The organism is Ectothiorhodospira shaposhnikovii, from assembly GCF_022227765.1.
In the GTDB taxonomy this organism is placed as follows: Bacteria; Pseudomonadota; Gammaproteobacteria; order Ectothiorhodospirales; family Ectothiorhodospiraceae; genus Ectothiorhodospira.
Genome location: NZ_JAJMLZ010000003.1, coordinates 172,548 through 227,320 on the forward strand (window position 1 = coordinate 172,548; position 54,773 = coordinate 227,320).

A 54,773-nucleotide genomic window follows, 5' to 3' on the forward strand; every position below is an offset into this window, starting at 1 on the left:
CCAGGGCGGCGGCTTCCTCCACGTCCTGGAGGTTGCCGTCACTGCCGGGAACCACGGGGACGCCGGCGGCGACCATGGCCTCGCGGGCGGCCACCTTGTCGCCCATGCGGCGGATGATCTCCGCGTCCGGTCCGACGAACTGGATGCCGCGCCGGGCGCAGTTCTGGGCGAACTGGGGATTCTCCGACAAGAAGCCGTAGCCGGGATGAATGGCGTCACAGCCGGCGCCGCGGGCCACGTTCACCAGGCGATGAATGTTCAGGTAGCCGGCCAGGGAGTCGGGGCCGAGGGAGTAGGATTCATCGGCCTTCTTGACATGGAGGCCGTGACGGTCGGCGTCGGTGTAGACCGCCACCGAGGTAATCCCCATTTCCGCGCAGGCACGGATGATGCGGACGGCGATCTCGCCGCGGTTGGCAATCAGTAACTTATTTATCACGCAAGCATCCCGCACGTTATAAGCAAAGACCTCAGTATCCTTGAACCGGGCGGGGCTTTTCAAGCAGAAGGGGGCAGATTGCTTTTGACACTGGTGCGAGAACGCCTTTAGAATTGCGCGCTTATGTCCGACAGCCTGCTACCCGAACTGGTCGATCCCTTCCGCCTGGCGGACAAGTCCCGCGTCCTGGAGGGCGTGCTGGATATGGCCGCCATGCCTCGTCTGGCGGAGGCGATGGGCGAGCCGGCCCGGGGCCTGTGCCGGGTGGAACTGACTTTCGACCGCGGCCCCTCCGGCAGGCCCCGGCTGACCGGCCATGTGGTGGCCGAGCTGGCTCCCCTGTGCCAGCGCTGCCTGGAGCCCATGCGTTTGCCGGTGGACAGCCGTTTCGAGATGCGACTGGTACAGGAAGATCGCCAGGCCGCCGGCGCCCTGGACGAGGAAGACGTGCTGGTGGTCGGCGACGAGCGCCTGGATTTGGCGGCGCTGGTGGAAGACGAACTGATGCTGTGCCTGCCGGTGGTGCCCCTGCACCCGGAGCAGGCATGCGTGGCCCGGCTTCAGCCCGAGTTCAACGGCCGGGATGTGAAGGCCGCGCAAAAAGAAGAGAACAACCCGTTTGCCGTGCTGGGCCGCCTCAAGGGCGGGCAGGGCGCAGACAGTTGAAACACCCCATGCCCCCCGGGTTCCGGTCGGGACCCGTGGGGCATTGATGTTTTTCAGTATAGATTGGAGATGACACCATGGCTGTTGCACAAGGTCGCACCACCCCTTCCCGTCGGGGCATGCGTCGTTCCCACGACGCCCTCAAGGGTCCCACCCTGTCCACCGAACCCACCACCGGTGAGATCCACCGCCGTCACCACATCAGTGCCGACGGTTTCTACCGTGGCCGTCAGGTGATCAAGGCCAAGGAACAGCAGGACGAAGAGTAAGACCTGCGCCGACCGGATCCGGCAGGGTCCGGCGGCCGTCCGCCCCAACAGGGGCCGCGGCTCGCATCGGGCCGGCGTGTGTGTCATCCTGCCCACGTCGTGCCGCCTACCGGATGGAGCCGCAGGCAGTATTCCATGGGCTTCGTGGACACTGTCCGCGAAGCTTTTTCGCGCTGATTCAAAGCAGGTTTTCCCATGAGTGGAATCTTTACCATCGCACTGGATGCCATGGGCGGTGATCATGGTGCCCACGTGGTTGTCCCTGCGGCAGTCAAGGCCCTGGAAGCGTTTTCCGACATCCACCTGATCCTGGTGGGCGACAAGGAGCGGGTCGGGCAGGAACTGGCTGCCTGCGGCAAGGCGCCGTCCGATCGGCTGCGCCTGCATCATGCCAGCCAGGTGGTGGGCATGGATGAGCCCCCTTCCCAGGCCCTGCGCAACAAGAAGGATTCGTCCATGCGGGTGGCCATCAACCTGGTCAAGCACCAGCAGGCCGATGCCTGCGTCAGCGCGGGCAATACCGGTGCCCTCATGGCCACGGCGCGCTACGTGCTCAAGACCCTGCCGGGCATCGACCGACCGGCCATCATCACCGCCATCCCGTCCATCAAGGGCCACACCCACATGCTGGATCTGGGGGCCAATGTGGACTGCACCGCCACCCATCTTTATCAGTTTGCGGTGATGGGTTCCGAGCTGGCCAGTGCGGTGGACAATATCGCTTCGCCCCGGGTCGGCCTGCTGAACATCGGCGAGGAAGAGATCAAGGGCAACGATCAGGTCAAGGAGGCGGCGCGAATGCTTGAGGCCAGCCACCTGAACTACATCGGTTTCGTCGAAGGCAACGACATCTACTGCGGTGACGTGGACGTGGTGGTCTGCGATGGCTTTGTGGGTAATGTCGCCCTCAAGACCAGTGAAGGGGTGGCCCGCATGGTCTCCCACTACATGCGCAATGAGTTTGCCGGCAGCCTGTACAGCAAGCTGGCCGCGTTGGTCGCCATGCCGGTGCTCAAGGCCTTCCGCAAGCGCATCGATCCTCGCGCCTATAACGGTGCCAGCCTGCTGGGGCTGCAGGGGGTGGTGATCAAGAGCCACGGAGGGGCCGATGCCGTGGCCTTCGAGAATGCCATCCGCATCGCTCGCCTGGAGGCTCAGAAACGGGTGCCGCAACGCATCGACAAGCGGCTGGAAGAACTGCTCAAAGAGGCGAACCAACAGTGATCTACTCCCGGATTACGGGCACCGGGAGTTATCTTCCGGAAAAGGTGCTCACCAATCGCGATCTGGAAAAGATCGTGGAAACCTCCGATGAATGGATTCGTGAACGCACCGGGATCGGGCAGCGCCACATCGTCGGCCCCGATGAAACCACCTGCGACCTGGCGGAGCAGGCGGCACGGGCCGCCCTGGCCATGGCGGGGCGACGCCCGGAAGACATCGACCTGATCATCGTCGGCACCACGACCCCGGATCAGGTGTTTCCCAGTACCGCCTGCCTGTTGCAGCAGCGGTTGGGGATTCACAACGGCTGTGCCGCCTTTGATATTCAGGCGGTGTGCACCGGCTTCGTCTATGCCCTGGGCGTGGCCAATCAGTTCATCCGTGCCGGCAGCGCTCGCTGCGCCCTGGTGGTCGGCGCCGAAACCATCTCCCGCATTCTGGACTGGACCGATCGCGGGACCTGTGTCCTGTTCGGCGACGGCGCGGGCGCGGTCGTTCTGGAGGCTTCCGAGGAACCCGGCATCCTGTCCACCCACCTGCATGCCGATGGCCGCTACGAGAGCCTGCTCAGTGTGCCCCGGGGTGTCGGCAAGGGTTATGCCGACATGGTGGCCGGCGAGGCCTACCTGCAGATGAAGGGCAATGAGGTCTTCAAGTGGGCGGTCAATACCCTGGGTCGCATCGTCGAGGAAACCCTGGAAGCCGGCGGCATCGACCAGTCCCGGGTGGACTGGCTGATCCCCCATCAGGCCAATATCCGGATCATCCAGGCCACCGCCCGCAAGTTGAAGATGCCCATGGAGAAGGTGATCGTGACCGTGGAACAGCACGGCAACACTTCCGCCGCCTCCGTTCCCCTGGCGCTGGATGCCGCGGTGCGTGACGGCAGGATCAAGCGAGGCGATCTGGTGCTGATGGAGGCCTTCGGTGGTGGTTTCACCTGGGGATCGGCCCTGCTCCATTTCTGATTGCTGCATCGCGGCATCCGATGCCCGAAAGCCTTTCGAATCGTGGTAGCATGGCGGGCGTATCCACCGCAGGGGTGTCCACGGACCGCCATGGGACAGGAAATCGAAAAAAAATTCCTTGTAGTTTCCGACGCCTGGAAAGACCAGGCCACCAAGCGTGTTCGGTATCGTCAGGGCTACCTTTGCGGTAACGAGAGAAGCTCGGTCCGGATCCGGGTTTCCGACGACACGGCGTATCTCAACATCAAGAGTGCGACCCTGGGCGTCCAGCGTCAGGAGTTCGAGTATGCCATCCCGGCCCGGGATGCCCGGGAGTTGCTCGATACCCTCTGCATCCAGCCGCTGATCGAGAAGACCCGTCACTACGTGCCCCACGGCGACCATGTCTGGGAGGTGGACGTGTTTGAGGGCGACAACGCGGGGCTGGTGGTGGCCGAGGTGGAACTGAGGCACGTGGATGAGATTCCCGCCCTGCCGTCCTGGGTGGGAGAAGAGGTCTCCCACGATGTCCGCTATTACAACACGAGCCTGGTCCGGCATCCCTACAAGGACTGGTGAGTCATGTCTTCCTCAACCGGGATTCGTGCCGCAGGGGAGATCATGGACAATACCGGACGGACTGCCCTGATGGTGGATGTGCTGCTGGTGGACGATCACCTGCTGGTGCGTCGCGCCATCCGTGGACTGCTGAACGCCCAAACCGAGCGCACCGGCATCAAGGTGGTCGGCGAGGCCGCCTCCGGTGAGGAGGCCCTGGAGCAGCTGTCACGTCTGCGTCCCGACGTGGTTCTGATGGACCTCAATATGCCTGGCATGGGGGGGCTGGAGGCAACCCGCAAGGCGTTGGCCCTGCGGCCCGGGCTGAAGGTGATTGCCCTGACGGTGGAGGAGGATGGCCCCCATGTGGGCTGGATGCTCGACAGCGGCGTCGCCGGTTACCTCAGCAAGGGCGCGGGGGAGGAGGAACTGGTTCATGCCATCCGGTTGGCCATGCAGGGCGACCGGCATGTCACCCCCAGTGTGGCCCGGAAACTGGCGCAAACCGATTCCGGGGAGCCGGATCCGATGACCCGGCTCTCCCATCGGGAACGCCAGATCCTGATGCTGCTGGTGGCGGGCAAGAAGCCGGGAGAGATCGCCGCCGCGCTGGATTTGAACGTGAAGACGGTCAGTACCTACAAGGCGCGTTTGCGCGAGAAGCTTGGCTGCGCGTCGGACATGGAGCTTTTCCGCATGGCCATCGATCGCGGTATCATGACCCCTTGCCCATCCTCCGAGTAAGTGCCGGCCCGGCCGGCGAGCGTCAGATCCGATGAATCCAGTGTGTCCCGTCCCTCCGGACTGTTTTGATCCGGCCTGTACCCGTTGTCCGCGGCTGGTGGATTTTCTGACCCGGGTGCGTGCCCGTCACCCCGGCTATCATGCCGCCCCGGTGCCTCCCTTTGGGGATCCCGAGGCCCGGCTGCTGATCGTGGGCCTGGCCCCGGGGATGCATGGTGCCAATGCCTCCGGCCGTCCGTTCACGGGGGATTTCGCCGGTATCCTGCTCTACCAGACCCTGTTTGAGATGGGTTTCGCCAGTGCACCGGAGTCAAGCAGCCGTGATGACGGGCTGAAGCTGAGAGATTGTCGAATCACCAATGCCGTCAAGTGCCTGCCTCCCGAGAACAAGCCGCTCACCCCTGAAGTCCGGGCCTGCAACGACTACCTGGCCCGGGAACTGGCCTTGCTGGCTCCGGGCAGCGTGGTGCTGGCCCTGGGTACCGTGGCCCACAATGCGGTACTGCGCGCCCTGGGGTTGCGGCAGTCGGCTCACCGGTTCGGCCATGGTCATGAGCATGCCCTGGGCAACGGGCTCATGCTGGTGGACTCCTATCACTGCAGTCGTTACAACACCCAGACAGGTCGCCTGACCAGCGAGATGTTCAAGGTGGTTTTTGCACAGGTGAAGCGGCATCTGGACGGTTCATGATCATCACCGAAGGTCTGCAGTCCGACGCATTTGATCCGCGTCGCTTTCTGGCCGACCTCACCACCCAGCCCGGGGTCTACCGGATGGTGGGGGAGGAGGGCGCCGTGCTCTATGTGGGCAAGGCCAAGAACCTGAAGAAGCGGGTATCCAGCTACTTTCGTCCCACGGTGGCCAATGCCCGGATCGCTGCCATGGTGGCCCAGATCCGGGATGTCCAGGTGATCGTCACCCGCAGCGAGGCCGAGGCCCTGCTGCTGGAAAACAATCTGATCAAGGAGCACCGGCCCCGTTACAACATCCTGTTCCGGGATGACAAATCCTACCCCTATATCTTCATCTCTCATCATCCCTATCCCCGCCTGGCCTTTCATCGTGGTGCCCGCAAGGCATCCGGCCGCTATTTCGGTCCCTATCCCTCGGGCGGCGCGGTCCGTGACACCATCCAGCTGTTGCAGAAGCTGTTCCTGATCCGTCCCTGCGAGGACAGCTTCTTTCAGAACCGTTCCCGTGCCTGTCTGCAGTATCAGATCCAGCGCTGCAGCGGACCCTGCGTTGGCTTGATCGATGCCGATGCCTATGGGGTGGATGTGCGCCATGCCGTGGATTTTCTCGAAGGACGCAGTGAGCGTATCATCGCGGATCTGGTGCAGGGAATGGAGCAGGCCGCCGCCGCCCTGGAGTATGAGCAGGCCGCCCGTATCCGGGATCAGATTGCGCGGCTACGGCAACTCTCAGAGCGTCAGTACGTCAGCGCGGAAGACGGCGACGTGGACATCATTGCCGTCGCCCGGGAAGCGGGGGAGGTCTGCGTGCAGGTCTTCTCCATTCGCGGGGGGCTGAACCTGGGCAACCGATCCCTGTTTCCCCGGGTGCCGGATGACGTCGCCGACGGGTCGCTGATGACGGCGTTCCTAGGCCAGTATTACCTGAATCGTGAAGTCCCCTCCCGGCTCATTCTCAGTCACCCCCCCGAGGATCGGGCCGTGCTGGAAGACATGCTCACCCTGCGTCGCGGGCAGAAGGTGACGCTGGCCTGGCAGGTGCGGGGAGATCGCGCCCGCTGGCTCGAGATGGCGATACGCAATGCCCGGATGACCCTGGCGACCCGCCTGGCCGGGCGCGCCGGCATGCGGGAGCGCCTGGAGGCCCTGCAGGATGCCCTGGACCTGGATGATCCGCCACGGCGGATGGAGTGTTTCGATATCAGCCACACCCAGGGCGAGGCGACCGTGGCCTCCTGCGTGGTCTTTGACGAAGAGGGGCCGCTCAAGTCCGATTACCGCCGCTTCAACATCAAGGACATCACGCCGGGGGATGACTATGCCGCCATGCGCCAGGCCCTGATGCGACGTTATACCCGTCTCAAGGCCGGTGAGGGCAAGTTGCCGGACATCCTGTTCATCGACGGCGGCAAGGGGCAGGTGCGCCAGGCCCTGGACGTGTTGGAGACGCTGCAGGTCAGTGGCGTCATGGTGGTCGGTGTGGCCAAGGGCGAGGACCGTCGTCCGGGGATGGAGACCCTGATCTTGAGCGATGCGGCCCAGCCGTCTATACTGCCGCCGGGCTCCAGGGCGCTGCATCTCATCCAGCAGATTCGGGACGAGGCCCACCGCTTTGCCATCACCGGGCACCGGCAGCGCCGTGCCAGAGCCCGCGGTACCTCACCGCTGGAGCAGATACCCGGCATGGGTCCCAAGCGACGCCAGCAGTTACTGAAACACTTCGGCGGGCTTCAAGGTGTGTGCCGTGCCGACGTGGAAGCGCTCGCCAAGGTGCCCGGCATCAGTCGCAAGCTGGCGCAGCAGATTTTCGATTCGCTACATGACGACTGATCCATGACATTTTCGATTCCCAATCTTCTCACCTGGATGCGCATCGCCCTGATCCCCCTGATCGTGGTGGTCTATTACTATCCGCATCCCCTGTCCGGGCCGGTGAGCGCCATGATCTTTGCCCTGGCCGCCATCACCGACTGGCTGGACGGTTATCTGGCGCGGCGTCTGGGGCAGACCTCCAGTTTCGGCGCCTTTCTGGATCCGGTGGCGGACAAGCTGATGGTGGCCACGGCCCTGGTGCTGTTGGTGGACAATCCGGGCGGTATGCTGTTGGCGGTGGCCGCCGCCATCATTATCGGTCGGGAAATTGCCATTTCCGCCCTGCGTGAATGGATGGCCGAGTTGGGGCAGCGGGGCAAGGTGGCCGTATCCTGGATCGGCAAGCTAAAGACCACCGCGCAGATGGTGGCCATCTTCCTGCTGCTCCATGCCCAGCCCATCCTGGGGCTGCCCACCTTCACCCTGGGTCTGGTGCTGCTCTACGTGGCCGCGGTCCTGACCCTGTGGTCCATGTTCCATTATCTGCGCGCGGCCCTGAGCGTCGCGGACAGCTGATTGCGCTAGAGGGAACTGGCAGCCTGCGCCTCCGGGCGCAGGCTGGTGTCGAACCGTACGCTCTGGGGGTAGGGAAATACGTCGCCGTGGATTCCCTTCTTTACGTCCTCCTGCCTGCGTTGCCAGTAGCGGTAGTCGAACAGGTCCCGATGCAGCTGCATCAGCATGCGCCGTATCCGCGGGTCGGTGCTCAGGAAGGTGGGGAATTCCTCCGGAAAGATCTCGTTGGGTCCGGCTGAATACCAGGCATCCGAGCTGAGTTCATCTTCCGGAAACGGCGAGGGGGGGATCTTGCGGAAGTGGCACTCCGTCAGGTAGCAGATCTCGTCGTAATCGTAAAAGACCACCTTGCCGCTGTCGGTCACGCCGAAGTTTTTGAACAGCAGGTCCCCGGGAAAAATGTTCACGCCGATGAGCTGCTTGATGGCCAGACCCCATTCTTCCAGGGCGGCGCGGGTATGGGCTTCGTCGGCCTGTTCCAGATAGACGTCCAGCGGCAGCATCCGCTTCTCGATGTAAAGGTGCTTGATGACCAGGTTGCCGCCGTCGATCTCCATCTGGGACGTCACTTCCTTTTTCAGGACCTCCAGCAGTTCGGGTGAAAAACGCGCCAAGGGGAAGGCCACTTCGGAGAACTCCAGGGTATCCGCCATCCGGCCTACCCGGTCATGCATCTTCACCTGCAGGTAGCGACGTTCGATCAGTTCATGGGTGACATCCTTCTGGGGGGGGAAACGATCCTTGATCACCTTGAATACGTAAGGATAAGAGGGCAGGGTGAATACCACCATCACCAGACCCGGGGTACCCTGGGCAATGGAAAAATGATCGGTACTGTTGGCCAAGTGGTGCAGGAAGTCCCGGTAGAACTCGTTCTTGGCCTGCTTGTGAAAGCCGATGCTCATGTACAGTTCGGCCACCGGCTTGTCCGGCATCAGATCCTGCAGAAAAACCACGGTGGCGGCCGGTACCGGCGTTTTCACGACAAAGTAGGCCCGGGCAAAGCTGAACACCGCCTCGGCCTCTTCTTCGGTGGTGAGCAGGGCGTCCGCCACCAGGCCCATGCCCTCGATATTGTTCAGGGGGATGATGAAGGGATGGCTGCTGCCCTCATGCACCACCCGTCCGATGAGATAGGCCGCCTTGTTGCGAAAGAAGGGAAATTCCAGCACATCAATGCGCAGATCCCCCATGGCCTCCGGGCCGAATTCGGAGCGGGCCTCCAAGGCGCGGGCGATATTGTGCACGTCCTTGGACAGGTCGGCGTGGGGCAGGTTGAAGTAGAAGGCCGAGAGGATTTCCCAGATGCAGGTATCCACGCCGCCGTCGCGGGTATGAAAGGAGAGGTAGCCCCGGTATCGTTCGGCCAGTTCCTGTCGATTGGCCACTGATTCCAGGAAGATCATGTCATTGTTGTAATACTTGCGCTCGAATAGCCGGCAGAATACGGAGTTGTAGAAGGTCTCGGCCAGCTCCGGTCTGGAGTGGTGTTGCAGCAGGTCCATATAGGCGATCTTGACCAGTTGCCACAGGCGCTCTTCCAGCCCGTCGATGCCGAAGGTGGCGCGCACCTTGCCGAGGGTTTCCTGCACCCGCTGGTCATAGGAGCTGATGCGCTTGACCGAGGCGGCCCGGACGGCGTCCCAGTCGGCATGTTCGAAGCGCTCCCGGGCGCTGCTGGTGATTTCCTGGAAAAACGAGAAATGACGCTCAAAACCGGTCAGGATGGAGCGGGCGATCTGCCGCGCGCGTTCATTCATCAGTCGGGTTACCTGTGGTCGCTGGGCGGTTGACGGTCGGCAATGAGGGAAATCTACTACATTCCGGCCCTGTCATGGCACTGCAATTTTGCAGTGCGGAAGGCGGATCGTGACCTGCGACAGGTATCATTATTAAGCCGATTTGCCTCAAAATTGCACAAGCATTTAATAGATTAATAATGAATATTGAAATTTATTTTCCGCATACGGGCGTTTCTGGACTACGCTTGCTGCCCTTGCGCTGAATGGTTAACTGTAATGCTGGGACTTGAGCCCGACCTTCGGCACAATCCATGTTCCGAGCAGTACCGCCCGGTCGATACGGGCAAAACGACTCAGAGATCACAGAGGACCAAGGCAACATGAACAGAGAAGAACAGATCAAGGCGCTTGAGGCGGACTGGGCCAACAATCCCCGCTGGAAGGACGTGAAGCGTGGTTATACCGCCGCTGATGTGGTGCGTCTGCGCGGCTCCGTTCAGCCTGAGTACACCCTGGCCCGCATGGGCGCCGAGAAGCTGTGGAAGCGCGTCAACGGCGAGGCCAAGAAAGGCTATGTGAATGCCTTCGGTGCCATCACCGCCGGTCAGGCGATGCAGCAGGCCAAGGCCGGTCTGGAAGCCGTGTACCTGTCCGGCTGGCAGGTGGCCGCCGACGGCAACACCTCCGAAACCATGTACCCGGACCAGTCCCTGTACGCCTATGACTCCGTGCCCACCATGGTGCGTCGCATCAACAACACCTTCAAGCGTGCCGATGAGATCCAGTGGTCCCGCGGCATCAACCCCGGTGATGAAGGTTATGTGGATTACTTCCTGCCCATCGTGGCCGACGCCGAAGCCGGCTTCGGCGGCGTGCTCAACGCCTTCGAACTGATGAAGAACATGATCGCCGCCGGCGCCGCCGGTGTGCATTTCGAAGACCAGCTGGCCGCCGTGAAGAAGTGCGGTCACATGGGCGGCAAGGTGCTGGTGCCCACCCGCGAGGCCATCGAGAAGCTGATCTCCGCCCGCTTCGCCGCCGACGTCATGGGCGTGCCCACCATCGTGCTGGCCCGTACCGACGCCGAGGCCGCCAACCTGATCACCTCCGACCACGATGAGAACGACAAGCCGTTCCTCACCGGCGAGCGGACCCAGGAAGGCTTCTACCGGGTCAAGAACGGCCTGGAGCAGGCCATCAGCCGCGGCGTGGCCTACGCCCCCTATGCCGATCTGGTGTGGTGCGAAACCGGCACCCCCGACCTGGGCTTTGCCCGTGAGTTCGCCCAGGCCGTGCACGCCGAATGCCCCGGCAAGCTGCTGTCCTACAACTGCTCCCCGTCCTTCAACTGGAAGAAGAACCTGGACGACAAGACCATTGCCAAGTTCCAGGATGAGCTGTCCGCGCTGGGCTACAAGTACCAGTTCATCACCCTGGCGGGTATCCACGTCAACTGGTTCAACACCTTCAACTTCGCCTACAACTATGCCCGCGGCGAAGGCATGAAGCACTACGTGGAAATGGTGCAGGAGCCGGAGTTCAAGGCCCGCGAGCGTGGCTATACCTTCGTGTCCCACCAGCAGGAAGTGGGTGCCGGTTACTTCGACGAAGTGACCACCGTCATCCAGGGCGGTTCCTCCAGCGTCAAGGCGCTGGCCGGTTCCACCGAAGAAGAGCAGTTCCACGGTTGATTCAGTCCGTCCCGGATGCCCCTGGCGGGTGTCCGGGACACACCGTGAACCGGTCGGGCCGTACTCGCTGCATGGCGGTACGGCCTTTTTTTTACACGTTTGCAAAAGGGGACGAGCAATGGCTTCCGAAGCACTGGATTTTCAGGGGACGGCGGACCTGTGTGATGAATACGAGGATCATCCGGGGCTGCAGGTGGCAGAGCCCCTGTTCAGGGATTTTGGCGGCGAGCGGGCCTTTTCCGGCGAGATCGTGACCCTCAAGTGTTTCGAGGACAACACCAAGGTCCGGGAGATGCTGGGTGAGGATGGGCGCGGCAAGGTGTTGGTGGTGGATGCCGGCGGTTCCCTGCGCTGCGCCATGCTGGGGGATCAGCTGGCGATGCTGGCGGTCAAGAACGGCTGGGCCGGGGTGGTGATGTATGGTTGCATCCGGGATTCCCGTGCCTGCGCCGGCATGCCCCTGGGGGTCAAGGCTCTGGCCACCCATCCCCTCAAGAGCCGCAAGCAGGGCGTGGGGCAGGAGAACGTGCCGGTGAAGTTTGCCGGGGTCAGCTTCCGGCCCGGTGACCGCCTGTTTGCCGACGAGGACGGTATTGTTGTGTTGCCGGCCTGATTCGGGCCGTCATCGCCGCACCACCTGAGGTCCCGGCTGCGCTATCATGGCCCCTCGTGCCCGCGGCCCTTGAGCCGGTGCGGGCGTATGACCCTTTCCGGCAACTTCAGCGAGATTCATGAGCTATCAGGTCCTGGCCCGCAAGTGGCGCCCCCGCAGTTTCGAGGAACTGGTTGGACAACCCCACGTGGTGCGCGCCCTGTCCAATGCCCTGCGCGAGGACCGGTTGCACCATGCCTATCTCTTCACCGGCACCCGGGGCGTGGGCAAGACCACCATTGCCCGGGTCCTGGCCAAGTGCCTCAACTGTGAAACGGGGGTGACCGCCACCCCCTGTGGCCGGTGCGGTGCCTGTCGCGAGATCGACGCCGGACGCTTCATCGATCTGATCGAGGTGGATGCCGCCTCCCGCACCCGGGTGGAGGACACCCGGGAATTGCTGGAGAACGTGCCCTACGCCCCCACCCGGGGACGCTTCAAGGTCTATCTGATCGACGAAGTGCACATGCTCTCCACCCACAGCTTCAACGCCCTGCTCAAGACCCTGGAAGAGCCGCCGCCCCATGTGAAGTTCCTGCTGGCCACCACGGACCCCCAGAAGCTTCCGGTCACCATCCTGTCCCGCTGCCTGCAGTTCAATCTCAAGGCCATGCCGGCGTCGATGATCGCCGATCATCTGAGCCAGGTGCTGCAGAGGGAGGCCATCGAGGCCGAGCCTGCCGCCGTCCTGCAGATTGCCCGCGCCGCCTCGGGCAGCATGCGCGATGCCCTGAGCCTGCTGGATCAGGCCATCGGTTTTGGTGACGGCGTGCTGCGCGCGGAGGAGGTGCGGGAGATGCTCGGCGCCATGTCCCGGGACCACCTGCTGCGGCTGCTCCAGGCCCTGGCCGCCGGAGATGCCCGGGCGGTGCTGGCGGTGGTGGAAGAGCTGTCGGCCCAGTCTCCAGACTATGGGGCGGTGCTGGCCGAACTGATCACCCTTTTGCATCATCTGGCCCTGGCCCAGCAGGTGCCCGAGGTCCTGGACAACCTGCCGGATGAACGGGAAGCCCTGGCGGAAATGGCCCGGGGGATGGCACCCGAGGACATCCAGCTCTTTTATCAGATCGCCCTGATCGGGCGCCGGGATCTGCCCCTGGTCCCCGAGCCCCGTAGCGGCCTGGAGATGGTCTTGCTGCGCATGCTGGCCTTTCGTCCGGTGGCCGATGCCGCTCCACGGGTACCGGCACCACCCGCGCCGCCCCGGGTCGAATCGACGCCGGCGGTGCCTAAGCCGGCGGCGCCGGGGCCGGTGCCCCGAGGGCCGCGGGATATCCTCGCCCAGCTGGAAGGCGGGCCTGCCCGGGCCGCGCCGGTTGGACGTGCCGATCTCCCGTCCGTGCCATCCGTAGCGGCACCGGACCCGGTACCCCCTCCACGGGCCGTGGCCCCGGAGCCGATTGAGCCTGACCTGCCCGAGCCGCCACCCTGGCTGGACGAGGAAGGCGCATCCCCCGCGGCCACGGTGCCCCCCGCCCCGGCACGGGAGGCCCCGGCGCCGACAGCCCCCCTGCCGCCGCACCCTGTGCAGGCCGATGCCGCAGCGCATCTGGACTGGGGAGCGCTGGTGCCCACCCTGGGCCTGGGGGCGGTGGCCGGGCAGCTGGTGAATCATTGCGCCCTGGAAGGTTACGACGGCCACGAGCTGGTGCTGAGTCTGGAGCCTAAGTACGACCACTTAAAGACGGATATGTCCCTGCAGCGGCTGGAATCCGCCGTGCAGTCACGGTTGGGTCGGCCTGTCAGGGTGCGCATTCGGTCGGGACAGCCCGCTTCGGATACCCCGGCGGCGGCGGCGGCCAGGGCCCGTGCCCGGCGACAGCAGGCGGCCGAGCAGGACATGGAGGAAGACCCCGTGGCCGGTGCCCTGAAAGCCCGTTTCGATGCGGCGCTGGTGGCCGGTTCCGTGCGCCCCGTGGAAGGAGATTGAGCGCGGGCGCGTGTTTCACGCATCGGGAGGCATTACACTACGCCTCCCTGAATTCACTGAACCTTAGAAAGGTGATTGATATGCTCAAAGGCGGACTTGGGAACCTGATGAAGCAGGCCCAGAAGATGCAGGAAGAGATGGCCCGTGCCCAGGCCGAGCTGGCGGAGATGGAAGTGACCGGTCAGGCCGGTGGCGGCATGGTCAGCGTGGTCATGACCGGCAAGCACTCCGTGAGCCGTGTGACCATCGACCCCAGTGTGCTGGAAGAAGATCGTGACATGCTCGAAGACCTGCTGACGGCCGCCATGAACGACGCGGTACAGAAGGTGGAAGACATGACCCGGGAACACCTGGGTGCCGTCACCCAGGGCATGGGCCTGCCGGGCGGATTCAAGCTGCCGTTCTGATCCATGGACGGAGCGCCCCTTCTTGATCGTCTGGTGGAGGCACTGCGCTGCCTCCCCGGCGTGGGTCCCAAATCGGCCCAGCGGATGGCTCTGCACGTGCTGGAACGGGACCGGGAAGGGGCGCTGCGGCTCGCCGAGGTGCTGAAGGAGGCGGTCGAGCGCATCGGTCATTGCCGGTGCTGTCGCACCCTCACCGAGCACGCGCTGTGTCGGGTCTGCGCCGACACCCACCGGGACAGGCACTTGCTGTGCGTGGTGGAGACGCCGGCGGACCAGATGGCGATCGAGCAGGCCACCGGCTTTCGCGGCCAATACCATGTGCTGCTGGGTCAGCTTTCCCCCCTGGACGGCGTTGGCCCCGAGGAACTGGGTCTGGATCGGCTGGAGGCCCGTCTGGCCGAAGGCGAGATCCGGGAACTGATCCTGGCCACCGGGACCACGGTGGAAGGGGAGGTCACCGCTCACTACATCGCGGACATGGCCCGGGCGCTGGGGGTGCGGACCACCCGCATTGCCCACGGCATCCCGCTGGGCGGCGAACTGGAATATGTGGACCGCGGCACCCTCTCCCATGCCTTTTCAGGCCGGCGTGATCTCTAGACCGGCCATCCATCGAGTGGAAAGAGAATGACAGACTGTATCTTCTGCAAGATTGCCGAGGGCAGGATCCCGGCGGATATCGTTTATCAGGACGACCGGGTGGTGGCGTTTCGCGACCTCAATCCCCAGGCCCCCCTGCACGTACTGGTGATCCCCAGGCAGCATTTCGACACTGTTGCCGACATGACGCAGGCCGACATGGACCTTCTGGGTCACATGCATTGGGTGGGGCTTGAAGTGGCCCGAGGGGCGGGCGTGGTGGAAGACGGTTTCCGCACCGTCATCAACTGCAACGCCGACGGCGGTCAGTCGGTCTATCACCTGCACATGCATGTCCTGGGTGGCCGGCAGATGGAGTGGCCGCCGGGCTGATCGTGCCGATGGGGCCTGGCGCGTGGGTTATGCCTCGGCCGCTTCCAGCAGCGTGCGGTAGCTCGCGTAGCGCCGCGGATCGATCCGTCCCTGCTCAAGGGCGGCCTTGACCGCGCAACCCGGTTCCACCGTATGGGTGCAGTTGTGAAAACGACACTCCGGCGCCAGGGTCCTGAGTTCCACGAACCCTTGCGCCAGTTCCCGCTGGGGGGTGGGGCCGGGGCTGAAGTCGCGCACGCCGGGTGAGTCGATCAGGGCGCCGCCACAGGGCAGGCGATAGACGGTGGCATTGGTGGTGGTGTGGCGTCCCTCGCCGCTGAGTTCGGACAGGGCGCCGATGCGGATCTCCAGATCCGGCAGCAGTGCCTGGATCAGGGAGGACTTGCCCACCCCGGACTGGCCTACCAGCACGCTGGTGCCCATGGCCAGGAAGGCCTGCAGGGCCTCCATGCCCTGACCATTCGCCACGCTGGTCCTCAGGACCGGATAACCCAGTGCCTCGTAGCCCTGGAGGGCGGCGGCCGTGCCTTCCGGGTCCGGATCGGGCCGGTCTGCCTTGTTGTAGAGGATCAGCGCCCGGGCCGGCATGCGCTCGATGGCCACCAGGTAACGGTCCACCAGGGGCCAGCTCGGGGCGGGGGCGGCGGCGGTGACGACCACCACCTGATCCACGTTGGCGGCGATGTTCTTGCGCTGGCCACGGGGATCGACCCGTTCCAGCAGGTTGCCGCGGGTGTGAATGTCGGTGACCACGCCGTCTCCGCTGGGCTCGGGATGCCATGACACGGCATCGTTGCAGACCACGTGTTCAAGCCGGCGGCGGGGCGTGCAGCGGTGGACACGGCCGTCCTCGTCCTCCACCAGCACCTGTGAACCAAAACGGGTGATGACCCTGCCGGGTCTGGATGCTTTCATTGCCTTCCCAGGTCGATGTCCGATTCAGTCTTCCAGTAAGCGGTCCACCCGGGCAGCGCAGATGAAGTCGTTCTCCGACAGGCCGCCGATGGCATGGGTGGTGAACCGCACCAGACAGCGATCATAGCCTACCTCAAGGTCCGGGTGGTGATCTTCCCGATGGGCCACCCAGGCGGCGGCATTGACGAAGGCCATGGTCCGATGAAAGTCGGGAAACCGGAAGGCGCGTTCAATGGCACGGCCATCGTCCACCACCGTCCAGTCCGGGGCCAGGGATTTCATGAAGCTCTGGATGTCCACCTTGTCCATGGGCGGGGTGCCGCCCTCGCAGGGGGTGCAGTGTCGGTCATGGAGCTGGGTCATGGGGATGCCTCCTTTTCCGGCCGGCGGGTCCGGCCTCGAAAAAGCGTTCATGTACAGTGTAGACTGTGGCCCCGCCGTCGGCGTTCGCCCGTCGCCGGCGATCTTCTTGCCATGAACGCTCAGAGCGTGCCGCCACGGCACAAAGGAAGCCCATGAATCCCAATCCGGAGAATCTGGTCTGGATCGACCTGGAAATGACCGGCCTGGACCCGCAATCCGACTACATCATCGAGATTGCCACCATCGTGACGGACAAGGAGCTGAATGTCCTGGCGGAAGGCCCCGTGATCGCCATCCATCAGACCGAGGAAATCCTGAGCCGGATGGATGACTGGAACCGCAATACCCATGGCCGCTCCGGCCTGCTGGACCGGGTGAAGCTGAGTCTCTACAACGAGGTGGAGGCGGAGCAGGAAACCCTGCGGTTCCTGAAGCAGTATGTGCCGCCCCGTTCATCCCCCATGTGCGGCAACAGCATCTGCCAGGACCGGCGCTTTCTGTTCCGCTGCATGCCGGATCTGGAAGCCTTCTTCCATTACCGCAACCTGGATGTGAGCACGCTCAAGGAGCTGGCCCGCCGCTGGGCGCCCGGCGTGCTCAACAGCCTGTCCAAGGATGCCACCCACAAGGCCCTGCAGGACATCCGCGACTCCATCGCCGAGCTGCGCCATTATCGGGAGCACATGCTCAAGGTCTGAGCCGACGTGTTTCAGGTCTCGATGGGGGTGTCGTCCCGGTTGCCCCAGTCGGACCAGCTACCCGGATACCCTCGCACCCGTTCGTAGCCCAGGTGCTCCAGCGCCAGCCAGTTCAGGGCGGAGCGATGGTGGGTGTGGCAGTAGACGACGATCTCCTTTTCCGGCGTGATGCCCTGTGCCTCCAGATCCCGGCGCAGGGCTTCTTCGGCGCGCAGGCGACGGTTGTGCTCCAGATCCATGCAGCGGGTCCATTCGAAGGAAACCGCCCCGGGGATGTGGCCGCCCCGGGCCGCATAGGCCACCCGGCCGGTGAATTCATCGGTGCTGCGCGCATCCACCAGGATCACGTCCTCATCCTTCATGTGGGCCAGGATCCACGCCCGGTCGGCCACCCGTTCGGTACCGTAGGCGAGGGGGTATTCCGTTTGCGTCGGCGCGACATCCACGGCGGCTTGGGTGGAAATGGTCAGGCCCGCCGCCGACCAGCCCGCCACTCCCCCGTCGAGCAGTGACAGCGCCTCATGACCACACACGGCCAGGGTCCAGAGCAGGCGCGCGGCCTTGCCGCCGCCTTCCTCGTCGTAGCACACCACATGGGTGTCCGGGCCGATGCCCAGTTCCGCCAGGATGGTGCGTAGCACGCCGATCTCCGGCAGCAGTCCCATGACCGGAGCCGCCGAGGCGACGATGCGACCGTAGTCCAGATGGAGGGCGCCCGGCACGTGGCCGGCGGCATGGCGCTCGGCCGGGCTCAGGTCCACAATCCGGAGACGCTGGTCCTGCAGCCTGGCCTCAAGGGCCAGGGGATCGATGATGAGTGGCATAGCCTCGTGCATGGGGCGTATCTCCTGATTCATGCCGGGGAGCCGGACGGGGTCAGTACGGTGGGACGGCCGGCCAGTGCCGGATCGGTCCGCGGGTAGTCCAGGGTGTAATGCAGGCCCCGGCTCTCCTTTCGGCTCTGAGCGCTGCGGATGATGATTTCCGCCACTAGGGCCAGGTTGCGCAGCTCGATCAGGTCATTGGTGACGCGGAAGTTGCTGTAGTAGTCGTGGATCTCGCCCTGCAGCAATTCAATGCGTCGTTGCGCCCGCTGCAGTCGTTTGCTGGTGCGAACGATGCCCACGTAGTCCCACATGAAGCGGCGCAGTTCTTCCCAGTTGTGGGCCACCACCACCTCCTCGTCCGAGTCGGTGACACGGCTCTCGTCCCAGGCTGGAATCCGGTCCACCGGCACCGGCTCGGGACGTTGCCGGCCCATGTCCTGGGCGGCGGAGCGGGCGAAGACCAGGCATTCCAGCAGGGAGTTGCTGGCCATGCGATTGGCGCCGTGCAGGCCCGTGCAGGCCACTTCACCGATGGCATAGAGCCCGTCCAGATCGGTGCGGGCCGCCAGGTCGGTCATCACGCCGCCGCAGGTGTAGTGGGCGGCGGGCACCACCGGAAGGGGGTCCCGGGTCATGTCGAAGCCGTATTCCAGGCAGCGTTCATGGATGTTGGGGAAGTGGGATTTGATGAAGTCCGCCGGCTTGTGGGAGATGTCCAGATAGACGCAGTCCGCCCCCAGGCGTTTCATTTCATGGTCGATGGCCCGGGCGACGATATCCCGTGGGGCCAATTCCCCCCGGGGGTCGAAGCGTTCCATGAAAGGGGTGCCGTCGGGCAGCAGCAGTCTGCCGCCTTCGCCCCGAACCGCCTCGGAGATGAGAAAGGACTTGGCTTTGGGATGGAACAGGCAGGTGGGATGAAACTGCATGAACTCCATGTTGGCCACCCGGCAACCGGCCCGCCAGGCCATGGCGATGCCGTCGCCAGTGGAGCCGTCCGGGTTGCTGCTGTAGAGATAGACCTTGCTGGCGCCGCCGCTGGCCAGGACCACGAAGGGTGCGGCGAAGATTTCCACCTTATGGGACTTGAGATTGAGCACATAGGCACCCAGGCAACGCCGGGGGCCCGTCAGGCCGAGCTTGTGGCTGGTGAGCAGATCCACCGCGATGTGATGTTCGAACAGCTCGATGTTGGGGTGGCGCCGGACCTGTTCCACCAGGGTGTTTTCGATGGCCTTGCCGGTGGCGTCGGCGGCGTGGACCACGCGGCGGTGGCTGTGGCCACCCTCCCGGGTCAGATGCAGTTGCACCCGGCCGTCGTCAGCCGGTTCGCGGGTGAAGGGGACGCCCAGATCCAGCAGCCATTGTATGCTTTCCGGGCCGTGCTCCACGGTATGGCGCACGGCGGCCTCGTCGCACAGGCCACCGCCGGCGTCCAGGGTGTCGCGGACATGGGCTTCCAGGGAGTCATGACGGTCCAGCACCGCGGAGACGCCGCCCTGGGCGTAATAGGTGCTGCCTTCGCTGACGGGTCCCTTGCTCAGCACCGCCACGCGTTGTTCCGTCGCCAGGTGAAGGGCCAGGCTCAGGCCGGCGGCGCCGCTGCCGATGATGAGGACGTCCATGGATTTGCGGACCTCCGCCTGGGACGAATCTTGCATTGATGGTTTCTCCAGAATGGCCTCGGCCCGGGAGGGAAAGGTCGGCGGTCCCTGGCGGGATGGGCCGGCGTCCGAGCGGGGGGCTCGCTTGAGGCTGTGTCTCGATCTGAGTTATTTTGTCACGGTTTTTTGCAGTGTTACATGCACCGGGCAGACTGACAAATTGACCTGTGCCATGAATTCCCGGGAATGATGGGAGCATGGTGCAGTTTGGGCGTCATTTGCAAGAACTTAACGAGGGTTTCCATGTCCATCGCAGTTAGGGTACAGGACGTGCCCTCAGAGGGGGAGTGCCCGAATGGGCAATAAAGTAACCGACGAGGAGCTGGTCAGGCGTGTTCAAGCCGGAGACAAGAAGGCTTTCGACGTACTGGTGCAGAAGTACCAGCACAAGATCGTCAACCTGGTCTCCCGCTATGTGCATGACTCTGCCACGGCGCTTGATGTGGCCCAGGAGGCCTTTATCAAGGCCTACCGGGGGCTGGCCAATTTCAGGGGCGAAAGCGCTTTCTACACCTGGCTGTACCGGATCGCCATCAATACGGCCAAGAACCATCTGGTCTCCCAGAGCCGCCGGACGCCGGACGTGGAGGTGGACGCCCAGGATGCGGAACAGATGGGGGGCGAGTCCGCCCTCAAGGAATATGCAACCCCGGAAGGGGAATTGCTGTCGGAGGAGATACGACTGGCCGTGCAGAACGCCATCAGCACGTTGCCGGACGACTTGAAGACAGCCATCACCCTGCGTGAACTGGAGGGGATGAGCTATGAGGAGATTGCGCAGACCATGGGATGCCCCATTGGTACGGTGCGCTCCAGGATTTTCCGGGCGCGGGAAGCGATCGATCGCGTCTTGCGGCCATTGCTTGATTAAATGTGCTTTCAAGAGCGAGACGCATCATGACGACCACTAAAGAGGAACGACTCTCCGCGCTGGTGGATGACGAGGCCGAGGCCTTCGAGACCCGCCGGTTGCTGGACGAGCTGGCAAAGAACCCGGAAGATCTGGCCCGATGGGGTCGCTATCATTTGATCGGCGACGTCATGCGGGGCAATCTGGATCGTACCGCCCCCCCCGATTTTTCCGCGCGCATCATGGCCGCCGTGGCTGAGGAGCCGCAGCTGTTGGCCTCGTCTTCCCGGACCCTGCAGGGACGTCTGCTCAAGCCGGTGGCCGGCATGGGCATGGCGGCCGCCGTGGCCGTGGCGGTCTTGGTGGGATTGCAGAACTTCACCGGTGATCCCGCCGACCCGCGCATGGAACCGGCCATGGCCGGTGCCGAGCCGGTGATCCGCGCCGCCCAGTGGGATCCTGGTCAGCGCAACGCCCTTCAGTCCATGCTCGAACCCGATGCCCGGACCGCCCAGATACAGCACTCGCCCCTGGAGCATGGCAGTCAGCAGTTCCTGCGCATCGACATGGGAGATGCCCGTTTCAGCAGTTATCTGATCAATCACGCGGAGTCAGCCGTGGGGCGGGGCCCCATGCCGCCCCATGTCCGCACGGTCGGACACGGCTTCATGGGTGATTGAACCCATGTTGCGGCGCCTGCACCTGATGTGTGTGGTGGTGGCGCTGCTGGCCACCGCGACGGCGGCCGCCTCGGAGCAGGCGGCCCATGCGTTGCTGCAGAAGATGGCCCGGGCCGTGGATGAGCTCAACTACGAAGGCGTCTTTGTCTTTGCCCATGACCAGCGCATGGAGACCCTGCAGATCATCCATGCCCGGGACGAGCGGGGTTCACGGGAACGACTGGTGGCCCTGACCGGGTCTCCCCGTGAAATCATCAAGGATGAAGACAGCATCATCTGCGTGCGTCCCGATGATTTGGACCCGGCTCTGTGTCTGGACCCGGGCAAGAGTTTGCTGGGCCTGCCCGGCGTGTTGCCCCTTCGCCAGGGGCTGGACGGCCTGGGCGAGAACTACCGCCTGCGCCTTGGGGAGCAACAGCGGGTTGCCGGCCTGTCCTGTCAGGAAGTGTCCATCATCCCTCGTGACCATCTTCGCTATGGCTATCAGCTCTGCATCCACGAGCCCACCGGCATGTTGCTGCAGTCCCGGCTGCTGAGCCGGGAGGGGCGCATTTTCGAGCAATTCATGTTCACCCGCATCGAATTTCCCGCCCGTGTGGCCGACGAGCGTCTGCAACCGCGCATGCGGGGGGAGGGCGTGACGGCGCGTCCCATGGAGACCCCGTCGGCCCGTACCCAGGTCATGGAGCCGGATCTCCGCTGGCGGATTGGAGAGATGCCGCCGGGATTCCAGGTTACCGGCGTCAGCAGGCGGCTCATGGCGGCCAGTCCCCATCCGGTACAGCACATGATCCTGACCGACGGATTGGCCACGGTATCCGTCTTCGTCACGCGGATGGATCGTCCGGAAGACCGCCTGCGTGGCCTGACCCGTTCCGGCGGTCTGCATGCGGTGGTACTGCCCTGGGGAGAGTATCAGGTGACGGTCCTTGGCGAGGTACCCGAGGCTACCGTGCGCCTGATTGCCGAATCGGTGTTTCATGATGGGGAGAATGCACGGTGATCGAAGAGACTGCCCGCGTGATTGCGGTGGACGAGGCTGGATTTGCCTGGGTGGAAACCGAGCGCAAGACCGCCTGCGGAACCTGTTCCGTGCAGAAGGGGTGCGGCACCAGCGTGATTGCCAAACTGTTCGGACAGCGCCGCACCCAGGTGCGGGTCATTGATCCCGTCGGGGTCAGCCTGGGGGAAGAGGTCATCATCGGTCTGGATGAGTCCGCCCTGGTACGTGGTTCGCTGGCCGTCTACATCCTGCCTCTGCTGTGCATGTTGGTGTTTGCCGCCCTGGGGCAGTGGCTTTGGGGCGGGCACGGCGAGTTGCCGGTGGTGGCGGCCGGTCTGACGGGGCTGCTGGCGGGCCTGGGCGCCGTCGGCGGGTTCACCCGCCGCATCCGCCGTGACCCCCGTTATCAGCCGGTGGTGGTGCGTCGCCTCGGGCCGCCGGCGATCCGGATTCATGGTGTGCTGGCCCCCTGAGCGCATCTCCATTTCCCGCGACCAGCGTATGGAAGCGGCCCTTTACATTCGCGAGTCCTATATGAAGACAACAAGCCAACGTCCGCATGCCTTTCTGCTGATCCTGCTTGTGTCCCTGTGCCTGGTGGTCGCAAGTCCCGTTCACGCCCGGGGGCTGCCCGAGTTCGTGCCCCTGGTGGAAGCCAATAGCGCGGCGGTGGTCAATATCAGTACTTCCCGGGCCATGGAGCTGCCCAGCGGTCATCCCCCGCTGCAGTTGCCCGAAGGTCTGCCGGAGGACGGCCCCTTCGGTGACCTGCTACGCCGCTTCTTCGGTGAGCGGGGCGGCAGCGCACCGCCGCCGAGGGGCTTTGACAGCACCTCCCTGGGGTCCGGGTTCATCATCTCGGCGGACGGCTATGTGGTCACCAACCATCATGTCATCCAGGGCGCGGACGAGATCGAGGTCCGGCTTAGCGACCGACGCACCTTCATTGCCGAACTGATCGGCTCCGACCCGCGTACCGATGTGGCGGTGCTGCGTATCGAGGCCCGGGATCTGCCGACCCTGACCCTGGGGGATTCCGATAGCCTGCGGGTGGGTGAGTGGGTGCTGGCCATCGGCTCGCCCTTCGGTTTTGATCACTCGGTGACGGCGGGTATTGTCAGTGCCAAGGGACGCAACCTGCCCAGTGAGAGCTATGTGCCCTTCATCCAGACCGACGTGGCCATCAACCCGGGTAATTCCGGGGGGCCGCTGTTCAACATGAACGGCGAGGTGGTGGGGATCAACTCTCAGATCTACAGCCGTACCGGCGGCTTCATGGGGCTGTCCTTTGCCATACCCATCGAAGTGGCCATGGACGTGGTCAATCAGCTGCGGGACAAGGGGTATGTGAGCCGTGGCTGGCTGGGGGTGATCATCCAGGAGGTGACACGGGAGCTGGCGGATTCCTTCTCCATGGAGCGCCCCACCGGGGCACTGGTGGCGCGGGTCCTGCCCGACAGCCCGGCGCAGGCCGCCGGACTGCGTACCGGCGACGTGATCCTCAGTTTCAACGGCACCGAGGTGCCCCGGTCCTCGGCGCTGCCTCCCATCGTCGGACGTGCGCCCATCGACAGACCGGCCCGGGTGGAGATCCTGCGTGACGGCAAGCCCATGACCGTCGAGGTGGTGATCGGTGAACTGCCCTCGGAAGACGAGCTGGCTCAGTCCCATGCCCAGGCTCCGACCCCGGCCCAGTCCCGCTTCAAGCCCTTCGGCATGCATCTGGAAACCGTTCCCGATGAGTTGCGGGAGCGTCTGGAACTGGCCGACGGGGGTGTACTGGTCACCGAGGTGGAGTCGGGGCCGGCCCAGCGTGCCGGCATTCGTCGGGGTGACGTGATCCTGATGATCAACAGCCATGACATCCGCAGCCTGGAACAGATGCAAGAGGTGGTGGAAGCATTGCCGCCGGGACGATCCGCCCGGGTGCTGGTACAGCGGGGGCAGGGGCCCATCTGGATGCCGCTGGATGTGCCGGAATGAAGCTGGAGGTCACCCTCTATCATCGAGATGGCTGCCACCTGTGCGAGCGCATGCTCCATGAGCTGCGCTCGCTGCAGGATGAGTTGGGTTTCGAGATCCGGGAAGTGGATATCGACGAAGACCCCGCCCTAAGGCAACGTTTCCATGCCAAGATCCCGGTTCTCGCCGTCGGCGAGGAGATCCTGTGCTGCCATTTTCTGGATGAGCGGGGTCTGCGGCTGGAACTGGCCGGAGACTGATGGCTCAGTAAGGCCAGTAAACCAGCTTGTAGGTGCCGATGGCGCCCACCAGGGCCAGGGCGATGAACCCCATCACCGCAATGCGCTCGGTCCGTTCCCGGTTCACGATGCGAAAGCCCGGCTCCAGCCGATAGCGCAGGGCAAAGACGCCCACGTAGCCCAGGATGCCCGCCGAGGGCACGAAGAAGATCCCCATCAGGACCGACCAGGCCACGAACGGGAAGGGATACTGGGCCAGGGTGAACAGAACACTGATCACCAGGGCGATCAGGGCCGGGAGGATGGCGCCGAGCATCGGGTTTTTCCAGGCCGGATCCGGACGCAGGGCCTGTGCTTCCGCCTCCAGTCGGGTCGCGAACATGGCGGCGGCCTCGTCCAGATAGGCCGCCCGGGCCGCGTCCGCGTCCTGATCCGCCATCAACAGGCAGCGTTGCCAGAGGATGTCGTCCCGGTCCTGTGCAAACGCCTGTTCCGCCAGTTCCCGGGCCCGGGGGGGATGCTGTGCTGTCATCGAGTTCTCCAGTGATTCCGTGAGTGCCGGGTTTACCGCATGTGGCGCCACAAGGCAATGGCTGCCGCGCCGGGATACGGCCGTTGCTGTTACTGCCTCGGTTGAGTCTGTACAATGCGCAGTCCAATCTTGATCAACCCGGTGGGTACATGGCCGGACCATGTGCGTCAGGGTCCCCCTATCCCGAGCAGGCCCCATGAGCAGTCAATCCAGCGATTCCAAGATCAGCAGAATCAGAAACTTCTCCATCATCGCCCACATCGACCACGGCAAGTCCACCCTGGCCGACCGTTTCATCCAGGTCTGCGGCGGACTGGAGGACCGGGAGATGTCCGAGCAGGTGCTGGACTCCATGGATCTGGAAAAGGAGCGGGGCATCACCATCAAGGCCCATAGCGTGTCGCTGATGTATACCGCTCGGGATGGTCAGGAGTACCAGCTCAATTTCATCGATACCCCCGGACACGTGGACTTTTCCTATGAAGTCTCCCGGTCCCTCTCCGCCTGCGAGGGTGCCCTGCTGGTGGTGGACGCCTCCCAGGGCGTGGAGGCCCAGAGCGTGGCCAACTGCTACACGGCCATCGACCAGGGTCTGGAAGTGGTGCCGGTGCTCAACAAGATCGACCTGCCGGCGGCGGAGCCGGAGCGGGTGGCCCACGAAATCGAGGAGATCATCGGCATCGAGGCCCGGGATGCCGTCCATGTCAGCGCCAAGACCGGTGTCGGCGTGCCCGACCTGCTGGAGGCGCTGGTGGCCCGTATCCCGCCACCCCAGGGGGACCCGGATGCCCCCCTGCAGGCCCTGATCATCGACTCCTGGTTCGACAACTACCTGGGCGTGGTGGCCTTGGTGCGGGTGATGCAAGGGACCCTGCGGCCCAAGCAGAAGATCATTGCCATGTCCACCGGGCGCGCCCATCTGGTGGACCAGGTGGGGGTGTTCACTCCCAAGCCCACCCCTCGGGAGGAATTGGGGGTGGGTCAGGTGGGCTTCGTTATCGCCACCATCAAGGACATCACCGGCGCCAAGGTGGGCGATACCCTCACCGGTGCCGACCGTCCCGCCGCTCAGCCCCTGCCGGGCTTCAAGGAAGTCCAGCCGCGGGTGTTCGCCGGCATCTTCCCGGTCAGCGCCGATGACTACAACAGCCTGCGGGAGGCCCTGGACAAGCTCAAGCTCAACGACGCCTCCCTGCAGTACGAACCGGAAACCTCCCAGGCCCTGGGGTTCGGATTCCGTTGCGGGTTCCTGGGCATGCTGCACATGGAGATCATCCAGGAGCGTTTGGAGCGGGAATACGACCTGGACCTGATCACCACCGCGCCCACCGTGATCTATCAGGTGGAAACCACCGCCGGCGAGGTGCTGTCCATCCACAATCCGGCGGAACTGCCGCCGGTGAACACCGTTGCCGAGATTCGCGAGCCCATCATCAACGCCAGCATCCTGGTGCCCCAGGACTACGTGGGTGCGGTGATCACCCTGTGCATCGAGAAGCGCGGGGTGCAGACCCGCATGCAGTACGTGGGCAACCAGATCTCCCTGGGGTACGACATGCCCATGTCCGAGGTGGTACTGGACTTCTTCGACCGCCTGAAGTCGGTGAGCCGTGGCTACGCCTCCTTCGACTACGTACTGACCCGCTTCCAGGCGGCCCCGCTGGTGAAGGTGGACGTGCTCATCAACGGCGACCGCGTGGATGCCCTGTCGGTGATCACCCACCGGGATCAGGCCCAGTACCGGGGGCGCGACCTCACCGAGCGCATGGCGCAGCTGATTCCTCGGCAGATGTTCGAAGTGGCCATCCAGGCCGCCATCGGTTCCAAGGTCATTGCCCGTTCCACGGTCAAGGCACTGCGCAAGAACGTGACCGCCAAGTGCTACGGCGGGGATGCCAGCCGCAAGCGCAAGCTGTTGGAAAAGCAGAAGGCGGGCAAGAAGCGGATGAAGCAGATCGGGCGGGTGGAAGTGCCTCAGGAGGCCTTCCTGGCGGTGCTTCAGGTGGATCAGAAGAACTGATCGGTGGGATTTGGCTTGAGCAAGGGATTCGGGTGCCGACAGGGGAGGACCCATGACGTTTGATCTGGAATTGATTCTGGTGCTGGGGACACTGGTGACCGGCCTGATCTGGCTGGCGGACGTGGTGTGGTGGCGCGGGCGCCGCAGGGCGCGGGCCGACGCGGTGGGCGAGGCCATGCGCCCGGCCGAGCCCTGGTATGTGGACTATGCGCGTTCCTTCTTCCCCGTGCTGCTGATCGTGCTGGTCCTGCGCGCCTTCGTGGCCGAACCTTTTCGCATTCCGTCCGGCTCCATGATGCCCACCCTGCTGGTGGGGGACTTCATCCTGGTGAGCAAGTACAGCTACGGCATCCGGCTGCCGGTGGTGCGGACCCGCGTCATCGATCTGGGCCAGCCGGAACGGGGGGATGTGGCGGTGTTCCGCTATCCCGAGAATCCGCGGGAGGACTACATCAAGCGCATCGTGGGTCTGCCCGGTGACAGGGTGGCATTTTACGGCAAGCAGCTCTATATCAATGATGTGCCGGTGGAGCAGGTCTTCGTCGGCCGTTATGAGGGCAGTGGTTCCGGTGCGGTAATGACTGGAGCCCATTTGATGGAAGAGCGGATCAACGGCATTTCCCATCAGGTACTGCTGTGGCCGGACCGGCCCTCGGTGGAGGGTGAGATCGTCGTCCCGGCCGGACATTATTTCACCCTGGGCGATAACCGGGACAACAGCAACGACAGCCGGTTCTGGGGCTTCGTGCCCGAGGCAAACTTGGTGGGCAAGGCGCTGTTCATCTGGATGCACTGGGATCATGGCGCCAGGGAAATGGATTTCAGTCGTCTGGGTACCCGCATCCGCTAGGGATGCTCCGAGTCATTCCCGCGCAAGCGGGAATCCAGTCGTGGACTGGGGGTTCTGGACTCCCGCTTTCGCGGGAGTGACGGAATAGAGACGGAAGTGACGGAGTAGAGACGGGAGTGACGGAGTAGAGACGGAAGTGACGGAACAATGGGTATTTTCAGGTAGCTTCAAGGGGGATCTACGCATGAATCGCATCAACAGGCAATCGGGGATCGGCCTGATCGGATTTCTGATCATCGTCGGTCTGCTGGTGGTGATCGGTACCGTGGGCCTGAGGCTCTTTCCGGTCTATACCCAGTACATGACGGTGATTTCGGTGATGAAGGATGTCTCCGCGGAGTCCGGTGCCGCCGGCAAGAACGTCCGCCAGCTCTGGGGAGAAGTGGATCGGCGCTTCCAAATCAACGGCGTGACCCATGTCACCCGCGATGATGTGACCATCGTCGAGCAGGGCGGAGCGCGCAGCCTGCGGGTCAGCTATGAGGTGCGCACCCCCATGATTGCCAACGTGGATGCCGTGGTCAGTTTTGATCGCAGCTTCACCCTGTCGGAGTAAGGCATGGCGGTAAAGGGGCTGGAGGCATTGCTGCCGGCATCACTGCAGGGATCGGATCTGCTCCGGCAGGCCCTGACCCACCGCAGCGCCGGCCAGTGTCACAACGAACGACTGGAGTATCTGGGGGATAGCGCCCTGAACTTCATCGTGGCGGCGCATCTGTTTGCATTGCGTCCTCAGGCCCCGGAAGGGGAACTGAGCCGTTTGCGTGCCTCGCTGGTCAACCAGGACAGTCTGGCCCAGATCGCCCGCGACCAGGGCATGGGCACTCTGCTCAGCCTGGGCGACGGGGAGCGAAAGAGTGGGGGGCACCGACGGGATTCCATCCTGGCGGATGCCCTGGAGGCGGTCATCGGCGCGGTCTACCTGGCCACGGACTTTGACACCACCCGCGACTTCGTGCTGCGTCTGTACGGGCGGCGGTTTGCCGCCCTGCCCAGCGCGGAAGACCTCAAGGACCCCAAGACCCGGCTGCAGGAGTGGTTGCAGCGCAAGAACCTGGATATTCCCAGCTATCAGGTGCTGGAAGTGACCGGCAAGCCCCATGACCAGCATTTCAAGGCGGCCTGTCACATCAAGTCCCGCAACATCTCGGTGATCGGTGAGGGCAGCAGCCGTCGCCGGGCCGAGCAGGCCGCCGCGGTCAAGGCCTTTGCGGCCCTGACCAATACCGAGGAACAGCAGTTTGGTTGAAGAATCCGAATCCATGGCAGCGGAAGAGATGCCCTCCCGCTGTGGTTATGTGGCCATCGTCGGTCGTCCCAATGTGGGCAAGTCCACCCTGCTCAACCATCTGGTGGGGGAGAAGATCGCGGCCGCCAGCCGCAAGCCCCAGACTACCCGGCATCGCATTCGCGGCGTGGTCACGCGCGGCGCGGATCAGCTGGTGCTGGTGGATACCCCCGGGGTGGACCCGTCCACGCCCAAGCTGTTGGGCAAGGTCCTCAACCGTACCGCCCGCGCCACCCTGGATGATGTGGACGGGGTGGTGTTCGTGGTCGAGGCCGGTCGCTGGGAGGCGGGAGACGAGCAGCTGGCCGGCTGGCTGGCCGCCGGCCGCCGCCCGGTGGTGCTGGTGATCAACAAGGTGGACAAGCTCAAGGACAAGGACGTCCTGTTGCCGTTCATCGATCAGGTGCGCGGCAAGCTGGATTTCCATGACGTGGTGCCCCTGTCCGCCCTGCGCGGGGTGAACGTGGACCCCCTGGTGACCACCCTCATCGACCTGTTGCCGGCAGGACCGCACCTGTTCCCCGATGACGAGATCACGGATCGCAGCCAGCGGTTCCGGGTCTCGGAAGTGATTCGGGAACAGTTGCTGGAGCGCCTGGGACAGGAAGTCCCCTATGCCACCTCGGTGGACGTGGAAACCTGGGAGGATACCGGTACCGCGATCCATATCGGGGCGGTGATCTGGGTGGAGCGGGACAGCCAGAAATCCATCGTCGTCGGCAAGGGCGGTCGCATGATCAAGGCGGTGGGCACCGGTGCCCGGCATGAACTGGAGGACCTGCTCCAGCGCAAGGTGATGCTCAAGCTCTGGGTGAAGCTGCGGGAAGGCTGGCAGGGCGATATCGACGGCATCCGCCGCATGGGGATCGACGTGGAACCGTGACGACGGTCTCCGGCACTATCGCCTTCGTGCTGCATGCCCGCCCGTACCGGGAGTCCAGTCTGTTGCTGGAATTGCTGACGGCCGCGGAGGGGCGCATGGGGGCCGTCCTGCGCGGTGTGCGGGATCGGGGCCGTCGGCCGCCGCTGTTCGCGTCGCTGGAAGTGACCTGGCGCGGCCGCGGCGAGCTGCGTACCCTGACGGGCTGGGAAGAGTTGGGCGGTGTGTCCCTGAGCGGCAATCGGGCCGTCTGCGGTCTGTATATCAATGAACTGGCGGTGAGGTTGCTGCCCCGGCAAATTCCGCAACCGGAGTTCCTTGCCGTCTATGCCGGGACCCTGTCCGCGCTGGGCGATCCCGGCCTGGCCCTGGAGCCGGCGCTGCGGCGCTATGAACTGGCCCTGCTCAACCTGCTGGGAGAGGGTCTGGAGTTCGTGGTGGTCAAGGATCTGGAACCACGGCGACTCTACCGGGTCGACCCCCTGTCGGGGGTTCGTGAGGCCGATCCCCACGACACGCCTTCATCTCCCCGGACCATCCAGGGGGAGGCCCTGGCGGCCCTGCTCACCGACCGTCTGGATACGCCCGCCCACCGGATCCAGGCCAAGCGGCTGCTGCGCGGGTTGCTGGATCATCATCTGGATGGCAAACCCATTCTGTCACGTCAACTCTTCGCCCGCGGGCGACCGGATGTTTCATCATGAATTCAGTTCCCTCACCCCTGCGCCTGGGTGTCAACATCGATCACATCGCCACCATCCGCCAGCAGCGCCACACCGTCTATCCGGATCTGGCCCAGGCGGTGGGCCTGATCGAGGATGCCGGCGCCGATATCATCACCCTGCACCTGCGCGAGGACCGGCGCCATATCCAGGACGCGGATGTGCGCGGTCTGCGCGGCGTGATCAGGACCGCCATGAATCTGGAGATGGCCGCCACCGAGGAGATGCATGCCATCGCCCTGGAGGTACGTCCCCGGGCCTGTTGCCTGGTGCCCGAGCGCCGGCAGGAGCTGACCACGGAGGGCGGGCTGGACGTGCTGACCCACGAGGCGCGTCTGCGGGATTACTGCGCGGGTCTGGTCGAGGCGGGCATCGAGGTGTCGCTGTTCGTGGAGCCGGAGCCGGCCCATCTGGATGCGGCCGCGCGCATCGGCGCCCCGGTGGTGGAGCTGCATACCGGGGCCTATGCGTCGGCGACGGATCCGGTCGGCCGGGAAGCACTGCTTGCGCGGATCCGCCGGGCGGCCGCCCATGGGCAGTCGATCGGTCTGACGGTCAATGCCGGTCACGGTCTTGACTACGACAATGTGGGCGCCATTGCCGCCATCCCCCAGCTGCATGAACTCAATATCGGCCATGCCATCATCGCCCGGGCCCTGTTCTGCGGCATCCGCGAGGCGGTGGTGCAGATGCGGACGGCCATGGACGCGGGGCGTGCATGCGCCTGATCGGCATCGGCACCGACATCACCAGCATCGTGCGCATGACGGCGATGCTGGAGCGCCATGGTGATCGCCTGGCCCGGCGCATCCTGCACCCCGCTGAATATGCCGGTTTCCAGGCCGCCGCCCAGCCGGCCGCCTTCCTGGCGCGGCGTTTTGCCGCCAAGGAAGCCGCCTCGAAGGCCCTGGGGGTCGGGATCGGTGCCCACATGCGCTTCGAGGACGCCCGCGTGGATCATGATGAGCGCGGGCGTCCCTTGCTGGTGCTGTCCGGCCCCGCCGCGCTCACCGCGGCACGGTTGGGGGTGCGGGATATGCAGATCAGCCTGTCCGACGAGCGGGAGTACGCCCTGGCCTTCGTGGTCATGGCGGGTTGAGGATCTCCGCTTCCATTGCGAGCAGGTCCTCCACCTCCTTGAGCAGCGCCAGTCGCAGCCTGGGGATGGCGGTTTCCTGTCCATCGCGCAGGGCGCTTTCCAGGGCGCTGGCCGCGGTTTCCAATCTGGGGGTGGCGCAGTAGCGGGAAGCGCCCTTGAGTTGATGAGCCAGCTTGAGCAGTACCTGGCGTTTCAGGCTGCTGTCGCTGAGTTGTCCTCGTGCCCGTTTCAGGTCCCTGAACAGCAGGGTGGCCAGTTCATTGGCCAGATCAGCGGAACCACCGGCCATGCGCAAGGCGCGTTCCGGCTCATGGAGCCTCTCTTCGCTGTCGGGAGAGGCCGGCGTCCGGCGTTTCTGCAGGTCGCGGGGGAATCGGGTCAGGCACTTGATCACGTCGTCCTGGGTCGCCGGTTTGGTCAGGATGTGGTCAAAGCCATCGGCCATAAGGCTTTTGTGCACTGATGGTCTGGCATCGGCGGTGACGGCGATGATTCTGGCGCCGGGATCTTCCCGGCGAATCTCCTTGAGGGCCGTGACACCATCCATGACCGGCATGTGCATGTCCATCAGGATCAGGTCATGGTGGTCCTCCCGGTAACGGTACAGGGCGTGCTCACCGTTTTCGGCCTCATCCACCCGGGCGCCGCAATTGATCACGAACTCGCACAGTAGTCGCCGGTTGGTGGCGTTGTCATCGGCCACCAGGACGCGCAGCCCGGAGAGCTGCCGCTGGTGCTGACCCATGGGCGTGGTTTCCGCCGATTCCGGCTCGGGAGCGGCTCGCAGACGCCGCTTCAGATGGCCGTGAAGCATGTCCAGGCTGAGGTAGGGGGGAATCAGCAGGACCCCCTGGCGTCTGAGTTGCTGGAGCTGGGGTTCGGCAATGGTGCCGAAAGCCGTCATGATCACCCGTCGCGCCAGATGCTGATGGCGCAGCAGGGTGTCGATCAGTTCCGGATAGGGCTGGCGCAGCCAGATCAGGCCGACAGTGCCCCGCGTCCCTTCCAGCCCCTTGAGAAAGGCCGCGCCACGCAGCACGTTCTCGCAAGTCAGTCCCAGTCGGCCCAGACAGCTCTGGGCAATGAAGCGCACTTCGGCGTCATCGGTGAGCAGCACGATCCGTTCCGGTGCCTCGCCGTCCATGCCTTCGATCGCCTGGGCCGTCCCGGAGAGGATCGGGAGGTGCAGATGGAAGATGCAGCCTTCACCCGGTTCGCTTTCCACCACCAGTTCCCCCTTGAGCAGGCTCACCAGGCCGCGGGCAATGCTCAGCCCCAGGCCGGAGCCGACCTGAAGGGCATTCTCTTCCCGCCGGATCTGATAGAACGGCTCGAAGATCTGGTCCAGATACTCCTTTTCGATGCCCGGTCCGAAATCCTCCACCGACAGGGATAGGATGCCTGCTTCATCCGGATGGGGGCCGACCCGCAGGATGACGTGGCTGTTGCTGGTGAACTTGACCGCATTGGTCAGGACATTGGTCAGCAGTTGCTTGATGCGCAGCGGGTCGCTGTTGATCCAGCCGGGGGTGGCCGGGTGCATCAGGAGCGTGATGTCCACATTCTGTCGGCCCGAACCCTTGCGACAGAGGCTGATGACTTCCTGCACCGTTTGCCTGAGGTCGAAACGGGTATGGTGGATGGCCACGGTACCCGCCTCGATGCGGGAGATGTCCAGCAGGTCATTGACCAGTTTCAGGCTGTCCCGGCTGGCGTCTTCGATGATGCCGACCCAGTGGCGCTCCTGTTCGTCCAGGTTGCCGTGCTGGCACAGCAGTTCGGAATAGCCCTTGATGGCGCTCAGGGGGGTGCGCAGTTCATGGCTGATGCTGGCCAGGAATCGGGTTTTGCGCTGGTTGATGAGTTCGGCATGTTCCTGGGCCTGCATGAGCGCCTGGTTCTGCGTGTCAATGAGTGCCAGCTTGTCCTGAAGGCTGATGGTGGCGGTATTGATGCGCTCGCTCATCAGCTGGTGGGAGCGCTCGATACTTTCCGCCATGCTGTTGATGCCTCGCTGCAGCACGCCGATCTCGCCGCCCGCCCGGGCGCGACTACGGGCCGCCAGGTCCCCCTGCTGAATCCGGGCCACGGTGGCGGCCACCTTTTCCAGCGGGCGGGACAGGGACAGGCTCCAGCGGGGGATGACGATCAATATGCCGATCACCACCAGCAGGATCAGGAAGATGCTCTGCAGCATCCACTGGAACTGCTGCAGACTGGTGGGCAGGTTGCTCAGGTGGATCTCCACGCTGCCGATCAGGCGAGGATCCTGAAGCTGCGGGGAGGTATCCTCCGGCAACGGCAGATCCTGTAGTTCCAGCGCGCTCAGCAGGATATTTTGCTGGAAATACTGAATGTTTTCCGGAAACAGCCATGTCGCCATGCGATATCTCCAGGGCGAGATGTCGGCGGATCCGTTCGGAGCCCGGTATTCGTAGATCCGGTTGCCCTGATGGTCCTGGATGAAGATGCCCGTCACATCGGGCTGGATCCGGGCCTTGGCGGTGATGGCATCCAGGTAGGCGTGATTGCCCGAGATGACCCCGTATTCAGCGGCCGGTCCGAGGAAGGCCACCAGGGTTTCGCCGCGTTCCTGAATCTGCCCTTCCAGTTCCAGCACCTTGATACTGCCCCAGTAGGTGGTCAGTACCACGGCCACCAACAGGGTGGGCAACAATGACAGGGCCAGCACGCGGTGGCGGAGGCGCCATTGCATCATGGCGTCTCCACCGTGATGCGCAGGGAGCGGGCCACCTGATGATTGATGGAGACCTGATACCGTTCGGTGGGGCGCCGCAGTGTCTGCCAGTCTTCACCGTTCCAGGTCCGCAGCAGCGTCAGCGCCTCCTCGCCGAGCATTTCAGGATCGGCATAGATGGAGATCAGGGCGCCGGCGCGATGCAGGGCTTCGGAATGGCCGATCAGGGGGGTCCCCAGTCGGTAGGTCGTCATCATGATGCTGACGATGGTTCTGGAATTGTAGATCTCACGATCCGGCAGCGTGAGTATTGCATCGGATTGCCGGGCGGCCTGAACGAAAACTTCCAAAAGATCCTGATGGGGCGCCTTGGGGAACAGGCGCAGGTTCGGCGGCTGTCCTTCGCTCGGCGAGCCGGGGCGGGTTTGGCTTGTCACCATGCCGAACCGTCGGAATGCCGGGACGTGCCGGCTGGCGATGCGCATTCGGTGTTCCAGGGGAATGTCCATGAACAGGGCCGCGAATCGCGTCGGATCACTGGCGGTACGGATCAGGCGTTCATGATTTTCCATCGGAATCACGATGCTCAGGACCCGCGCCTGCCGGGTGATGTCGATCACCGTCTGCAGGGCGGAGGTGCCCGAGGTGATGATCAGGCACTGTGCACAGTCAAAATGACGCATCCATTGCGCGGCGTCCGGTGCGGAGATCGCTATGAACAGGGGGGAGGGATGGGCCAGGCCGCGCCGCAGGGGTTCGTAGGCGCGCTGGTGGATGTCGCTTTCCTGGCTGGCCACGAACAGAATGCGCGGGGGGGCTGCCTGGAAGATTTCCGTGGCCTGGGTGCGAGGTGCCCACGTCAGCGACCCGATCAGCAGGGCCATCGTCAGCAATGCATGGAATGGTACGGTCCTTGTCATGGGTGCGGCGGAATCAAGGCGGGTGTGGTCGCCATCAGGGCCTGAGAATCACGTTGTCGTGTTTCTAACTGCGGGGACAGCGTGTTTATAATGGGGTCCGTCTCTTGAGGTTGTGTCTGCATGAATCATCCAACCCTGGAATCTTTTGTGGGCAATACGCCCCTGATCCGTCTGCAACGTCTGCCAGGGCAGACCTCCAATACCATTCTGGCCAAGCTGGAGGGGAATAACCCCGCCGGCTCCGTCAAGGATCGCCCGGCCCTGCACATGATACAACGTGCCGAGGCCCGAGGTGACATTCGTCCCGGCGATACCCTGATCGAGGCCACCAGTGGCAATACGGGCATTGCCCTGGCCATGGCGGCCGCCATCAAGGGTTATCCCATGATCCTCATTATGCCGGCCAACATGAGTGCGGAACGGCGGGCCGCCATGAAGGCCTTCGGCGCCCGGATCGTCCTGGTCAGCAAGGAGGAGGGCATGGAAGGCGCCCGCGACCTCGCTCAGCAGATGCAGGCCGAGGGCAAGGGGCGGGTGCTGGATCAGTTTGCCAATCCGGACAATCCCCTGGCCCACTATGAAACCACCGGACCGGAGATCTGGCGCGATACCGAGGGCGGCGTCACCCACTTCGTCAGCGCCATGGGTACCACCGGCACCATCATGGGGGTTTCCCGTTATCTCAAGGAACAGAATCCCGGGGTGAGGATCATCGGTGTGCAGCCGGCGGAAGGGGCCGCCATCCCCGGTATCCGGCGCTGGCCCGAGGCCTATCTGCCCAGGATCTATGAGCCCGAGCGGGTGGATACGGTCATGGACGTGAGTCAGGGCGAGGCGGAAGATACCATGCGTCGCCTGGCCGCGGAGGAGGGCATCTTCGCCGGCGTCTCCTCCGGGGGGGCCGTGGCCGCCGCCCTGCGCCTGTCGGCCGAACTCGAGAACGCGGTGATCGTGGCCATCATCTGCGACCGGGGGGATCGCTACATCTCCACCGGGGTCTATCCCGCATGAGCGTGGCATTGTCAGAACCGGTGATGGTCTTCGATATCGAGACCATTCCCGATGTGGCGGGTGGTCGCCGGCTCCTGGGCCTGGATGGTCTGGGAGACGCGGAGGCCGCCAAGGCCATGTTCCAGCTCCGGCTCCAGAAGACCGGCAGTGAGTTCCTCGCGCATCACCTGCATCGGGTGGTGGCCATTTCGGTGGTGCTCGCCACCCGGGATCAGCTCCGGGTCTGGTCCCTGGGCGGACCGGAGTCCGACGAGGCCGAGCTGGTCCGGCGCTTTTTCGAGGGTATCGAGCGCTATGCGCCCACCCTGGTGACCTGGAACGGCGGCGGCTTCGATCTGCCGGTGCTCCACTACCGCAGCCTGCTGCATGGGGTGTCGGCCCCGCGCTACTGGGATACCGGCGATGACGACCGCAATTTTCGCTACAACAACTATCTCTCCCGCTACCACTGGCGTCACCTGGACCTGATGGACGTGCTGGCGGGTTTCCAGATGCGCGCCAATGCCCCTCTGGACGAGGTGGCTTCCCTGCTGGGCTTTCCCGGCAAGATGGGCATGAGCGGCGCCGATGTCTGGGATGCCTGGCTGGCCGGTGACATCCAGGGCATCCGCCATTACTGCGAAACCGACGTCCTCAATACCTATCTGGTCTATCTGCGCTTCGAGCATCTGCGCGGTCGTCTGAGTCCTGAAGGACTGGCCCGCGAACAGACCCGCCTGGCCGAGATGCTGGCCGCCGCGTCCCAGCCCCACCTGCATGAATTTCTGGCAGCCTGGCAGGGTGCCTCCGCTTCCTCCACCTGAATCGATCGATCACATCCATGAGTTCCCGACGCCGATCCCGGCTGCCCCAGGAGGCAGTCCAGACCCGTATTGACGCCATCACCCACGAAGGACGGGGCGTTGCCCGCATCGAGGGCAAGACCGTCTTCATCGATGGCGCCCTGCCCGGGGAAACCGTCACCTTCCGCTATCACAAGCAGCATCGGCGCTATGACGAGGGTCGGGTGGAGACGGTGCTGGAGGCCTCGCCGGACCGGGTCGAGCCCCGTTGCCCCCATTTCGGCCTGTGCGGCGGTTGTGCCCTGCAGCACATGGACCCGGCGGCCCAGGTGCGGGCCAAGCAGCAGGTCCTGCTGGATGATCTGCGGCACATCGGTGACGTGGCCCCGGATGAGATCCTGGCACCCATCACCGGCCCGGTCTGGGGCTATCGCCGCAAGGCCCGGCTGGGGGTGAAGCATGTGCCCAAAAAGGGGGGCGTGTTGGTGGGATTCCGGGAAAAGGGCAGCCCCTACCTGGCGGCCCTGACCACCTGCGAGGTGCTGCATCCGGCGGTGGGGCAGCGGATCATGGTGCTGCGGGAGCTGATGGGCCGGCTACGGGCCCGGGACCGCATTCCTCAGATCGAGGTGGCGGTGGATGACGCCGACCAGGTGGCCCTGGTGTTTCGCAATCTGGACCCGCTCGATGCCGCGGATCAGGCAATCCTGACGGGTTTTGGTCAGGAAACCGGATTGCAGGTCTGGCTGCAGCCCGGCGGTCCGGAAACCATCACGCCGCTGTGGCCGACCTCCCCTCCGGTGCTGACCTATGGCCATCCCGGGTACGGCACTCGGGTACCGTTCGCCCCGGTGGATTTTTTCCAGGTGAACACCCCCATCAACCGGGTCATGGTGCCGCGGGCCTTGTCCCTGCTGGAGGTGGCGCCGGAACACCGGGTACTGGATCTGTTCTGCGGTCTGGGCAATTTCACCCTGCCCCTGGCGGGGATGGCGCGGGAAGTCATCGGCGTGGAAGGGGATGCGGCCATGGTGGAACGGGCGCGCCGCAATGCGGTCGAAAACAGCATCGACAATACCCGTTACCATGCCGCCGATCTGGCCGCCGATCCGGGCAACGCCCCCTGGCTGTCGGGTCCGGTGGACCGGGTGCTGCTGGATCCACCCCGTTCCGGGGCCCGGGAGGTGCTGGCGCCGCTGGCCCGTCTGGGGGCCGAGCGCATGGTCTATGTGTCCTGCAATCCGGCCACTCTGGCGCGGGATGCGGGGGAACTGGTCCACCGGCACGGGTATCGTCTGGTCGCCGCCGGTGTCATGGACATGTTTCCCCATACGGCCCACGTGGAGTCCATGGCACTGTTCGTCCGGGCCTGAACCTGCGAGGCAGTGCCGTCATGATCGACACCACCACCCTGGTCCTGGGCAAGGGACTGCTGACCGCCGCCGTGTTGCTGGGCCTGTGCGGATGGCAGATCCTGTCGGTGCGCCGCGCCCTGGCGGCGCGGCGGCGGGCGCGGGAATCCCCGCCCCCGGACCGCACCTGAAGCGGGGTCAGAGATCCCGCAACAGTTCGTTGATGCCCACCTTGGAACGGGTTTTTTCATCCACCCGCTTCACGATCACGGCGCAGTAGAGGCTGTACTTGCCGTCCTTGGACGGCAGGTTGCCGGATACCACCACCGAGCCGGCGGGGATGCGGCCGTAGGTCACTTCGTCCTTCTCCCGGTCATAGATGCGGGTGCTCTGACCGATGTAGACCCCCATGGAGATCACCGAGCCTTCCTCCACGATCACCCCTTCCACCACTTCGGAGCGGGCGCCGATGAAGCAGTTGTCCTCGATGATGGTGGGAGAGGCCTGCAGGGGTTCGAGCACGCCGCCGATGCCCACGCCCCCGGAGAGGTGCACGTTCTTGCCGATCTGGGCACAGGAACCCACGGTGGCCCAGGTGTCCACCATGGTGCCGGCATCCACATAGGCGCCGATGTTCACGTAGGAGGGCATCAGCACCACGCCGGGGGCGATGTAGGCGCCGCGCCGGGCGGTGGCGGGCGGCACGATGCGCACGCCGCTCTCGCGCAGTTCCCGGGAATTGCTGTCGGCCCACTTGGCGTCCACCTTGTCGTAATAGTGGGTGAAGCCGCCCTTCATGAGCTGGTTGTCGTTGATGCGGAACGACAGCAGCACGGCCTTCTTGAGCCACTCGTTCACCACCCACTGGCCATCACGCTTTTCAGCCACCCGGGCGGTGCCCCGGTCCAGCATGTCGATGGCTTCCATCACCGCATCCTTGAGGCGGGTGTCGGCATTGCGCGGGTTGATCTCGACGCGTCTTTCAAAGGCGTCTTCGATGAGGGTCTGGATATCGGTCATGGAAATACTCCGGTGATATGAAGGTAACAAGGAGGAGGATAGCCGGGGATCGGCTGATTCAGTGATCCGTCAGGAACGCCCGGATGCGCTGGGCGGCTTCCACGCATTCCGCCAGGGGGGCCACCAGGGCCATGCGCACCCGGTTGCGGCCGGGGTTGCCGGCGGCGGTGTCCCGGGACAGGTAGCTGCCGGGCAGGACGGTGATGTTCCAGCGGGCAAAGAGTTCGCGGGCGAAGCGCTCGTCATCCATGGGGACTTCCGGCCACAGATAGAACCCCGCGTCGGGCCGGCTCACGGGCAGGACATCACTCAGGATTTCAAGGACAGCGTCGAACTTGCGGCCGTAGAGATCCCGGTTTTCCTCCACGTGGGTTTCGTCATTCCAGGCCGCGATGCTGGCCGCCTGTACCGGGGGCGCCATGCTGCAGCCGTGGTAGGTCCGGTATTGATGAAAGGCCGTCATGACCCGGGCATCACCGGCCACGAAGCCGGAACGCAGTCCCGGCAGGTTGGAGCGCTTGGACAGGCTGTGGAAGACCACCACCCGGTTGAAGTCGCCCTGGTGTCGGGCCGCGACCCCAAGCAGGCCCGGCGGTGGTGGCTGGTCGTTGAAATAGATCTCGGAATAGCACTCGTCCGCGGCGATGATGAAGTCATGGCGATGGGCCAGTTCCAGCACCCGCACCAGGTAATCTTCCGGCATCACGCTACCGCTGGGATTGCCCGGGCTGCACAGATACAGGAGCTGGCAGCGGTCCCACTGTGCCGGCGTGACGGCATCCAGGTCCGGGAGGAAGCCGTGCTCCGGCAACAGGTCCATGAAGCGGGGTCTGGCGCCGGCCAGCAGGGCGGCCCCTTCGTAGATCTGGTAGAACGGATTGGGCATGAAGACTTCCGCCGGTTGCCGGCTGCGGTCCACCACGCACTGGGCCAGGGCGAACAGGGCTTCCCGGGTGCCGCTCACGGGCAGGATATGATGCTGGGGGTCCAGCAGGCCCGCGGGCAGGCCGAAACGTCGGCCGGCCCATCCGGCGATGGCCTCGCGCAGGGCATCCGAACCCCGGGTGAGGGGGTAGCCCGACAGGCCGTCCAGATGGGTGATGAGGGCCTCCCGGGCCACGGCGGGCGCGGCGTGTCGGGGTTCGCCGATGGACAGGGCGATGTGTCCGAGTGCGGCCGGGGGCGTCGCCCCCTGCTTGAGGGCGGCCAGCTTCTGGAAAGGGTAGGGTTGCAGTCGATCCAGATCGGGATTCATCGTGCCGTGTCGTCGGTGGTCGGTTGAACGGCGCGACAGTATACGCCATAACGGCGTGTCCCGGCCGATCCGCCGGTCCTCATGGGGTCTGCGGGCTGGTGGCGGGGTCCTGCAGCGCCTCCCGCAGGCGATCCGTGATCAGCTGCCGTCGTTCCGGGTCCTGGATGGGCTGGTCATTCAGTTCGGTGACGTAGAATACGTCATCGGCCTGCTCGCCGGCGGTGGCGATCTTGGCATTGTAGACTTTGACCCCGCAGTCCATCAGCACAATGCCGATCCGTGACAGCAGTCCCGGCCGGTCAGCCGTGGAAATGGACAGTACCGTGCGGTTGTGGTGGGGCAGGGGATCGAAGCTCACCTGGGTGGCCACGTCGAAATGCTTGAGCCGGCGCGGGGTGGTGCGCCGGATGACCCCGGGGCGCTTGTCCGGATCGTTGAGTCTTTCCCGGAGCAGTCGGCCGATTTCCTGGACTCGCTCGGCACTGGCGATGGGCTGACCGGTGTCTTCCAGTACCAGGAAGGTATCCAGGGTGCGATCGGTGCGCGTGGTGATGATTCTGGCATCCACGATGTCCAGTCCCAGCTGGGTCAAGGCGGTGGCGGCCAGGGCAAAGAGATGGGGGTGATCCCGGGTATAGAGGAAGATCTCGGTGCTGCCGCGGGCGGTTTCCTGGCGCACCAGGACCAGCGGCAGGTCCGCTTCATCCACCTCATGGATGGCGCGGGTGTGCCAGGCGATCTCGTCGGCGGAATGGCGCAGGAAGTATTCCGCGTCGAAATGGCTCCAGATCCGCAGGCAGTCGGAGGCCGTCATGCCCTGTGCCTGGAGCAGTTCCAGGGCATGGGTCTGTACCTCGCCCACCAGTTCGTCCTGGTCCGGCGGATTGTCCAGGCCGCGGCGCAGCATGCGCTGGGTGGAAGCGTATAGGCTGGAGATCAGCGAGCTTTTCCAGGAATTCCAGAGCTGTGGATTGGTGCCCTGGATGTCCGCCACGGTCAGCAGATAGAGATGGTTCAGGCGCATGCTGTTACCCACCTGGGCGGCAAACTCCATGACCACTCCCGGATCGGAGATGTCGCGCCGCTGCGCGGTCAGGGACATGAGCAGGTGGGCCTTCACCAGCCAGGCCACCAGATTGGCGTCATGGACCGCCAGGCCATGATGCAGGCAGAAGTGCCGCGCCTCGTCGGCGCCCAGTTCGGAATGATCGCCACCGCGCCCCTTGGCGATGTCATGAAACAGCCCCGCCAGATAGAGCAGCTCCGGCTTGGGGATCTGGCGGAACAGCCGCGCACATTCGGGCAGGTCACTCTCGTGCTCGGGCGCGGCGAAGCGCCTGAGATTGCGAATCACACCCAGGATGTGTTCATCCACGGTATAGATGTGGAACAGATCGTACTGCATCCGGCCCACGATCATGCCGAAGGCCGGCAGATAGGCGGCCAGTACCCCGTAACGGTTCATGCGCCGTAGCTGCCGGGTGACCCCGTGGGGTTGGCGCAGGATCTCCATGAACAGGGTGCGGCAGGCGAGATTCCGGCGGAATTCATCATCGATCAGGTGCCGCTGGGCGCGGATCTCGCGGATGGTGGAAGCCCGGATGCCCTTGAGTTCCGGGTGTTGCTGCAGCAGCAGGAAGGTCTCCAGCAGGGCCGGGGGGTACTGGCGGAAGACCTGGGGATGGGTGATCTCCAAAAAACCCCGCCGGGCCTGGAAGCGGCGATTGATGGGCACCACCTCGTCACTGTGGTCCTCCAGCAGGATGGCTTCGCTGAAGTGCTGCAGCAGCATTTCATTGAGCCGCTCAAGCCCCATCACCGTGCGGAAATACTGCTGCATGAACTGTTCCACGGCCAGATTATGGTCCTGGTCGGTGAAGCCCAGCAGGTTGGCAAGGCGGCGCTGAAAATCGAACAGCAGCCTGTCTTCCTTGCGACCGCTGAGCATGTGCAGGGCAAAACGTACCCGCCACAGATAGCTCTGTCCGGCCACCAGGTCGTGGCACTCCGCTTCGGTGAGAAACCCGTGGGATACCAGTTCTTCCAGGGCGCTGGCGCCGAAATGGCGTTGGGTCACCCAGCCGATCATCTGGATGTCCCGCAGGCCGCCGGGACCTTCCTTGAGATTGGGTTCCAGGCGGTAGGCGGTTTCGCCGAAACGCTGGTGCCGGGCCTCCTGTTCCGCCAGTTTGGCGGCGAAGAACTCGCGGCTGTTCCACATGCGCTCCGGGGCGATTCGCGCCCTCAGGGCCTCGAACTGGCCGGTCGGCGTCAGCAAAGGACGGGATTCCAGCAGGTTGGTGGCGACGGTGATGTCCCGCGCGGCCTCCCGGGTGCAGTCATCCAGGGTGCGCACGCTGTGCCCGACCTCAAGGCCGATGTCCCAGAGAAAGGTGAGGAACTGCCCGATTCGTTCCTCCTGCTCCCGGTTCAGGGGGGTATCGAAGAGCACCAGGATGTCGATGTCCGAGCCGGGGTGCAGTTCCCCCCGGCCGTAGCCACCCACGGCCACCAGGCCCAGTCCGGCCTGGTGGTGGAGCGACAGGGCCTCCCAGGCCGCCACCAACAGGCGATCCATGGCGGCAGCCCGGGCCTGGACCAGGTCGGTGACGTCCACGCCGTCGGTGAAGGCCGTTTCCAGGTCCTTGCGTACCCGGGTGACGAGGGCCGCATATTGCTGCCGGTCCGGCGGTTGCCCGTGGCGAAGGGCCTGGTATGCCGCCTCCCAACTCAGGCGATGGGCGATATGGGGCGGCAGAGGGGTCAGGGGGCTCATGGGGGCAGGCTCAACAAGGCGGGGTCTCGTCCTTGCGCAGGGTGAGAATTTCATGACCGTCCTCGGTCACGAGGAGGGTATGCTCCCACTGGGCGGACAGGCTGTGGTCCTTGGTGACCACGGTCCAGCCGTCGGCCAGCAGGCGGGTATGACGCTTGCCCACGTTGACCATGGGCTCGATGGTGAAGGTCATGCCGGGTCTGAGTTCCACCCCTTCCCCCGGGCGTCCGAAGTGCAGGACCTGAGGGTCCTCATGAAACTCCCGGCCGATGCCGTGGCCGCAATATTCACGTACCACACTGAAGCGTTCTCCTTCCACATAGGTCTGGATGGCATGGCCGATATCGCCCAGGCGGACGCCGGGGGCCACCATGCCGATGCCGCGCCACAGGGCTTCATGGGCCACATCCACCACACGCTGGGCCTGCACGGAGGGCTTGCCGATGATGAACATGCGACTGGTGTCCCCATGATAGCCGTCCCGGATCACGGTGACGTCGATGTTGACGATGTCGCCGTCCTTGAGGCGACGGTCGCCGGGGATGCCGTGGCAAACCTGGTGGTTGATGGATGTACAGATGGACCGGGGGAAGCCGCGGTAGTTCAGCGGGGCCGGGATGGCACCCTGTACCCGGGTGATGTGGTCGTGGCAGAGCCGGTCCAGTTCGCCGGTCGTGATGCCCGCCCGCACATGGGGGGCGATCATGTCCAGGACCTCGGCGGCACAGCGGCCGGCCAGGCGCATTTTTTCGATTTCTTCCGGGGTCTTGATATTGACGGGCATGCTGGGGAGGGTCCGGGGTAGGGCGCTTTGGCCGGCGCCGATCGGGTCCGGCGGGCCGCGCTATGCGTTTGTTGTGAAAGACCGTTTATGGTATAAAGCGCCCGCGCTCCATGCAAACCAAACTGCGGGTGCGTACTTCATCCATTTCATTGTTCTGAATCCACACATGCGCCGGCACGTTCAGCGGGGTGCCCCGAAAAGGGGTTGCTGTTCGGGGCGCATGGAGGCCCAACCCGAGGAGATCCTCTCGTCATGCCTAACGTGACCATGCGTCAAATGCTCGAAGCCGGTGTCCATTTCGGTCACCAGACCCGTTACTGGAATCCCAAGATGGACCAGTACATCTTCGGGCATCGCAACAAGATTCACATCATCAATCTTGAAAAGACCGTTCCCCTTTTCAATGATGCCATGAACTACCTGGGCAAGATGGCCGCCAACGGCGGCAAGATCATGTTCGTGGGCACCAAGCGCTCCGCCCGTGACCTGGTGGCCGAGCATGCCCAGCGTTGCAAGATGCCCTACGTCAATCACCGCTGGCTCGGCGGTATGCTGACCAACTTCAAGACCGTGCGCGAATCCATCCGTCGTCTCAAGGAACTGGAGACCATGAAGGAAGACGGTACCCTGAACCGCCTGAGCAAGAAGGAAGCCCTGATGCGCACCCGCGAGATGGAAAAGCTCGAGCGCAGCCTGGGCGGCATCAAGGACATGCCCGGTCTGCCGGACGCCATGTTCGTGATCGACGTGGGCTATGAGCGCATCGCCATCAGCGAAGCCCGCAAGCTGGGCATCCCCGTGGTCGCCGTGGTGGACAGCAACAACTCCCCCGAGGGCGTCGACTACGTCATTCCCGGCAACGATGATGCTATGCGTGCCATTCAGCTCTATCTCGCCGCCGCGGCCGACGCCGTGTGCGACGGCCTCAACGTGGCCCGCACCACCGCCTCCAGCGAGTTCGTCGAGGTGGAAGAGGCCGCTGCCCAGCCCGCCGCCGAAGCCGGCGACAAGTAACGCGCTGCCGGGGCCGCGCCCGCTTGCGGGGGCGGCCCCGGCGACACAGATTGAATTCAGGAGTTACCCCATGCAGATTACCGCATCCATGGTTAAGGAACTGCGCGAGCGTACCGGCGCAGGCATGATGGAATGCAAGAAGGCGCTGGCCGAGGCCGGCGGCGACATGGAAGCCGCCATCGAGCAGATGCGCAAGTCCGGCGCCGCCAAGGCCGTGAAGAAAGCCGGTCGCGTGGCCGCCGAAGGTCAGGTGATGGTTGCCGCCAGCGAAGACGGCCGCCGTGCCGCCATCGTGGAAGTCAACTGCGAAACCGACTTCGTGGCCAAGGATGACAACTTCCAGGGCTTCGTCCGCCTGGTGGCCGACACCCTGGTGGCCCAGGCCCCCGTCGACGTGGAGGCCCTGATGGCCCTGTCCACCCCGGAAGGCACCCTGGAAGAAGTCCGTGCCGGTCTGGTGGCCAAGATCGGCGAGAACATCCAGGTACGTCGCTTTGAAGTGATCAACAGTGACGGCCGTCTGGGTCATTACCTGCACGGCACCCGCATCGGCGTGCTGGTCGAAATGAACGGTGGGAATGATGACCTGGTCCGTGATGTGGCCATGCACATCGCCGCCAGCCGTCCGGTCTGCGTCGATGAGTCCCAGGTGCCTCAGGAATTGCTGGAGCAGGAAAAGAACATCTTCCGCGCCCAGGCCGAGGAAAGCGGCAAGCCGGCCGAAATCATCGAGAAGATGATCGGCGGTCGCATCAAGAAATACCTGGCGGAAATCACCCTGGTGGGTCAGCCCTTCGTCAAGGACCCCGACAATACCGTGGGCAAACTGCTGCAGGACGCCGGCGCCCAGGTGAACCGCTTCGTGCGTTACGAGGTGGGTGAAGGGATCGAGAAGAAGGTGGAGAATTTCGCCGAAGAAGTGATGGCCCAGGCCAAGGGCGCTTGATATCTTCTGTATCCTGATGATGGTGGCTCCACATGGGGCCGCCGTCGTCCGCATGAGTGTCCCGGTTCACCGGGGGCACCCGGTTTCAGGCTCGACACAATACAAACAAGGTTTCCCATGAGTGACGACAAGCGTCCCGCCTATAAGCGTATCCTTCTGAAGCTGAGTGGCGAGGCCCTGATGGGTGACCTGGATTTCGGCATCTGTCCGGACATCCTGGCCCGGGTTGCCCGCGAGGTGTCCGAACTCAGTCGCCTTGGCGTGGAGGTGGCCATCGTCATCGGCGGCGGTAACATCTTCCGTGGTGCCGGCATGGCCCAGGGCGGCATGGACCGGGTCACGGCCGACCACATGGGCATGCTGGCCACGGTGATGAATGCCCTGGCCATGCAGGATGCCCTGGAGCGGGAAGGCAAGTTCTGTCGCGTCATGTCCGCCCTCAAGATCAATCAGGTCTGCGAGGACTACATCCGTCGTCGCGCCGTGCGTCATCTGGAAAAGGGGCGCATCGTCGTCTTTGCCGCCGGCACCGGCAATCCCTTCTTCACCACCGACACCGCGGCCAGCCTGCGGGCCATTGAGATGAACACCGATGTCATGATCAAGGCCACCAAGGTGGACGGTGTCTATGACTCGGACCCCATGACCAATCCCGATGCCCGCCGTTACGAGCGCCTCACCTACGAGGAGGTGCTCACCCGCCGTCTGGGCGTCATGGATGCCACGGCCATCGTGATGTGCCGGGACAATGACATGCCGATGCGGGTCATCAACATATTCAAGGAAGGGGATCTGCTGCGCCTGATCATGGGCGAGAATGTGGGTACCCTGGTCGAGAGAGGTTGAACAGCATGATTGAAGCTATCAAGAAGGATGCCGCGACCCGCATGGGCAAGAGCATCGATTCCCTGCGCCAGGAAATGGCCAAGATCCGCACGGGGCGTGCCCACACCAGCCTGCTGGACCACGTGATGGTGGAGTATTACGGCAGCGAGGTACCCATCAATCAGGTGGCCAACGTGGGCGTGGAGGATTCCCGCACCCTGACCGTGACCCCCTGGGAACGGCCCATGGTGGCCAAGGTGGAGAAGGCCATCATGAACTCGGACCTGGGTCTGAACCCCTCCACGGTGGGTGCTGTGATCCGTGTTCCCATGCCGGCCCTTACCGAGGAGCGTCGCAAGGACCTGGTGAAGGTGGTGCGTCACGAGGCGGAGAATGCCCGTGTCGCCATCCGCAACATCCGTCGTGATGCCAACAACGAACTCAAGAACCTGGTCAAGGACAAGTCCATTTCCGAGGATGAGGATCGCAAGGGCCAGGAAGAAGTGCAGAAGCTGACCGACCATTACATCGCCGAAGTCGATCGTGTGCTGGCGGAAAAGGAAAAGGAACTGATGGCCGTCTGAGCCGCGGGATGAACCACCGATAGTGACTCAAGCGCCCGCCAGTAAACCGGGTATTCCGTGTCATGTGGCCGTCATCATGGATGGTAACGGTCGCTGGGCCCGTGCCCGTCATCTTCCCCGCACCGAAGGTCATCGCCAGGGCGTCAATGCCGTCCGGATGGTGGTGCGTACCTGTGCTTCCCGCGGGGTCAAGGTGCTCACCCTGTTCGCCTTCAGCAGCGAGAACTGGCGCCGGCCCCGGCAGGAAGTCGGGACCCTGATGGAACTGTTCGTGGGCTCGATCCGCCGTGAACTGCCGGAGTTGGAGGAAAAAGGCATCCGGCTGCGTTTCATCGGTGATCGCAGCGCCTTTTCCTCGCGGCTTCAGGACCGCATGGCGGAGGCGGAGCAGCGCACCCGTGACAATACCCTGATGGAGCTGGTGGTGGCGGTGAGCTACGGCGGGCGTTGGGACATCACCCATGCCGCCGCCGCGTTGGCCGAAAAGGTCCGCGCCGGTGTGCTGACACCCGAGCAGATCACGCCGGAGATCCTGGATGCCCATCTCTCGACCGCCGGTCTGCCCGACCCGGATCTGTTCATTCGCACCGGCGGGGAAAAGCGGGTGAGCAATTTCCTGCTCTGGCAGTTGGCCTATACGGAGCTGTTCTTTACCGACGTGCTCTGGCCGGATTTCAGCGAGGACGACCTGAACCAGGCCTTTGCCTGTTTTGCCGGCCGTCAGCGCCGTTTCGGATATATCGAAGAGCAACTGGCCGGAGGCAGTGGTGCTTAAACAGCGAGTCATAACCGGCCTTCTGCTGGCCGTGGTGGTGTTTTCGGCGGTCCTGTTGCTACCGTCTTTCTGGTTCGGCCTTGCGGTACTGGCCGTGTGTCTGGGGGGGGCCTGGGAATGGGCCCGACTCTGTGGCCTGGAATCCGGTGGGCAGCGAGGTCTGTATGTGACCGGGGTCGCCGCCCTGGCCGGACTGGGTGCCTTCACGGCCTTCGCCCTGGACCAGATCTGGCCAGTGGTGCTGGGTGTCCTGTGGTGGGGTGGGGTTCTCGTGGTGCTGGCCTTCTACCGGCCGGCCGGCCGGGAGGGCCGGATCCTTTGGCGTCGCTATGGGCTGGGCAGTGCCGGTGTACTGACCCTGGTACCCGCCTTCATCGCCCTGGTCTGGCTGCATCAGGTACAGCCCGCCCTGGTGCTCTACCTCATCCTGCTGACGGCGACGGCGGACAGCGCCGCCTATTTCGCCGGGCGCCGTTTCGGTCGTCACAAGCTGGCACCACGCATCAGCCCGGGCAAGACCCGTGAAGGTCTGCTGGGCGCCCTGATTGCCATCGTTCCCTTCGGTCTGCTGGGCGCCTGGTATTTCGGCGTGATTCCCGCCCTGTGGTTCTTCTTTGTCTGTCTGTGTCTGGTCACGGCCCTGGTGTCCGTGGCCGGAGACCTGTTTGAAAGCGTGCTCAAGCGGGAAGCCGGTGCCAAGGACAGCGGTGCCCTGCTGCCCGGACACGGCGGCATTCTGGATCGCATCGACAGCCTCACCGCGGCAGCCCCCGTCTTCCTGATGGGCCTCCTGTGGGGCGTAATTATGGCAAGATAGTCCTTTGACGGCGAAAGCGGTCTTTGCCGGGGCCCGGCTTGCCGTTTCACCCCAAGGTCAGTTTACCGGGAGACTTCCAATGAGTGCTTCACCAAAGGGCGTCACCGTCCTTGGCGCCACCGGAACCATCGGCGTCAACACCCTGGACGTCATCGCTCGCCATCCGGACCGCTATCGCGCCGTGGCCCTCACCGCCAATGGCAATGTGGAGCGTCTGCTGGAGCAGTGCAGGACCCATCGACCCGACTATGCGGTGGTGGCCGATCCGGCCCATGCGGGAGCACTGGAAGCCGGTATCCGTGCCGCCGGCCTGTCCACCCGGGTCATGGCCGGTCCCGAAGCCCTGGCCGAAGTGGCTGCCCTGCCGGAAACCGATTACGTCATGGCCGCGATCGTCGGCGGGGCGGGGCTGCTGCCCTCCCTGGCCGCCGCCCGGGCGGGCAAGCGGGTACTGCTGGCCAACAAGGAAGCCCTGGTGATGTCCGGACGCCTGTTCATGGATCAGGTCCGGGCCTCGGGCGCGGAACTGCTGCCCATCGACAGCGAGCACAACGCCATCTTCCAGTGCATGCCGTCTGACTTTTCCCGCGGTCTGCCCGAAGTGGGGGTGGAAAGGATCCTTCTGACCGCATCCGGCGGACCCTTCCGGCGCCTGCCTGCCCAGGATCTGGAGGCGGTCACGCCGGATCAGGCCTGTGCCCACCCCAACTGGGTCATGGGTCGCAAGATCTCGGTGGATTCCGCTTCCATGATGAACAAGGGTCTGGAACTGATCGAGGCCTGCTGGCTGTTCGATACCACGCCGGAGCGTGTCGAGGTGGTACTGCATCCCCAGAGCGTGATTCATTCCATGGTGGCCTATGCTGATGGCTCGGTGCTGGCCCAGCTGGGCAACCCGGACATGAGAACCCCCATCGCCCACGCCTTGGCCTGGCCGGAGCGCATCACCTCGGGCGTAGCGCCGCTGGACATCATGGAGATTGCCCGCCTGGATTTCGAGCGTCCCGACATGGAACGTTTCCCCTGCCTGCGCCTGGCCTACGAGGCCTTCAGTGCCGGCGGTACCGCCACCGCCATCCTCAACGCGGCCAACGAAGTGGCCGTGGATGCCTTCCTGTCGGCGCGCATCCGTTTCACCGACATCCCCCGGCTGATCTCCCATGCCCTGGAAACCCTGCCCCATCAGGAAGCCGATTCCCTGGAACGGATCCTGGCGGCGGATCGGGAAGCCCGGGAAGTGGCGGCCGCGGCGGTGCGCGAAGGCCGGCTGCTTGAGCGTTCCCTGCATTCATGAGCATCCTGATCAGCATCCTCGCCTTCATCGTTGCCATCGGGCTGCTGGTGACGGTGCACGAGTTCGGCCACTATTGGGTGGCCCGGCGCTGCGGCGTGAAGGTCCAGCGCTTCTCCATCGGCTTCGGTCGTCCCCTGTGGGCACGGGTGGCAGGCCGGGATCGCACCGAATATGTCATCGCCGCCATCCCCCTGGGCGGCTATGTGAAGATGCTCGATGAGCGCGAGGAGCCGGTGCCGGAGGCGGAGCGTCATCGCGCCTTCAACCGCCAGACCGTGGGCCGGCGCATGGCCATCGTCGCCGCCGGTCCGGCGGCGAATTTCCTCTTTGCTATCCTCGCCTACACCCTGATGTTCATGGTCGGGGTCGGCGGCATCAAGCCCGTGGTGGGGCATGTGGAGCCCGGTTCCCTGGCCGCCGAGGGCGGTTTCGAGGCCCGGGACCTGATCCTGCGGGTGAACGATACCGAAACGGCCACCTGGGAACTTGCCGCCCTCAATCTGCTCGAACAGGGTCTGGATGGCCGCCGGGTGGAGGTGCTGGTGCGCGATGCCCAGGGCAGGGAAGTGGTCCGTTCACTGGACCTGAGCGACCGGCGCCGACTGCTGGACGAAGGCCCCCTGCTGGACAAGCTGGGTATCGTTGCCTGGCATGCCTGGTCGGAGCCGGTACTGGGGGAACTGATCCCGGAGGGTGCCGCGGCCCGTGCCGGGCTACGCTCGGGAGACCGGATCCTGCAGGCGGACGGCATCCGCATCGACAGCTGGCAGTCCTGGGTGGCCCATGTTCAGGCCCGCCCCGAACAGTCCATCGAACTGTGGATCGAGCGGGACGGTCGCCGTGAATTCATGGTGATCCGGACCGACAGCCGGGAGGTCAACGGCGAGCGGGTGGGGCTGATCGGCGCCTATCCCTATGTGGACGAGGCCACCGCCGAGGCCATGCGGGCCCAGGTCCGTCACGGCCCCTGGATCTCGTTCGTCCATGGCGTGGAACGAACCTGGGACATGAGCGTCATGACCCTGCGGGTGATGTGGCGCCTGCTCACCGGCGAGGCGGCGGTGAGCAATATCGCCGGCCCCATCAGCATTGCCGAGTATGCGGGCGTCACCGCCGTGATCGGGCTCTCGGCATTTCTGGGTTTTCTCGCCATCGTCAGTATCAGTCTCGGGATCATCAATCTGCTGCCGATTCCCATACTCGACGGTGGTCATCTGCTGTATTACTGCGTGGAGCTCATCAAGGGCAGTCCCGTGTCGCCGACGGTGGAAGCCATCGGCCAGCGGGTCGGGATCGTGATGATCGGACTTTTGATGACGCTCGCGTTCTATAACGATTTCATGCGAATCCTGGGTTGATACCGAATGTCTCGTGAGTCACGACGTCTGCTTGCCGGTCTGGGCCTTGCCGCCATGCTGGGCTGGTCAACATCGGCACTGGCCGGCAACGGTTTTGTGATCCGGGACATCGAGGTCGAGGGTCTGCAGCGCATTGCCGCCGGCACGGTGTTCACCTACCTGCCCGTGGCGGTGGGAGACGCCTTCGATGACGGCCAGGCACCGGAGGTGATCCGGGCCCTGTTCCGTACCGGCTTCTTCTCCGACATTTCCCTGAGCCGGCGTGGCGACGTGCTGGTGGTGGTGGTGGAAGAGCGGCCCGCCATCAACGAGATCCGCATCAGCGGCAACCGGGACATCAAGACCGATCAGCTCATGGAGGCCCTGCGTCAGGTGGGCATGGCCCGTGGCCGGGTCTTCAACCGCACCGTGCTCGAGCGCATGGAGAATGAACTGCTGCAGCAATATTTCGCCCGCGGCAAGTACAACGTGCAGGTGGATGTGGAGGTGGAGTCGCTGCCCCGCAACCGGGTGGACGTGGTCATCGAGATCGCCGAGGGTCGGGTGGCCCGGATCCAGCAGGTGAGGGTGGTGGGTAACGAAGCCTATTCCGAGCGGGAGCTGATTCGTCGTTTCGATTCCGGCGTGCCCCGCTGGTATGCCCTGTTCAGCCGCCGTGATCATTATTCCAAGCAGCGCCTGGCGGGGGATCTGGAAAAACTGCGTACCCGCTACCTGGATTCCGGCTTCATCAACTTCAACGTGGATTCCACCCAGGTCACTCTGACCCCGGATCGTCGGGACATCTATGTCACCATCAATATCGATGAAGGCGAGCAGTATCGGGTGAGCGAGGTCAGTCTGGCGGGCAATCTCATCGTGGACGAGCAGGAACTGCGGGATCTGCTGGCCATTGCCCCGGGGGATACCTTCTCCCGCAGCCTGATCACCGAGACCTCCAATCGCATCTCCCGCCGTCTGGGGGATGAGGGTTACGCCTTTGCCAACGTCAATCCGATCCCCCAGCTTGACGAGGAGAATCAGGAGGTTGCCCTGACCTTCTTTGTCGATCCCGGTCAGCGGGTCTATGTGCGCCGGATCAACTTCACCGGTAATTCCCGCACCCAGGACGAGGTCTTTCGCCGTGAAATGCGGCAGATGGAAGGCGGTTGGTATTCCACCTCGAACGTGGATCGCTCCCGGGTCCGCCTGCAGCGCCTCTCCTATGTGGAGGATGTGAACATCGAGACCCGCCGGGTGGCCGGGACCGAGGATCAGGTGGACCTGGACATCACGGTGTCCGAGCGCCTGTCCGGCAGTTTCATGATCGGTGCCGGGTATTCCCAGAGCCAGGGCGTGCTGTTCAATACCAGCCTGTCCCAGGACAATTTCTTTGGTACCGGCAACCGGGTCTCCCTGGCCCTGAACAACAGCCGGGTGAGCACTCTCTACAGCCTGTCCTTTACCAATCCCTATTACACCCTGGACGGGGTCAGTCGGGGCTTCAATATCTTCTATCGGGAGACGGATGCCTTCCGGGCGGATATTTCCCGCTATTCCTCCAACCGGCTGGGGGCCAATGTCACCTACGGCATTCCCCTCACCGAGTACAACACCTTCCGCATCACCCCCGGCTATGAGCGGGTGGAGATCCTCACTTCCGACAATACTCCCGATGAGATCTTCAACTACCTGGATGAAAATGGTGACCGGTATGATCTCTATACCCTGACCACCAGCTTCATCCACGATACCCGCAACCGGACCGTGTTCGCGGATCGCGGCAACCTGCAGCGGATCAGTCTGGAGGCCTCCCTGCCGGGCAGCGACCTGGAATACTATAAGGTGGATTATCGCAACCAGCTCTTCATCCCCCTACGGCCGGGGCTGACCTTCGCCCTGTCCGGGGAAGTGGCTTACGGGGATGCCTACGGGGATACCTCCGATCTGCCGTTCTTCGAGAAGTTCTTCGCCGGCGGCACCCGCTCGGTACGGGGTTACCGGGATCTGAGCCTGGGACCCCGGGACAGCCGAGATGACCCTTATGGCGGGAACTTCCGGGTGCTGGGCAGTGCCGAACTCATCTTCCCGCCGCCGTTCATGGATCAGGCCCCCAATGTGCGCATGAGCCTGTTCCTGGATGCCGGCCAGGTATTCGAGACCTATGATGATTTCGAGACCGGCGAGATCCGCGCCTCGATCGGTGCCGGCATGACTTGGCTGTCCCCGGTGGGCGCGTTGACATTCAGTCTGGCGCAGGCGTTAAATGACAAGCCCGAAGATCGCCTGCAGTCGTTCCAGTTCAGTATCGGCGCCTCCTTCTGACGGCGTCTTGTCGAGTATGAAAAAGGGTTGTTGAACGGGCTGAGTCAGCCTTTTGTCTGCCCAAGTTTTGGAGAAACGGTTTGAAGCGCAATGTTCTGAGAATCACCACCGGCCTGTTGCTGGTGTGTCTGCTTGCGATCTCCGGTGCCGCCGCGGCCAACGCCAAGGTGGCCTTCGTCAACATCAATCGTGTCATGGAACAGTCTCCCCAGGCGGAAGCCTCCCTGCGGGCGCTGGAAGAAGAGTTCTCCCCCCGGGACTCGGAGCTGGTGGCGGAACGGGACGCCCTGCGCCGCATGCAGGAGCGTCTGCAGCGGGATGCCGAGGTGATGGGTGCGGATCGC

The 54,773-nt window shown here is 64.1% G+C and carries 57 protein-coding genes (2 of these 57 cut by a window edge); 44 read left to right on the top strand and 13 right to left on the bottom strand.

Annotation, left to right across the window (positions count from 1 at the left end):
* A protein-coding gene (locus LQD11_RS05680) for an acetyl-CoA carboxylase biotin carboxylase subunit (RefSeq protein WP_238616661.1) crosses the window boundary here: on the bottom strand, nt 1–439 show its start. Its footprint begins 980 nt before the window's first position; 439 of the gene's 1,419 nt are visible here — the first part of the coding sequence; its start codon is at nt 437–439; the stop codon falls past the left edge of the window.
* A 123-nt stretch (nt 440–562) separates the two neighbouring features.
* Between LQD11_RS05680 and LQD11_RS05685 the strand changes: the two genes are divergently transcribed.
* From LQD11_RS05685 to pgsA, 9 genes are all read left to right on the top strand, one after another.
* Nucleotides 563–1,105: a YceD family protein gene (locus LQD11_RS05685; RefSeq protein ID WP_238616662.1), complete on the top strand. Its 543-nt coding sequence runs from the start codon at nt 563–565 to the stop codon at nt 1,103–1,105.
* A 77-nt stretch (nt 1,106–1,182) separates the two neighbouring features.
* Nucleotides 1,183–1,374 carry a 50S ribosomal protein L32 gene (rpmF, locus tag LQD11_RS05690; protein ID WP_008932652.1) on the top strand — a complete coding sequence of 64 codons (192 nt, stop codon included), beginning with the start codon at nt 1,183–1,185 and terminating at the stop codon, nt 1,372–1,374.
* Nucleotides 1,375–1,569: 195 nt separating this feature from the next.
* A complete protein-coding gene (gene plsX / locus LQD11_RS05695) occupies nt 1,570–2,598 on the top strand; it encodes a phosphate acyltransferase PlsX (RefSeq protein WP_238616663.1) in 1,029 nt (342 codons plus the stop codon).
* Nucleotides 2,595–3,566: a beta-ketoacyl-ACP synthase III gene (locus LQD11_RS05700; RefSeq protein ID WP_238616664.1), complete on the top strand. Its 972-nt coding sequence runs from the start codon at nt 2,595–2,597 to the stop codon at nt 3,564–3,566. The genes plsX and LQD11_RS05700 overlap by 4 nt, the downstream gene beginning before the upstream one ends.
* Nucleotides 3,567–3,656: 90 nt before the next feature.
* Nucleotides 3,657–4,124 carry a CYTH domain-containing protein gene (locus LQD11_RS05705; RefSeq protein WP_238616665.1) on the top strand — a complete coding sequence of 156 codons (468 nt, stop codon included), beginning with the start codon at nt 3,657–3,659 and terminating at the stop codon, nt 4,122–4,124.
* Between the two features lie 3 nt (nt 4,125–4,127).
* Nucleotides 4,128–4,847 (top strand): response regulator, encoded by a 720-nt coding sequence (locus LQD11_RS05710; protein ID WP_238616666.1) that lies wholly within the window; start codon nt 4,128–4,130, stop codon nt 4,845–4,847.
* Between the two features lie 31 nt (nt 4,848–4,878).
* Nucleotides 4,879–5,538: a uracil-DNA glycosylase gene (locus LQD11_RS05715; RefSeq protein WP_238616667.1), complete on the top strand. Its 660-nt coding sequence runs from the start codon at nt 4,879–4,881 to the stop codon at nt 5,536–5,538.
* Nucleotides 5,535–7,370 carry an excinuclease ABC subunit UvrC gene (gene uvrC / locus LQD11_RS05720; protein ID WP_238616668.1) on the top strand — a complete coding sequence of 612 codons (1,836 nt, stop codon included), beginning with the start codon at nt 5,535–5,537 and terminating at the stop codon, nt 7,368–7,370. Before LQD11_RS05715 ends, uvrC begins: the two co-directional genes overlap by 4 nt.
* Before the next feature lie 3 nt (nt 7,371–7,373).
* Nucleotides 7,374–7,928 carry a CDP-diacylglycerol--glycerol-3-phosphate 3-phosphatidyltransferase gene (gene pgsA, locus LQD11_RS05725; protein ID WP_238616669.1) on the top strand — a complete coding sequence of 185 codons (555 nt, stop codon included), beginning with the start codon at nt 7,374–7,376 and terminating at the stop codon, nt 7,926–7,928.
* Between the two features lie 5 nt (nt 7,929–7,933).
* Here the strand turns inward: pgsA and aceK are convergent, their stop codons facing one another.
* Nucleotides 7,934–9,688, bottom strand: a complete 1,755-nt coding sequence (gene aceK / locus LQD11_RS05730; protein WP_238616670.1) for a bifunctional isocitrate dehydrogenase kinase/phosphatase — start codon at nt 9,686–9,688, stop codon at nt 7,934–7,936.
* 362 nt (nt 9,689–10,050) lie between these two features.
* On the opposite strand from aceK, the gene aceA reads away from it, so the two are divergent.
* From aceA to LQD11_RS05760, 6 genes are all read left to right on the top strand, one after another.
* Entirely contained in the window at nt 10,051–11,361 is a 1,311-nt protein-coding gene (aceA, locus tag LQD11_RS05735) for an isocitrate lyase (protein ID WP_238616671.1), read from the top strand.
* 118 nt (nt 11,362–11,479) lie between these two features.
* Nucleotides 11,480–11,974, top strand: a complete 495-nt coding sequence (gene rraA, locus LQD11_RS05740) for a ribonuclease E activity regulator RraA (RefSeq protein ID WP_238616672.1) — start codon at nt 11,480–11,482, stop codon at nt 11,972–11,974.
* Between the two features lie 118 nt (nt 11,975–12,092).
* Entirely contained in the window at nt 12,093–13,943 is a 1,851-nt protein-coding gene (gene dnaX / locus LQD11_RS05745) for a DNA polymerase III subunit gamma/tau (RefSeq protein ID WP_238616673.1), read from the top strand.
* Nucleotides 13,944–14,023: 80 nt separating this feature from the next.
* Complete coding sequence (locus LQD11_RS05750; RefSeq protein WP_238616674.1) at nt 14,024–14,350, top strand: YbaB/EbfC family nucleoid-associated protein; 327 nt, start codon at nt 14,024–14,026, stop codon at nt 14,348–14,350.
* 3 nt (nt 14,351–14,353) lie between these two features.
* Nucleotides 14,354–14,950, top strand: coding sequence for a recombination mediator RecR (gene recR / locus LQD11_RS05755; RefSeq protein ID WP_238616675.1), 597 nt, complete (start codon nt 14,354–14,356; stop codon nt 14,948–14,950).
* Between the two features lie 27 nt (nt 14,951–14,977).
* On the top strand, nt 14,978–15,322 hold the full coding sequence (locus LQD11_RS05760; protein WP_008932638.1) for a histidine triad nucleotide-binding protein: 345 nt from the start codon (nt 14,978–14,980) through the stop codon (nt 15,320–15,322).
* Between the two features lie 27 nt (nt 15,323–15,349).
* On the opposite strand, the gene rsgA is transcribed toward LQD11_RS05760, so the two are convergent.
* Together rsgA and LQD11_RS05770 are read right to left on the bottom strand one after the other, a co-directional pair.
* Nucleotides 15,350–16,237: a ribosome small subunit-dependent GTPase A gene (gene rsgA, locus LQD11_RS05765; RefSeq protein ID WP_238616676.1), complete on the bottom strand. Its 888-nt coding sequence runs from the start codon at nt 16,235–16,237 to the stop codon at nt 15,350–15,352.
* A gap of 24 nt (nt 16,238–16,261) precedes the next feature.
* Nucleotides 16,262–16,600: a 4a-hydroxytetrahydrobiopterin dehydratase gene (locus LQD11_RS05770; protein ID WP_008932636.1), complete on the bottom strand. Its 339-nt coding sequence runs from the start codon at nt 16,598–16,600 to the stop codon at nt 16,262–16,264.
* A gap of 152 nt (nt 16,601–16,752) precedes the next feature.
* Here LQD11_RS05770 and orn point away from each other — a divergent pair, with 152 nt between their 5' ends.
* The gene (gene orn, locus LQD11_RS05775; RefSeq protein WP_238616677.1) at nt 16,753–17,298 is read left to right on the top strand and encodes an oligoribonuclease; all 546 of its coding nucleotides are present in this window, start codon (nt 16,753–16,755) and stop codon (nt 17,296–17,298) included.
* 11 nt (nt 17,299–17,309) lie between these two features.
* On the opposite strand, the gene LQD11_RS05780 is transcribed toward orn, so the two are convergent.
* On the bottom strand, nt 17,310–18,134 hold the full coding sequence (locus LQD11_RS05780; protein ID WP_238616678.1) for a sulfurtransferase: 825 nt from the start codon (nt 18,132–18,134) through the stop codon (nt 17,310–17,312).
* 17 nt (nt 18,135–18,151) lie between these two features.
* Complete coding sequence (gene nadB / locus LQD11_RS05785) at nt 18,152–19,786, bottom strand: L-aspartate oxidase (protein WP_238616679.1); 1,635 nt, start codon at nt 19,784–19,786, stop codon at nt 18,152–18,154.
* A gap of 298 nt (nt 19,787–20,084) precedes the next feature.
* On the opposite strand from nadB, the gene rpoE reads away from it, so the two are divergent.
* From rpoE to LQD11_RS05815, 6 genes are all read left to right on the top strand, one after another.
* The gene (gene rpoE / locus LQD11_RS05790; protein ID WP_238616680.1) at nt 20,085–20,660 is read left to right on the top strand and encodes an RNA polymerase sigma factor RpoE; all 576 of its coding nucleotides are present in this window, start codon (nt 20,085–20,087) and stop codon (nt 20,658–20,660) included.
* A 26-nt stretch (nt 20,661–20,686) separates the two neighbouring features.
* Nucleotides 20,687–21,319 (top strand): sigma-E factor negative regulatory protein, encoded by a 633-nt coding sequence (locus tag LQD11_RS05795; protein ID WP_238616681.1) that lies wholly within the window; start codon nt 20,687–20,689, stop codon nt 21,317–21,319.
* A gap of 4 nt (nt 21,320–21,323) precedes the next feature.
* Nucleotides 21,324–22,322, top strand: a complete 999-nt coding sequence (locus LQD11_RS05800; RefSeq protein ID WP_238616682.1) for a MucB/RseB C-terminal domain-containing protein — start codon at nt 21,324–21,326, stop codon at nt 22,320–22,322.
* Entirely contained in the window at nt 22,319–22,795 is a 477-nt protein-coding gene (locus tag LQD11_RS05805; protein ID WP_238616683.1) for a SoxR reducing system RseC family protein, read from the top strand. The genes LQD11_RS05800 and LQD11_RS05805 overlap by 4 nt, the downstream gene beginning before the upstream one ends.
* Nucleotides 22,796–22,856: 61 nt before the next feature.
* The gene (locus LQD11_RS05810; protein WP_238616684.1) at nt 22,857–24,305 is read left to right on the top strand and encodes a DegQ family serine endoprotease; all 1,449 of its coding nucleotides are present in this window, start codon (nt 22,857–22,859) and stop codon (nt 24,303–24,305) included.
* Complete coding sequence (locus tag LQD11_RS05815) at nt 24,302–24,544, top strand: glutaredoxin family protein (protein ID WP_238616685.1); 243 nt, start codon at nt 24,302–24,304, stop codon at nt 24,542–24,544. The genes LQD11_RS05810 and LQD11_RS05815 overlap by 4 nt, the downstream gene beginning before the upstream one ends.
* Before the next feature lie 4 nt (nt 24,545–24,548).
* Here LQD11_RS05815 and LQD11_RS05820 read toward each other — a convergent pair whose 3' ends face one another.
* The gene (locus LQD11_RS05820) at nt 24,549–25,055 is read right to left on the bottom strand and encodes a hypothetical protein (protein WP_238616686.1); all 507 of its coding nucleotides are present in this window, start codon (nt 25,053–25,055) and stop codon (nt 24,549–24,551) included.
* A 196-nt stretch (nt 25,056–25,251) separates the two neighbouring features.
* On the opposite strand from LQD11_RS05820, the gene lepA reads away from it, so the two are divergent.
* From lepA to acpS, 8 genes are all read left to right on the top strand, one after another.
* Nucleotides 25,252–27,075 (top strand): translation elongation factor 4, encoded by a 1,824-nt coding sequence (gene lepA, locus LQD11_RS05825; RefSeq protein ID WP_238616687.1) that lies wholly within the window; start codon nt 25,252–25,254, stop codon nt 27,073–27,075.
* A 52-nt stretch (nt 27,076–27,127) separates the two neighbouring features.
* Nucleotides 27,128–27,925 (top strand): signal peptidase I, encoded by a 798-nt coding sequence (gene lepB / locus LQD11_RS05830; protein ID WP_238616688.1) that lies wholly within the window; start codon nt 27,128–27,130, stop codon nt 27,923–27,925.
* A gap of 184 nt (nt 27,926–28,109) precedes the next feature.
* Nucleotides 28,110–28,481, top strand: a complete 372-nt coding sequence (locus LQD11_RS05835) for a DUF4845 domain-containing protein (RefSeq protein ID WP_238616689.1) — start codon at nt 28,110–28,112, stop codon at nt 28,479–28,481.
* Nucleotides 28,482–28,484: 3 nt separating this feature from the next.
* Nucleotides 28,485–29,174 carry a ribonuclease III gene (rnc, locus tag LQD11_RS05840; RefSeq protein ID WP_238616690.1) on the top strand — a complete coding sequence of 230 codons (690 nt, stop codon included), beginning with the start codon at nt 28,485–28,487 and terminating at the stop codon, nt 29,172–29,174.
* A gap of 13 nt (nt 29,175–29,187) precedes the next feature.
* Nucleotides 29,188–30,096 (top strand): GTPase Era, encoded by a 909-nt coding sequence (era, locus tag LQD11_RS05845; protein ID WP_412852754.1) that lies wholly within the window; start codon nt 29,188–29,190, stop codon nt 30,094–30,096.
* A complete protein-coding gene (gene recO, locus LQD11_RS05850; protein WP_238616692.1) occupies nt 30,093–30,797 on the top strand; it encodes a DNA repair protein RecO in 705 nt (234 codons plus the stop codon). The genes era and recO overlap by 4 nt, the downstream gene beginning before the upstream one ends.
* Nucleotides 30,794–31,543 carry a pyridoxine 5'-phosphate synthase gene (pdxJ, locus tag LQD11_RS05855; RefSeq protein ID WP_238616693.1) on the top strand — a complete coding sequence of 250 codons (750 nt, stop codon included), beginning with the start codon at nt 30,794–30,796 and terminating at the stop codon, nt 31,541–31,543. The genes recO and pdxJ overlap by 4 nt, the downstream gene beginning before the upstream one ends.
* Complete coding sequence (gene acpS, locus LQD11_RS05860) at nt 31,534–31,914, top strand: holo-ACP synthase (RefSeq protein ID WP_238616694.1); 381 nt, start codon at nt 31,534–31,536, stop codon at nt 31,912–31,914. The genes pdxJ and acpS overlap by 10 nt, the downstream gene beginning before the upstream one ends.
* On the opposite strand, the gene LQD11_RS05865 is transcribed toward acpS, so the two are convergent.
* Both LQD11_RS05865 and LQD11_RS05870 read right to left on the bottom strand, forming a co-directional pair.
* A complete protein-coding gene (locus tag LQD11_RS05865) occupies nt 31,901–34,633 on the bottom strand; it encodes an ATP-binding protein (protein WP_238616695.1) in 2,733 nt (910 codons plus the stop codon). The two genes, acpS and LQD11_RS05865, sit on opposite strands and share 14 nt — an antisense overlap.
* Nucleotides 34,630–35,532 (bottom strand): ABC transporter substrate-binding protein, encoded by a 903-nt coding sequence (locus LQD11_RS05870; protein WP_238616696.1) that lies wholly within the window; start codon nt 35,530–35,532, stop codon nt 34,630–34,632. The genes LQD11_RS05865 and LQD11_RS05870 overlap by 4 nt, the downstream gene beginning before the upstream one ends.
* Nucleotides 35,533–35,652: 120 nt before the next feature.
* Here LQD11_RS05870 and cysM point away from each other — a divergent pair, with 120 nt between their 5' ends.
* From cysM to LQD11_RS05890, 4 genes are read left to right on the top strand one after another with little or no spacing between them, the layout of a single operon-like run.
* Entirely contained in the window at nt 35,653–36,543 is an 891-nt protein-coding gene (gene cysM, locus LQD11_RS05875; protein WP_238616697.1) for a cysteine synthase CysM, read from the top strand.
* On the top strand, nt 36,540–37,346 hold the full coding sequence (locus LQD11_RS05880) for a 3'-5' exonuclease (RefSeq protein ID WP_238616698.1): 807 nt from the start codon (nt 36,540–36,542) through the stop codon (nt 37,344–37,346). Before cysM ends, LQD11_RS05880 begins: the two co-directional genes overlap by 4 nt.
* Before the next feature lie 17 nt (nt 37,347–37,363).
* On the top strand, nt 37,364–38,698 hold the full coding sequence (rlmD, locus tag LQD11_RS05885) for a 23S rRNA (uracil(1939)-C(5))-methyltransferase RlmD (protein ID WP_238616699.1): 1,335 nt from the start codon (nt 37,364–37,366) through the stop codon (nt 38,696–38,698).
* Between the two features lie 20 nt (nt 38,699–38,718).
* Nucleotides 38,719–38,868 (top strand): hypothetical protein, encoded by a 150-nt coding sequence (locus tag LQD11_RS05890; protein WP_008932269.1) that lies wholly within the window; start codon nt 38,719–38,721, stop codon nt 38,866–38,868.
* A gap of 7 nt (nt 38,869–38,875) precedes the next feature.
* Here the strand turns inward: LQD11_RS05890 and dapD are convergent, their stop codons facing one another.
* The 4 genes from dapD to map form a co-directional block, all read right to left on the bottom strand.
* The gene (gene dapD / locus LQD11_RS05895; protein WP_008932270.1) at nt 38,876–39,697 is read right to left on the bottom strand and encodes a 2,3,4,5-tetrahydropyridine-2,6-dicarboxylate N-succinyltransferase; all 822 of its coding nucleotides are present in this window, start codon (nt 39,695–39,697) and stop codon (nt 38,876–38,878) included.
* Nucleotides 39,698–39,755: 58 nt separating this feature from the next.
* Nucleotides 39,756–40,952, bottom strand: a complete 1,197-nt coding sequence (gene dapC / locus LQD11_RS05900) for a succinyldiaminopimelate transaminase (RefSeq protein WP_238616700.1) — start codon at nt 40,950–40,952, stop codon at nt 39,756–39,758.
* A gap of 79 nt (nt 40,953–41,031) precedes the next feature.
* Complete coding sequence (glnD, locus tag LQD11_RS05905; protein WP_238616701.1) at nt 41,032–43,728, bottom strand: [protein-PII] uridylyltransferase; 2,697 nt, start codon at nt 43,726–43,728, stop codon at nt 41,032–41,034.
* Between the two features lie 10 nt (nt 43,729–43,738).
* The gene (map, locus tag LQD11_RS05910; RefSeq protein ID WP_238616702.1) at nt 43,739–44,512 is read right to left on the bottom strand and encodes a type I methionyl aminopeptidase; all 774 of its coding nucleotides are present in this window, start codon (nt 44,510–44,512) and stop codon (nt 43,739–43,741) included.
* A gap of 252 nt (nt 44,513–44,764) precedes the next feature.
* Between map and rpsB the strand changes: the two genes are divergently transcribed.
* The 10 genes from rpsB to LQD11_RS05960 form a co-directional block, all read left to right on the top strand.
* On the top strand, nt 44,765–45,526 hold the full coding sequence (gene rpsB / locus LQD11_RS05915) for a 30S ribosomal protein S2 (RefSeq protein ID WP_238616703.1): 762 nt from the start codon (nt 44,765–44,767) through the stop codon (nt 45,524–45,526).
* A gap of 70 nt (nt 45,527–45,596) precedes the next feature.
* The gene (gene tsf, locus LQD11_RS05920) at nt 45,597–46,472 is read left to right on the top strand and encodes a translation elongation factor Ts (RefSeq protein ID WP_238616704.1); all 876 of its coding nucleotides are present in this window, start codon (nt 45,597–45,599) and stop codon (nt 46,470–46,472) included.
* Nucleotides 46,473–46,589: 117 nt separating this feature from the next.
* The gene (gene pyrH / locus LQD11_RS05925; RefSeq protein ID WP_238616705.1) at nt 46,590–47,318 is read left to right on the top strand and encodes a UMP kinase; all 729 of its coding nucleotides are present in this window, start codon (nt 46,590–46,592) and stop codon (nt 47,316–47,318) included.
* A gap of 5 nt (nt 47,319–47,323) precedes the next feature.
* Nucleotides 47,324–47,881 carry a ribosome recycling factor gene (frr, locus tag LQD11_RS05930; RefSeq protein ID WP_238616706.1) on the top strand — a complete coding sequence of 186 codons (558 nt, stop codon included), beginning with the start codon at nt 47,324–47,326 and terminating at the stop codon, nt 47,879–47,881.
* Nucleotides 47,882–47,903: 22 nt separating this feature from the next.
* Nucleotides 47,904–48,656, top strand: a complete 753-nt coding sequence (gene uppS / locus LQD11_RS05935) for a polyprenyl diphosphate synthase (RefSeq protein WP_338081474.1) — start codon at nt 47,904–47,906, stop codon at nt 48,654–48,656.
* Complete coding sequence (locus LQD11_RS05940) at nt 48,649–49,473, top strand: phosphatidate cytidylyltransferase (protein WP_238616707.1); 825 nt, start codon at nt 48,649–48,651, stop codon at nt 49,471–49,473. Before uppS ends, LQD11_RS05940 begins: the two co-directional genes overlap by 8 nt.
* Before the next feature lie 79 nt (nt 49,474–49,552).
* Nucleotides 49,553–50,767 (top strand): 1-deoxy-D-xylulose-5-phosphate reductoisomerase, encoded by a 1,215-nt coding sequence (gene ispC / locus LQD11_RS05945; RefSeq protein ID WP_238616708.1) that lies wholly within the window; start codon nt 49,553–49,555, stop codon nt 50,765–50,767.
* Entirely contained in the window at nt 50,764–52,125 is a 1,362-nt protein-coding gene (rseP, locus tag LQD11_RS05950) for an RIP metalloprotease RseP (protein WP_238616709.1), read from the top strand. The genes ispC and rseP overlap by 4 nt, the downstream gene beginning before the upstream one ends.
* A 6-nt stretch (nt 52,126–52,131) precedes the next feature.
* On the top strand, nt 52,132–54,429 hold the full coding sequence (gene bamA / locus LQD11_RS05955) for an outer membrane protein assembly factor BamA (RefSeq protein ID WP_238616710.1): 2,298 nt from the start codon (nt 52,132–52,134) through the stop codon (nt 54,427–54,429).
* 80 nt (nt 54,430–54,509) lie between these two features.
* Nucleotides 54,510–54,773: the 5' portion of an OmpH/Skp family outer membrane protein gene (locus LQD11_RS05960; RefSeq protein ID WP_008932283.1), read on the top strand. The gene runs 270 nt beyond the window's last position; the window shows 264 of its 534 coding nt (coding positions 1–264); its start codon is at nt 54,510–54,512; its stop codon lies off the right edge, out of view.

What these genes read in the sequence shown, in the direction of transcription:
- LQD11_RS05750 (WP_238616674.1), top strand. Translation starts at nt 14,024, where the DNA reads ATGCTCAAAGGCGGACTTGGGAACCTGATGAAGCAGGCCCAGAAGATG.
- aceK (WP_238616670.1), bottom strand. Translation starts at nt 9,688, where the DNA reads ATGAATGAACGCGCGCGGCAGATCGCCCGCTCCATCCTGACCGGTTTT.
- rpsB (WP_238616703.1), top strand. Translation starts at nt 44,765, where the DNA reads ATGCCTAACGTGACCATGCGTCAAATGCTCGAAGCCGGTGTCCATTTC.
- pdxJ (WP_238616693.1), top strand. Translation starts at nt 30,794, where the DNA reads ATGAATTCAGTTCCCTCACCCCTGCGCCTGGGTGTCAACATCGATCAC.
- LQD11_RS05800 (WP_238616682.1), top strand. Translation starts at nt 21,324, where the DNA reads ATGTTGCGGCGCCTGCACCTGATGTGTGTGGTGGTGGCGCTGCTGGCC.
- LQD11_RS05685 (WP_238616662.1), top strand. Translation starts at nt 563, where the DNA reads ATGTCCGACAGCCTGCTACCCGAACTGGTCGATCCCTTCCGCCTGGCG.
- LQD11_RS05865 (WP_238616695.1), bottom strand. Translation starts at nt 34,633, where the DNA reads ATGATGCAATGGCGCCTCCGCCACCGCGTGCTGGCCCTGTCATTGTTG.
- nadB (WP_238616679.1), bottom strand. Translation starts at nt 19,786, where the DNA reads ATGCAAGATTCGTCCCAGGCGGAGGTCCGCAAATCCATGGACGTCCTC.
- rlmD (WP_238616699.1), top strand. Translation starts at nt 37,364, where the DNA reads ATGAGTTCCCGACGCCGATCCCGGCTGCCCCAGGAGGCAGTCCAGACC.
- LQD11_RS05810 (WP_238616684.1), top strand. Translation starts at nt 22,857, where the DNA reads ATGAAGACAACAAGCCAACGTCCGCATGCCTTTCTGCTGATCCTGCTT.
- LQD11_RS05870 (WP_238616696.1), bottom strand. Translation starts at nt 35,532, where the DNA reads ATGACAAGGACCGTACCATTCCATGCATTGCTGACGATGGCCCTGCTG.
- map (WP_238616702.1), bottom strand. Translation starts at nt 44,512, where the DNA reads ATGCCCGTCAATATCAAGACCCCGGAAGAAATCGAAAAAATGCGCCTG.
- rpoE (WP_238616680.1), top strand. Translation starts at nt 20,085, where the DNA reads ATGGGCAATAAAGTAACCGACGAGGAGCTGGTCAGGCGTGTTCAAGCC.
- rraA (WP_238616672.1), top strand. Translation starts at nt 11,480, where the DNA reads ATGGCTTCCGAAGCACTGGATTTTCAGGGGACGGCGGACCTGTGTGAT.
- tsf (WP_238616704.1), top strand. Translation starts at nt 45,597, where the DNA reads ATGCAGATTACCGCATCCATGGTTAAGGAACTGCGCGAGCGTACCGGC.
- LQD11_RS05880 (WP_238616698.1), top strand. Translation starts at nt 36,540, where the DNA reads ATGAGCGTGGCATTGTCAGAACCGGTGATGGTCTTCGATATCGAGACC.
- pgsA (WP_238616669.1), top strand. Translation starts at nt 7,374, where the DNA reads ATGACATTTTCGATTCCCAATCTTCTCACCTGGATGCGCATCGCCCTG.
- era (WP_412852754.1), top strand. Translation starts at nt 29,188, where the DNA reads ATGGCAGCGGAAGAGATGCCCTCCCGCTGTGGTTATGTGGCCATCGTC.
- ispC (WP_238616708.1), top strand. Translation starts at nt 49,553, where the DNA reads ATGAGTGCTTCACCAAAGGGCGTCACCGTCCTTGGCGCCACCGGAACC.
- rseP (WP_238616709.1), top strand. Translation starts at nt 50,764, where the DNA reads ATGAGCATCCTGATCAGCATCCTCGCCTTCATCGTTGCCATCGGGCTG.
- LQD11_RS05815 (WP_238616685.1), top strand. Translation starts at nt 24,302, where the DNA reads ATGAAGCTGGAGGTCACCCTCTATCATCGAGATGGCTGCCACCTGTGC.
- aceA (WP_238616671.1), top strand. Translation starts at nt 10,051, where the DNA reads ATGAACAGAGAAGAACAGATCAAGGCGCTTGAGGCGGACTGGGCCAAC.
- LQD11_RS05710 (WP_238616666.1), top strand. Translation starts at nt 4,128, where the DNA reads ATGTCTTCCTCAACCGGGATTCGTGCCGCAGGGGAGATCATGGACAAT.
- rsgA (WP_238616676.1), bottom strand. Translation starts at nt 16,237, where the DNA reads ATGAAAGCATCCAGACCCGGCAGGGTCATCACCCGTTTTGGTTCACAG.
- rpmF (WP_008932652.1), top strand. Translation starts at nt 1,183, where the DNA reads ATGGCTGTTGCACAAGGTCGCACCACCCCTTCCCGTCGGGGCATGCGT.
- LQD11_RS05770 (WP_008932636.1), bottom strand. Translation starts at nt 16,600, where the DNA reads ATGACCCAGCTCCATGACCGACACTGCACCCCCTGCGAGGGCGGCACC.
- uvrC (WP_238616668.1), top strand. Translation starts at nt 5,535, where the DNA reads ATGATCATCACCGAAGGTCTGCAGTCCGACGCATTTGATCCGCGTCGC.
- orn (WP_238616677.1), top strand. Translation starts at nt 16,753, where the DNA reads ATGAATCCCAATCCGGAGAATCTGGTCTGGATCGACCTGGAAATGACC.
- LQD11_RS05795 (WP_238616681.1), top strand. Translation starts at nt 20,687, where the DNA reads ATGACGACCACTAAAGAGGAACGACTCTCCGCGCTGGTGGATGACGAG.
- cysM (WP_238616697.1), top strand. Translation starts at nt 35,653, where the DNA reads ATGAATCATCCAACCCTGGAATCTTTTGTGGGCAATACGCCCCTGATC.
- recR (WP_238616675.1), top strand. Translation starts at nt 14,354, where the DNA reads ATGGACGGAGCGCCCCTTCTTGATCGTCTGGTGGAGGCACTGCGCTGC.
- LQD11_RS05705 (WP_238616665.1), top strand. Translation starts at nt 3,657, where the DNA reads ATGGGACAGGAAATCGAAAAAAAATTCCTTGTAGTTTCCGACGCCTGG.
- LQD11_RS05780 (WP_238616678.1), bottom strand. Translation starts at nt 18,134, where the DNA reads ATGCACGAGGCTATGCCACTCATCATCGATCCCCTGGCCCTTGAGGCC.
- LQD11_RS05760 (WP_008932638.1), top strand. Translation starts at nt 14,978, where the DNA reads ATGACAGACTGTATCTTCTGCAAGATTGCCGAGGGCAGGATCCCGGCG.
- LQD11_RS05820 (WP_238616686.1), bottom strand. Translation starts at nt 25,055, where the DNA reads ATGACAGCACAGCATCCCCCCCGGGCCCGGGAACTGGCGGAACAGGCG.
- lepB (WP_238616688.1), top strand. Translation starts at nt 27,128, where the DNA reads ATGACGTTTGATCTGGAATTGATTCTGGTGCTGGGGACACTGGTGACC.
- dnaX (WP_238616673.1), top strand. Translation starts at nt 12,093, where the DNA reads ATGAGCTATCAGGTCCTGGCCCGCAAGTGGCGCCCCCGCAGTTTCGAG.
- rnc (WP_238616690.1), top strand. Translation starts at nt 28,485, where the DNA reads ATGGCGGTAAAGGGGCTGGAGGCATTGCTGCCGGCATCACTGCAGGGA.
- pyrH (WP_238616705.1), top strand. Translation starts at nt 46,590, where the DNA reads ATGAGTGACGACAAGCGTCCCGCCTATAAGCGTATCCTTCTGAAGCTG.
- acpS (WP_238616694.1), top strand. Translation starts at nt 31,534, where the DNA reads ATGCGCCTGATCGGCATCGGCACCGACATCACCAGCATCGTGCGCATG.
- LQD11_RS05835 (WP_238616689.1), top strand. Translation starts at nt 28,110, where the DNA reads ATGAATCGCATCAACAGGCAATCGGGGATCGGCCTGATCGGATTTCTG.
- glnD (WP_238616701.1), bottom strand. Translation starts at nt 43,728, where the DNA reads ATGAGCCCCCTGACCCCTCTGCCGCCCCATATCGCCCATCGCCTGAGT.
- lepA (WP_238616687.1), top strand. Translation starts at nt 25,252, where the DNA reads ATGAGCAGTCAATCCAGCGATTCCAAGATCAGCAGAATCAGAAACTTC.
- LQD11_RS05715 (WP_238616667.1), top strand. Translation starts at nt 4,879, where the DNA reads ATGAATCCAGTGTGTCCCGTCCCTCCGGACTGTTTTGATCCGGCCTGT.
- dapD (WP_008932270.1), bottom strand. Translation starts at nt 39,697, where the DNA reads ATGACCGATATCCAGACCCTCATCGAAGACGCCTTTGAAAGACGCGTC.
- plsX (WP_238616663.1), top strand. Translation starts at nt 1,570, where the DNA reads ATGAGTGGAATCTTTACCATCGCACTGGATGCCATGGGCGGTGATCAT.
- bamA (WP_238616710.1), top strand. Translation starts at nt 52,132, where the DNA reads ATGTCTCGTGAGTCACGACGTCTGCTTGCCGGTCTGGGCCTTGCCGCC.
- LQD11_RS05890 (WP_008932269.1), top strand. Translation starts at nt 38,719, where the DNA reads ATGATCGACACCACCACCCTGGTCCTGGGCAAGGGACTGCTGACCGCC.
- frr (WP_238616706.1), top strand. Translation starts at nt 47,324, where the DNA reads ATGATTGAAGCTATCAAGAAGGATGCCGCGACCCGCATGGGCAAGAGC.
- dapC (WP_238616700.1), bottom strand. Translation starts at nt 40,952, where the DNA reads ATGAATCCCGATCTGGATCGACTGCAACCCTACCCTTTCCAGAAGCTG.